53 protein-coding genes, 3 tRNA genes and 1 pseudogene (1 of these 57 cut by a window edge) are annotated in these 57,229 nt (G+C 60.8%); 27 read left to right on the forward strand and 30 right to left on the reverse strand.

Annotation, left to right across the window (positions count from 1 at the left end):
- Positions 1-4,579 precede the first annotated feature (4,579 nt).
- The 8 genes from HAV21_RS17750 to rpmH all read right to left on the reverse strand — a co-directional run bounded on the left by HAV21_RS17750 (position 4,580) and on the right by rpmH (position 10,245).
- Positions 4,580-5,827, reverse strand: a complete 1,248-nt coding sequence (locus HAV21_RS17750) for a ParB/RepB/Spo0J family partition protein (RefSeq protein ID WP_166842618.1) — start codon at positions 5,825-5,827, stop codon at positions 4,580-4,582.
- Between the two features lie 67 nt (positions 5,828-5,894).
- A complete protein-coding gene (locus tag HAV21_RS17755; RefSeq protein ID WP_223941332.1) occupies positions 5,895-6,950 on the reverse strand; it encodes a ParA family protein in 1,056 nt (351 codons plus the stop codon).
- Between the two features lie 88 nt (positions 6,951-7,038).
- Positions 7,039-7,689 carry a 16S rRNA (guanine(527)-N(7))-methyltransferase RsmG gene (gene rsmG / locus HAV21_RS17760; protein WP_166842619.1) on the reverse strand — a complete coding sequence of 217 codons (651 nt, stop codon included), beginning with the start codon at positions 7,687-7,689 and terminating at the stop codon, positions 7,039-7,041.
- A gap of 6 nt (positions 7,690-7,695) precedes the next feature.
- Positions 7,696-8,247 carry a R3H domain-containing nucleic acid-binding protein gene (locus HAV21_RS17765; RefSeq protein ID WP_142937301.1) on the reverse strand — a complete coding sequence of 184 codons (552 nt, stop codon included), beginning with the start codon at positions 8,245-8,247 and terminating at the stop codon, positions 7,696-7,698.
- The gene (gene yidC / locus HAV21_RS17770; protein ID WP_166842620.1) at positions 8,247-9,224 is read right to left on the reverse strand and encodes a membrane protein insertase YidC; all 978 of its coding nucleotides are present in this window, start codon (positions 9,222-9,224) and stop codon (positions 8,247-8,249) included. The genes HAV21_RS17765 and yidC overlap by 1 nt, the downstream gene beginning before the upstream one ends.
- A gap of 16 nt (positions 9,225-9,240) precedes the next feature.
- A complete protein-coding gene (gene yidD / locus HAV21_RS17775) occupies positions 9,241-9,726 on the reverse strand; it encodes a membrane protein insertion efficiency factor YidD (RefSeq protein WP_142937299.1) in 486 nt (161 codons plus the stop codon).
- Complete coding sequence (gene rnpA, locus HAV21_RS17780) at positions 9,656-10,066, reverse strand: ribonuclease P protein component (RefSeq protein ID WP_142937298.1); 411 nt, start codon at positions 10,064-10,066, stop codon at positions 9,656-9,658. The genes yidD and rnpA overlap by 71 nt, the downstream gene beginning before the upstream one ends.
- Positions 10,067-10,107: 41 nt before the next feature.
- The gene (gene rpmH, locus HAV21_RS17785; protein WP_011776797.1) at positions 10,108-10,245 is read right to left on the reverse strand and encodes a 50S ribosomal protein L34; all 138 of its coding nucleotides are present in this window, start codon (positions 10,243-10,245) and stop codon (positions 10,108-10,110) included.
- A 465-nt stretch (positions 10,246-10,710) separates the two neighbouring features.
- Between rpmH and dnaA the strand changes: the two genes are divergently transcribed.
- The 12 genes and pseudogenes from dnaA (at position 10,711) to HAV21_RS17840 (ending at position 23,916) form a co-directional block, all read left to right on the forward strand.
- Positions 10,711-12,129 (forward strand): chromosomal replication initiator protein DnaA, encoded by a 1,419-nt coding sequence (dnaA, locus tag HAV21_RS17790; protein WP_024818846.1) that lies wholly within the window; start codon positions 10,711-10,713, stop codon positions 12,127-12,129.
- Between the two features lie 575 nt (positions 12,130-12,704).
- Positions 12,705-13,829, forward strand: coding sequence for a DNA polymerase III subunit beta (gene dnaN / locus HAV21_RS17795; protein ID WP_011772783.1), 1,125 nt, complete (start codon positions 12,705-12,707; stop codon positions 13,827-13,829).
- 14 nt (positions 13,830-13,843) lie between these two features.
- Positions 13,844-14,755: pseudogene (gnd, locus tag HAV21_RS17800) on the forward strand (phosphogluconate dehydrogenase (NAD(+)-dependent, decarboxylating)); the annotation flags it as partial.
- 23 nt (positions 14,756-14,778) lie between these two features.
- A complete protein-coding gene (gene recF / locus HAV21_RS17805; protein WP_166842622.1) occupies positions 14,779-15,972 on the forward strand; it encodes a DNA replication/repair protein RecF in 1,194 nt (397 codons plus the stop codon).
- A complete protein-coding gene (locus HAV21_RS17810; protein WP_062072222.1) occupies positions 15,959-16,513 on the forward strand; it encodes a DciA family protein in 555 nt (184 codons plus the stop codon). The genes recF and HAV21_RS17810 overlap by 14 nt, the downstream gene beginning before the upstream one ends.
- Positions 16,514-16,850: 337 nt before the next feature.
- The gene (gene gyrB, locus HAV21_RS17815) at positions 16,851-18,929 is read left to right on the forward strand and encodes a DNA topoisomerase (ATP-hydrolyzing) subunit B (protein WP_142937294.1); all 2,079 of its coding nucleotides are present in this window, start codon (positions 16,851-16,853) and stop codon (positions 18,927-18,929) included.
- Positions 18,930-18,992: 63 nt separating this feature from the next.
- On the forward strand, positions 18,993-21,662 hold the full coding sequence (gene gyrA / locus HAV21_RS17820; RefSeq protein WP_142937293.1) for a DNA gyrase subunit A: 2,670 nt from the start codon (positions 18,993-18,995) through the stop codon (positions 21,660-21,662).
- Positions 21,659-22,360 carry a DUF3566 domain-containing protein gene (locus HAV21_RS17825; RefSeq protein WP_142937292.1) on the forward strand — a complete coding sequence of 234 codons (702 nt, stop codon included), beginning with the start codon at positions 21,659-21,661 and terminating at the stop codon, positions 22,358-22,360. Before gyrA ends, HAV21_RS17825 begins: the two co-directional genes overlap by 4 nt.
- Before the next feature lie 113 nt (positions 22,361-22,473).
- Positions 22,474-22,547 (forward strand) — tRNA-Ile (locus HAV21_RS17830).
- Positions 22,548-22,595: 48 nt separating this feature from the next.
- Positions 22,596-22,715 carry a DLW-39 family protein gene (locus HAV21_RS22365; RefSeq protein WP_209320078.1) on the forward strand — a complete coding sequence of 40 codons (120 nt, stop codon included), beginning with the start codon at positions 22,596-22,598 and terminating at the stop codon, positions 22,713-22,715.
- A 70-nt stretch (positions 22,716-22,785) separates the two neighbouring features.
- Positions 22,786-22,861: transfer RNA gene (locus HAV21_RS17835), tRNA-Ala, on the forward strand.
- A gap of 146 nt (positions 22,862-23,007) precedes the next feature.
- Positions 23,008-23,916: a DMT family transporter gene (locus tag HAV21_RS17840; RefSeq protein WP_166842623.1), complete on the forward strand. Its 909-nt coding sequence runs from the start codon at positions 23,008-23,010 to the stop codon at positions 23,914-23,916.
- 18 nt (positions 23,917-23,934) lie between these two features.
- Here the strand turns inward: HAV21_RS17840 and HAV21_RS17845 are convergent, their stop codons facing one another.
- Both HAV21_RS17845 and HAV21_RS17850 read right to left on the reverse strand, forming a co-directional pair.
- Positions 23,935-24,810 carry a glycosyltransferase family 2 protein gene (locus HAV21_RS17845; RefSeq protein ID WP_142937290.1) on the reverse strand — a complete coding sequence of 292 codons (876 nt, stop codon included), beginning with the start codon at positions 24,808-24,810 and terminating at the stop codon, positions 23,935-23,937.
- Between the two features lie 143 nt (positions 24,811-24,953).
- The gene (locus tag HAV21_RS17850; protein ID WP_142937289.1) at positions 24,954-25,889 is read right to left on the reverse strand and encodes a hypothetical protein; all 936 of its coding nucleotides are present in this window, start codon (positions 25,887-25,889) and stop codon (positions 24,954-24,956) included.
- Between the two features lie 154 nt (positions 25,890-26,043).
- Between HAV21_RS17850 and HAV21_RS17855 the strand changes: the two genes are divergently transcribed.
- Both HAV21_RS17855 and HAV21_RS17860 read left to right on the forward strand, forming a co-directional pair.
- Positions 26,044-26,586, forward strand: a complete 543-nt coding sequence (locus HAV21_RS17855) for a peptidylprolyl isomerase (protein WP_011772794.1) — start codon at positions 26,044-26,046, stop codon at positions 26,584-26,586.
- Between the two features lie 21 nt (positions 26,587-26,607).
- Entirely contained in the window at positions 26,608-27,462 is an 855-nt protein-coding gene (locus HAV21_RS17860; protein WP_166842624.1) for a rhomboid family intramembrane serine protease, read from the forward strand.
- Here the strand turns inward: HAV21_RS17860 and HAV21_RS17865 are convergent.
- The 7 genes from HAV21_RS17865 to HAV21_RS17895 form a co-directional block, all read right to left on the reverse strand.
- Positions 27,459-28,085 (reverse strand): GyrI-like domain-containing protein, encoded by a 627-nt coding sequence (locus HAV21_RS17865; protein ID WP_166842625.1) that lies wholly within the window; start codon positions 28,083-28,085, stop codon positions 27,459-27,461. The genes HAV21_RS17860 and HAV21_RS17865 overlap by 4 nt on opposite strands.
- Positions 28,086-28,815: 730 nt before the next feature.
- A complete protein-coding gene (locus HAV21_RS17870) occupies positions 28,816-29,415 on the reverse strand; it encodes a DNA-3-methyladenine glycosylase I (protein ID WP_142937286.1) in 600 nt (199 codons plus the stop codon).
- A 103-nt stretch (positions 29,416-29,518) separates the two neighbouring features.
- Entirely contained in the window at positions 29,519-30,244 is a 726-nt protein-coding gene (locus HAV21_RS17875) for an alpha-ketoglutarate-dependent dioxygenase AlkB (protein ID WP_142937285.1), read from the reverse strand.
- Positions 30,241-30,870 (reverse strand): methylated-DNA--[protein]-cysteine S-methyltransferase, encoded by a 630-nt coding sequence (locus HAV21_RS17880; protein ID WP_142937284.1) that lies wholly within the window; start codon positions 30,868-30,870, stop codon positions 30,241-30,243. Before HAV21_RS17880 ends, HAV21_RS17875 begins: the two co-directional genes overlap by 4 nt.
- Positions 30,870-31,397: an RNA polymerase sigma factor gene (locus tag HAV21_RS17885; protein WP_142937283.1), complete on the reverse strand. Its 528-nt coding sequence runs from the start codon at positions 31,395-31,397 to the stop codon at positions 30,870-30,872. Before HAV21_RS17885 ends, HAV21_RS17880 begins: the two co-directional genes overlap by 1 nt.
- Complete coding sequence (locus HAV21_RS17890; protein ID WP_142937282.1) at positions 31,397-31,906, reverse strand: methylated-DNA--[protein]-cysteine S-methyltransferase; 510 nt, start codon at positions 31,904-31,906, stop codon at positions 31,397-31,399. Before HAV21_RS17890 ends, HAV21_RS17885 begins: the two co-directional genes overlap by 1 nt.
- A 45-nt stretch (positions 31,907-31,951) precedes the next feature.
- Positions 31,952-32,206, reverse strand: a complete 255-nt coding sequence (locus HAV21_RS17895; protein ID WP_142937281.1) for a cell division protein CrgA — start codon at positions 32,204-32,206, stop codon at positions 31,952-31,954.
- A 158-nt stretch (positions 32,207-32,364) separates the two neighbouring features.
- On the opposite strand from HAV21_RS17895, the gene HAV21_RS17900 reads away from it, so the two are divergent.
- The 3 genes from HAV21_RS17900 to HAV21_RS17910 are packed head-to-tail and all read left to right on the forward strand — an operon-like array spanning position 32,365 to position 34,004.
- Entirely contained in the window at positions 32,365-33,192 is an 828-nt protein-coding gene (locus HAV21_RS17900) for a class E sortase (protein WP_166842626.1), read from the forward strand.
- A gap of 3 nt (positions 33,193-33,195) precedes the next feature.
- A complete protein-coding gene (locus tag HAV21_RS17905; RefSeq protein WP_011772805.1) occupies positions 33,196-33,366 on the forward strand; it encodes a hypothetical protein in 171 nt (56 codons plus the stop codon).
- A complete protein-coding gene (locus tag HAV21_RS17910; protein WP_105691191.1) occupies positions 33,363-34,004 on the forward strand; it encodes an aminodeoxychorismate/anthranilate synthase component II in 642 nt (213 codons plus the stop codon). The genes HAV21_RS17905 and HAV21_RS17910 overlap by 4 nt, the downstream gene beginning before the upstream one ends.
- 10 nt (positions 34,005-34,014) lie before the next feature.
- On the opposite strand, the gene pknB is transcribed toward HAV21_RS17910, so the two are convergent.
- From pknB to HAV21_RS17945, 7 genes are read right to left on the reverse strand one after another with little or no spacing between them, the layout of a single operon-like run.
- On the reverse strand, positions 34,015-35,922 hold the full coding sequence (gene pknB, locus HAV21_RS17915; protein WP_142937279.1) for a Stk1 family PASTA domain-containing Ser/Thr kinase: 1,908 nt from the start codon (positions 35,920-35,922) through the stop codon (positions 34,015-34,017).
- A 10-nt stretch (positions 35,923-35,932) separates the two neighbouring features.
- Entirely contained in the window at positions 35,933-37,774 is a 1,842-nt protein-coding gene (locus HAV21_RS17920; protein ID WP_142937278.1) for a protein kinase, read from the reverse strand.
- Positions 37,771-39,228: a penicillin-binding transpeptidase domain-containing protein gene (locus tag HAV21_RS17925; RefSeq protein WP_142937277.1), complete on the reverse strand. Its 1,458-nt coding sequence runs from the start codon at positions 39,226-39,228 to the stop codon at positions 37,771-37,773. The genes HAV21_RS17920 and HAV21_RS17925 overlap by 4 nt, the downstream gene beginning before the upstream one ends.
- A complete protein-coding gene (locus HAV21_RS17930; RefSeq protein WP_142937276.1) occupies positions 39,225-40,652 on the reverse strand; it encodes an FtsW/RodA/SpoVE family cell cycle protein in 1,428 nt (475 codons plus the stop codon). Before HAV21_RS17930 ends, HAV21_RS17925 begins: the two co-directional genes overlap by 4 nt.
- Positions 40,649-42,364, reverse strand: coding sequence for a PP2C family serine/threonine-protein phosphatase (locus HAV21_RS17935; RefSeq protein WP_166842627.1), 1,716 nt, complete (start codon positions 42,362-42,364; stop codon positions 40,649-40,651). Before HAV21_RS17935 ends, HAV21_RS17930 begins: the two co-directional genes overlap by 4 nt.
- A gap of 3 nt (positions 42,365-42,367) precedes the next feature.
- The gene (locus HAV21_RS17940) at positions 42,368-42,847 is read right to left on the reverse strand and encodes an FHA domain-containing protein (RefSeq protein WP_024818875.1); all 480 of its coding nucleotides are present in this window, start codon (positions 42,845-42,847) and stop codon (positions 42,368-42,370) included.
- A gap of 5 nt (positions 42,848-42,852) precedes the next feature.
- Positions 42,853-43,602 carry a DUF3662 and FHA domain-containing protein gene (locus HAV21_RS17945; RefSeq protein WP_142937274.1) on the reverse strand — a complete coding sequence of 250 codons (750 nt, stop codon included), beginning with the start codon at positions 43,600-43,602 and terminating at the stop codon, positions 42,853-42,855.
- A gap of 375 nt (positions 43,603-43,977) precedes the next feature.
- Between HAV21_RS17945 and HAV21_RS17950 the strand changes: the two genes are divergently transcribed.
- A tRNA-Leu gene (locus HAV21_RS17950) sits at positions 43,978-44,060 on the forward strand.
- A gap of 130 nt (positions 44,061-44,190) precedes the next feature.
- Here HAV21_RS17950 and HAV21_RS17955 read toward each other — a convergent pair.
- The gene (locus HAV21_RS17955; RefSeq protein WP_142937273.1) at positions 44,191-44,889 is read right to left on the reverse strand and encodes a FadR/GntR family transcriptional regulator; all 699 of its coding nucleotides are present in this window, start codon (positions 44,887-44,889) and stop codon (positions 44,191-44,193) included.
- A 10-nt stretch (positions 44,890-44,899) separates the two neighbouring features.
- On the reverse strand, positions 44,900-46,027 hold the full coding sequence (locus HAV21_RS17960) for a mandelate racemase/muconate lactonizing enzyme family protein (RefSeq protein WP_166842628.1): 1,128 nt from the start codon (positions 46,025-46,027) through the stop codon (positions 44,900-44,902).
- Positions 46,028-46,192: 165 nt separating this feature from the next.
- On the opposite strand from HAV21_RS17960, the gene HAV21_RS17965 reads away from it, so the two are divergent.
- Positions 46,193-46,801, forward strand: coding sequence for a sigma-70 family RNA polymerase sigma factor (locus HAV21_RS17965; RefSeq protein WP_243753369.1), 609 nt, complete (start codon positions 46,193-46,195; stop codon positions 46,799-46,801).
- Positions 46,798-47,622 (forward strand): hypothetical protein, encoded by an 825-nt coding sequence (locus HAV21_RS17970; protein WP_166842629.1) that lies wholly within the window; start codon positions 46,798-46,800, stop codon positions 47,620-47,622. Before HAV21_RS17965 ends, HAV21_RS17970 begins: the two co-directional genes overlap by 4 nt.
- 24 nt (positions 47,623-47,646) lie before the next feature.
- Here the strand turns inward: HAV21_RS17970 and HAV21_RS17975 are convergent, their stop codons facing one another.
- Entirely contained in the window at positions 47,647-48,354 is a 708-nt protein-coding gene (locus HAV21_RS17975) for a TetR/AcrR family transcriptional regulator C-terminal domain-containing protein (protein WP_166842630.1), read from the reverse strand.
- A gap of 55 nt (positions 48,355-48,409) precedes the next feature.
- Between HAV21_RS17975 and HAV21_RS17980 the strand changes: the two genes are divergently transcribed.
- The 3 genes from HAV21_RS17980 to HAV21_RS17990 all read left to right on the forward strand — a co-directional run bounded on the left by HAV21_RS17980 (position 48,410) and on the right by HAV21_RS17990 (position 52,375).
- Positions 48,410-49,834 carry an NAD(P)/FAD-dependent oxidoreductase gene (locus HAV21_RS17980; protein WP_166842631.1) on the forward strand — a complete coding sequence of 475 codons (1,425 nt, stop codon included), beginning with the start codon at positions 48,410-48,412 and terminating at the stop codon, positions 49,832-49,834.
- 91 nt (positions 49,835-49,925) lie between these two features.
- The gene (locus tag HAV21_RS17985; protein ID WP_166842632.1) at positions 49,926-50,840 is read left to right on the forward strand and encodes a universal stress protein; all 915 of its coding nucleotides are present in this window, start codon (positions 49,926-49,928) and stop codon (positions 50,838-50,840) included.
- A gap of 23 nt (positions 50,841-50,863) precedes the next feature.
- Complete coding sequence (locus HAV21_RS17990; RefSeq protein ID WP_166842633.1) at positions 50,864-52,375, forward strand: APC family permease; 1,512 nt, start codon at positions 50,864-50,866, stop codon at positions 52,373-52,375.
- Here HAV21_RS17990 and HAV21_RS17995 read toward each other — a convergent pair.
- A complete protein-coding gene (locus HAV21_RS17995; RefSeq protein WP_166842634.1) occupies positions 52,347-52,925 on the reverse strand; it encodes a hypothetical protein in 579 nt (192 codons plus the stop codon). The genes HAV21_RS17990 and HAV21_RS17995 overlap by 29 nt on opposite strands.
- 169 nt (positions 52,926-53,094) lie before the next feature.
- On the opposite strand from HAV21_RS17995, the gene HAV21_RS18000 reads away from it, so the two are divergent.
- Positions 53,095-53,478: a VOC family protein gene (locus HAV21_RS18000; protein WP_166842635.1), complete on the forward strand. Its 384-nt coding sequence runs from the start codon at positions 53,095-53,097 to the stop codon at positions 53,476-53,478.
- A gap of 54 nt (positions 53,479-53,532) precedes the next feature.
- On the opposite strand, the gene HAV21_RS18005 is transcribed toward HAV21_RS18000, so the two are convergent.
- Positions 53,533-53,982, reverse strand: coding sequence for a DUF5997 family protein (locus HAV21_RS18005; RefSeq protein WP_142937264.1), 450 nt, complete (start codon positions 53,980-53,982; stop codon positions 53,533-53,535).
- Between the two features lie 33 nt (positions 53,983-54,015).
- Between HAV21_RS18005 and HAV21_RS18010 the strand changes: the two genes are divergently transcribed.
- Positions 54,016-54,741, forward strand: a complete 726-nt coding sequence (locus tag HAV21_RS18010) for a LysR family transcriptional regulator substrate-binding protein (RefSeq protein WP_166842636.1) — start codon at positions 54,016-54,018, stop codon at positions 54,739-54,741.
- 114 nt (positions 54,742-54,855) lie between these two features.
- On the opposite strand, the gene HAV21_RS18015 is transcribed toward HAV21_RS18010, so the two are convergent.
- Positions 54,856-55,554, reverse strand: coding sequence for a GntR family transcriptional regulator (locus HAV21_RS18015; protein ID WP_142937262.1), 699 nt, complete (start codon positions 55,552-55,554; stop codon positions 54,856-54,858).
- A gap of 109 nt (positions 55,555-55,663) precedes the next feature.
- On the opposite strand from HAV21_RS18015, the gene HAV21_RS18020 reads away from it, so the two are divergent.
- Both HAV21_RS18020 and HAV21_RS18025 read left to right on the forward strand, forming a co-directional pair.
- Positions 55,664-56,422, forward strand: a complete 759-nt coding sequence (locus tag HAV21_RS18020; RefSeq protein ID WP_166842637.1) for a 5-oxoprolinase subunit PxpA — start codon at positions 55,664-55,666, stop codon at positions 56,420-56,422.
- A 46-nt stretch (positions 56,423-56,468) separates the two neighbouring features.
- Positions 56,469-57,229 carry the 5' portion of an MFS transporter gene (locus HAV21_RS18025; protein WP_166842638.1) on the forward strand. It continues 589 nt past the right edge of the window, so the window shows 761 of its 1,350 coding nt (coding positions 1-761); the start codon lies at positions 56,469-56,471; the stop codon falls past the right edge of the window.

Raw genomic sequence — 57,229 nt, forward strand, 5'->3', positions numbered from 1 at the left:
GAACGATCCGAGGACAACACCAGCTGCACAGCTTCCTCACGGAAAGCCGCATCATATTTTCTTCTAGGACCAGTCATTCTGAAGTCGATCTCCCATCAACCTGTCTCAGAAAACCATACGGCCGCAGCATATCCCCGGCATATCGTTGCGAGAGACAGGCTTATCACCTACCCAAGGCAGTGAGTACCAGAGGGCCTTACTGACTCTCTGTTGCTAGGGACGCATGGTCCGCACCGCTCCCGTGTCGCGCTTAACGTAGAGACCCCGCCCCAGCCCACCAGCTTTACACCGCCAGAACAACACCAGTTCGCTCCTAACGACTAAAGGAGAGGCAGTACCGTGGGGCGTGATGGGACCGCACGCATTCTTGTTTTGGCAGAAGGCAGCTGTTGCCGCGTCATTCACAGAACCAGCACGAGAACTGCCTTGAATCGGGCAAACCTTCTGGATTCGGTCCTCTTGCCCATCCGAACGGGCGACGAGTGCATGCCTGGAAAGTGCCGATGCGGGACAGTGTTTCACGTGAAACACAGCATGAATCCAACTCCGCACCCCCAAGCTAGCCCCGAAGCTGAACTATCAGAGGAGTTCAGCGATCAGCAGACTTAGACGACCAGTTAGTTGGTGTGACCTTGTCGCCAATCTGGGCATCAACCGACCCACTCCACCCATGGCACCGAATTGCCAGGAGATGAACGCTAAGTTCACAGGATGCAGAGCACACCCTAACCGATATCGCGATGGCGGTGGTATCCACATCTTGATTCAACCCCGCAGGCAATCCGATACCAGCGAAGCACTACGGATCTCTCCATCAGACTTCTATATGCCCTTTCTAACACCGATGTCAGAGTTTCTCCCCAACCCTCCGTCAGGGACCCCGCCCTTCGGCTTCAGCCTCACTCATGCAGAGTCATTCGTTGGCCGACCCGAACGGCTGTCGTTCTTTCTGGTCCGCCGCTACTGCTCCACGGGGAAGGCTGTCTGCAAGCAGAGAGGACGCGGTCAAAGGCAGAGTCCAGTAGCCTTCTTCCAGAATGCACGGCCATCGTAGATGCGATGACAGTGCCCCAAAGCATTCAAGCTTCCAGCCTAGCTACTCGTTTTGGCGAACTCAGAGCATGCCCCCAGCGCCGCCCGTTCGTCGAAAGTGGTCAGCGACGAGTCGAATGTTTCACGTGAAACGAAGCGCCCAAGTAGGTTACTGTTTCACGTGAAACGGGATGGGATGAATCGCAGGGTACGCCGACGTCATACGCGGGATTACTCCTAGACGCGGCTGTGGCGCAGGCCGTCGCTGGCCCCATGGGGCGCGGCTGTAACGCTTGGCCGAAGCACGATGCCTTGCTGGCCGGCATGCGTCCCACGCGCCGGCAGGTGCCCAAGGGGGTCTCCAGGCTATGTATCAGCTGCGGAGTGGCATCGATGAGTCCTGGACTCTGCAGGGCACGACGCTCCGATCACGTAGTGCAATGCCACCCCTACGCCAACATCATGAGCCCAAGATTCCATCGATACATCGGATGTATTTCACTATGCATTCGGAGGCTGGAGTATAGGACTAGACGAACGCATGGACCTGGGCGACTCTGCGTTCGACTCCTCATATCCAGCCGCAATTCAAGCGAGGACCAGAATTCTCAGAGGGGCAGGTGGACGGGCCTCGGTACAGCACGCGTAGCGTCACGGATACCCGCCAGCCAGCATGAACTCGCATCATGTAGTGCTCGTCAGCAGCAGCATCCCACCTCATCTTTGAGCAACTTATACACAGCGTTATCCACAGGCTTATCCACCGCGCATGACACACCCCACATTCGCCTCCCCTCGGAGCATGTTCACCTCGAAAGTGCGGCATGGTGCCGTCCCCCGTGGGGTGAATGCATTGCGCCCGGAAGCGCTGCGGGTAGGCCGCATTCGGGCCTGCAAATGCAATAGAAAGAGGGCTATTCCGGCAATATTGCGATCGAAAACACCATGGCCAATTCGGTTGCCAGTTGTTGGTCCTCAGTGTCGACCGTGACTCGATGATTCACATGAAGGCCTTGTTCGTCGTGAGGGATGGGCCCGACGAGAATGCGCATCCTTCCACATAGTTATCCCCATAGTTATCCACAACGATATCCACCGTCGGCAGAGGGTCTGCGAGGCCTCCAAGACCACCCTGCCGAGCCGCTCGCGAAGTGTTTCACGTGAAACACTGTTGACGTGCCCGCGCCAGCAGTCTCGATGGCGACGCTATGCCATGCCGGTTCTGTCAAAGCACGGGAATGACCACCGCCTCATCACCTCCATCACCTCCATAGGCAGTCGACGGCGTGACGCCACGTCACGTGAATCCACTGGGCAACGTCGGACCTATTGTGGGAACAATCACTACGTTGCCTTGTGCTCGCTCAAGCATTTGACCGAGGCCTGGCAGGCTCTCAGCACGCTACGTCCCCCCAAGTCGTCAGCCGTGACACTGGTGTGGCCCAGATATAGTCAACTGAGAGCTCTAAGAAAGACTCGGTATGCTTCTTGTAGTCACCCGACCATGATCTAGGGCCGTCGTCCACGTTGCCCTGAGGAGATCGACGGATACCTCGACGGCCCTCCAGACCGACATACCCGCATGGGCGCATGGGGGCATGGCCGCATGGCCGCATGGCCCATGTGTAGCCCATCGCACATCGCTTCTCATAGCTATGCCAACCCACGCCTCGAAGTATGGGCTTGAACGCCCACATAAGCCCAGGCCCGGGGGAGCATTCCGTCCACCACGCTTCGTACGCCGGCGCTTGCGTTTCTACCAGGCATAGGGCAGTTTGACAATGTGGCGCACCTGGCATCACGGCATCCGAGAGAAGCCATACTGATCCAACAGGCACCAGGGGAACCGGCTCTCCGTCACTGTGAAGTCGGAGGCTGCTTGGTCGAAGCCCACAATCGTATCCATCGCGGTTGCCGGGAGAGTGGGAGGGCCGGCGAGGTATCTTTTGCCGCTCTTTCTCCACGAACGGGCCCCCTACGCGTCATACCTTTGGTTCCTAGCCAGTCATAGGCACAGTAGTTGGCCGCAACACGAGACGGAGTCCATGGCAGCCTCCTCCGGTAAGGCCTCCTTACACGAATGAATGTCCACATCACGAGCTTGGACCCTCTCACTGGGGGTGTCAGAACCTCCGCGCCCGCGTTTGGTCACCACGCTCCTCAACGCTTGACTGCTACCGATCCACTAAAGTTTAGGTAAAACCAGATGAGCCCAGATTGTTTCACGTGGAACGGTGTGCTGATCTGCACCGGACGGGCTTCGGTTTGACTCGGAACGTTGGCGCCTGCGGGGATTCAGCGATCTTTGGCATCCGCCGGATCAACGAAGGCGTACTACGAGCTCTCAGAGTCGGATGTCCTCAGCGTTCAGCTCCAGTAGGGTCGCATCTCTGGGTCATGCGTCGACGCCCCGTTTCACGTGAAACATCCCCCTGTAACTTCCCTCCGAGATGTAAACGCCCACTGCCTGACCACCCGGGGCGGAGGGGGCCAAATCGGAGCCCGGACCGCCGCTTACACCTACTCCTGGGAGTACCGGAAGACTAAGACAGGCACGCCATTGATGGACTCGTTATCAGCGCTGGTACCCAGAACGCCACCACAAGTGCAGAGCCGATCGTTCTCGGCACTAGACCCGGCGAAGTATCCCAGTCTCCTCCTGTGTTGGTACTGGAGCAACACAGAGAGAGACCGGCCCTCCGAGGGATAGTCACTTCTTCCCAAACCTAGATTCGATTCCCTGAAACCCAATGAGGTCCGGAGAGCCATTCGAAGAATGCTCACTGATTTCGTCGAATTGAACCACCTCTCCGTAGGAACCGTTGCGATGTTTCACGTGAAACAGGGTAAGAGAGGGCTGACTGGCGGCCTCGCTCGCGTCCATCTGTGCCTTAGAACCTGCACCACACCCGAACTGTACCCAAAGCCCATCTAAACCCGACAGGAAGCGACCATTTTGGCCTCGGCCATCCATCAATCCTTCGTACCAATGAAGGCAATTAGCGAACCGCGGGGCACTGTTCCGTAGATGACATGGCCGACCAGGACCGAACTCCTGTAGGTTCGGTGCCATGCCGGACAACCGACAGACCCCTAATAGCTCGTTCAGTACACAGGCCCACCTCAACGCGTATACAGCCTATACGGGTGCTAACCCGACTTGTGGCACTCAGTGTCCGCTTGGGGCACCTTGGGGCCTTCTGACATCCACTGGGCGCTAGTGCTGGTCCAGGAGAATGCGTGCAGCCAAATGACTCCCGCCTGCCTGCCTCGTTCCCCCGGGACCCCATGCACCAGATTGAACTATTCTCGAAATGCGCCATACACCAACCACATTTCGCACAGAATGCCTACGCTGGCGGCAATCCGTCCGCGTAGGCGTATTTACCAGCGGTCCTTATCCAAAGGGGACACATAGTTTCACGTGAAACACTCAATCCAAAAGTCGGGCGGAAAGTACCCGAGCAGAGCAATTATCGAAGTTGCACACTTAACAAAAATGGGGCCCACACCGTAGGTGAGCCCCATTCAGTTGAACTGCTAAGAATTAGTCGTCGGCTCCCGGCCCCAGAACGTCCATAATCCGGTTAAGATCTTCCACGCTGGCGAACTCAATACTGACGCGGCCTTTTCGCGCACCCAAAGTGATCTTCACGTTAGTATCCAAACGGTCTGACAGTGACGATGCCAGGTAGTCCAGACGCTCGTGCCGGGCATTAGGCTTGGGGATGCTGCTCTTGGCCGGCGCGGTGGGATCCTGGTAGAGAGCAACCGACTCTTCGGTAGCGCGGACGGACATGCCCTCGGCCACGATCTTCTGTGCCATTCTTTCCATGGCTGCAGCATCAGGGAGCGATAGCAAAGCGCGTGCATGCCCAGCAGACAGCACGCCGGCAGCCACGCGGCGCTGAACCAACGGCGGGAGCTTGAGCAGACGGAGTGTGTTGGACACCTGTGGACGGGAACGGCCAATTCGGTCGGCCAACTGCTCGTGCGTGGTACCGAAGTCCTCCAGAAGTTGCTGGTAAGCCGCAGCCTCTTCGAGGGGGTTCAGCTGGCTACGGTGGAGGTTCTCAAGGAGAGCATCGCGAAGGAGGTCATCATCCGTGGTGTCACGGACAATTGCAGGGATCGTGTCGAGTCCTGCAGCCTGGACGGCACGCCACCGACGCTCACCCATGACCAGCTCATACGGTTCTCCACCCTTTTCGGTTGAAGTACGTACAACAATTGGCTGGAGGACGCCGATTTCACGCACGGAGTGCACGAGCTCGGCCATGTCATCTTCATCGAAGACTGAACGAGGCTGTTTGCGGTTCGGATGAATGTCGCCCACGGGGATCTCGGCAAATCGAGCCCCGGGAACTTCCACCAATTCTACCTGGGGAGCTGACTGTGCCGGGGGCGTGGTAGGTGCGGCTGACGCCGTCGAGCCTTCTGAGTCGGCGGCCGTCTTACTGGCAGCTGACCGTGAACCGGAAGCTTTGCCGGCAGTTTTGGAAGGTGAAGTAGTTTTGGCGCGGGAAGACTTTGTCGCCGCGGCTTTGGTGCGTGATGCTGCAGCTGCGCCCTCATCCGCTGCGGATGCGGCCGACGTCTTCTCAGCAGCCGGCTTGGAATCAACAGCACTCGAATCCTCGAGTAAGGTCTCTACGGTGGTCTCCGCAGTCTTTCTCGCCTCCGGGAAGAACAGATCCACCGGACGGGAGGGTGCGGCACCATTTCCCTGGGCCGAGGCCGAGCTAGGAATGAGAGCCCCAAGACCCCTGCCGAGGCCCCTTCGCTTTTCGCTCATTGATTCATCCCTCCGATGGAATAGCTGAGCACGGAACGGCCCAAGCTGTTGCAGTGTTTCAAGAATTCTAGCGTTCGGCTATTTCGGCTGCGGCTTCCATGTAGGAAAGCGCGCCGCTCGAAGAAGGATCGTACGTCATGACGGTCTGCTGGTAGCTGGGAGCCTCAGAGATACGTACCGACCTCGGAACGACAGCACCCAGGACTTGGTCCGGGAAGTGCTGGCGAACCTCGGAGGCTACCTGCGCAGCCAGGTTGGTGCGACCGTCGTACATGGTCAAGAGGATAGTAGAAACCACCAGGTCAGCATTAAGGTGCTTCTGAATCATCTCAATATTCTTGAGGAGCTGGCTCAGGCCTTCGAGTGCGTAGTACTCGCATTGAATGGGAATAAGGACTTCACTGGCGGCGCAGAATGCGTTGACCGTCAACAGCCCAAGGCTGGGCGGGCAGTCAATGAAGATGTAGTCCAGGCGACCTTCGCCGTCGTTCTCCCGCTCCTTGGCGTAGACGTCAATGGCGCGCCGGAGCCTCTGTTCACGGGCAACAAGCGAAACCAGCTCAATCTCAGCTCCAGCCAAGTGAATAGTTGCGGGTGCGCAGATGAGGTTTGGAATGTCAGGGCATGGGGCCACAACATCCCTGAGTGGAAGATCATTTATCAGAACATCGTAAATACTGTCCACGTCAGCGTGGTGTTCGATGCCCAAAGCAGTAGATGCGTTGCCTTGGGGATCGATGTCGATTACCAACACGTTGAGGCCGGCAGATGCCAATGCGGCGGCAATGTTCACCGTAGTGGTGGTCTTGCCGACGCCGCCCTTTTGGTTGGAGACCGTGAAGATTCGGGTCCTACTCGGCTTGGGCAGCTCCCTGCCGATCAGCCGTTCGCGCCTACGGGTCTCGTTAGCCAGCTGACGTGCGATGGGGCTGGAATCATCGATGGAATCCATGACGTTACGCACTCCATCTGAGACCGTTTCACGTGAAACGGCAGCATTATCAACCGAATCTGTACGCACAATCGCAGACTGAAGAGATGCGGAGGGTGTAGCCATGGCCCGCGCGGACCCCAGAGACATAAACGGGGGGATTCGCTGCGTGGAGGTTTCACTACTGCCCACTGGTCACACTCTCACTCTCATTCGGCGCTTTGCTGCCGTTCTCTAGCCTAACCGCTCAGCCGCCGACACGCGGGAAACCGGGCGGGACCTACGCCGTCTTTCCGGGCTTGTTGACGATGATCCTCACCACGGTGGTGGGTTCCTCCAAAAGCTCCTGTCCGCAAACCACAACTGACGTGTCCACGCCACCGAGTTTGCGGATAACTTTCCTGGCCTTCTCGATCTCTTCACCGGCACTGCGTCCCTTGATGGCAACAACTTCGCCGTGGCCATTCAGAAGGGGGATAGTGAGACCGGCCAAGTTGGAAAGCGCAGAAACGGCCCGGGCGGTCACAACATCCGCGTCCACCATTCCAACTGCCAGCTCAGCCCGCGTCCTCATGATGGTGACGTTGTTCAAGCCGAGGTCATCCACCACTTCCTGGAGCCAAATGACACGCCGTTCCAGCGGTTCGATCAATGTCAGTTCAAGGTCCGGGCGGGCAATGGCAAGGCAAAGGCCTGGGAGGCCTGCACCGGATCCGACGTCGGCAACGTGGCTGTCCATGGCGATGGCGGACTCAATAACTGCACAGTTCAGGACATGGCGGCTCCACAGACGTGGAATCTCGCGCGGCCCTATGAGCCCACGCTCCGTACCCGATGTAGCCAAGTGTTCCACGTAACGCTTGGCAAGATCCAAGCGCTCCCCAAAAATCTTCTCTGCCGCTTCCAGTTCAGCTGCGGTGATTTCAACCATGAGCTGCTAGTCGGCCGAAACGACGATGTGGCGGCCAGCGCCTTCGCCTTCGGACTCGGAGACGTATCCGAGGTCAGCAACGACGTCGTGGACGATCTTGCGCTCGTAAGCACTCATCGGCTCCAGGGCCACAGTTCCGCCATCAGCCTTGACCTTGGCCACGGCATCCTCGGCAATCTTCTGGAGCACGCCAGCGCGTTCCTTACGGTAGCCGTTGATATCCAGGACGAGGCGGGAACGGCTCTCCGTAGCAGACAGAACCGAAAGGCGGGCCAGTTCCTGCAATGCTTCCAGGACTTCTCCGTCGCGTCCTACGAGGCTGTCCAAGGCAGCAGACTCTTCATCAGCACCGATGGAGATGTATGTGCGCCCGTTGCGGACCTCGATGTCGATGTCGCCGTCGATGTCGGCGATATCCAAGAGTTCCTCAAGGTAATCGGCGGCAATGTCGCCTTCCTCTTCCAAGCGGCTGGCCGTCTTGGACTGGGTCTCTTCCGTGGAGACTTCCTGCTCCTCAGTCACAGGGACAATAACTTCTTCAGTGCTCTCGGCAGACATTACTTCTTCTTCCTGTTCTTACGTTGTGGCTGGACGCGCTGAGCCCTGACTTCGGCGGCTGCCGCAGCAGCAGCTTCGGCTTCTGCGGCGGCGTCCGCGGTCTTCTTGCCACCCAGCAGGGGCGGGAGGCCCTTGGCGGCACGGCGCTCCTCCAGTGCCTTAGCGGCGGGGGAACCCGGGGTGGGCATACGGCGGATGACGAAGAACTGCTGGCCCATGGTCCACAAGTTGGTGGTGGTCCAGTAGATAAGGACACCGATGGGGAAGTTGATGCCACCGATACCGAACACGAGCGGCAGGATGTAAAGCATCATTTTCTGCTGGCGCATGAACGGGCTGGCCATGGCCTCTTCGGACATGTTCTTGGCCATGATCTGCTTCTGCGTGATGAACTGCGAGGCCGTCATGGCAACGATCATCACGATGGAGAGAATCCAGACTGCAACCTCGTTGCCACCGGCACCACCGTGAAGCAGGGAAGCAGACAGCGGGGCACCGAAGATGCTGGATTCGTCGAACTGGACAACCTGGTCGGCGCTCATTGCCCCGATGCCCTTGCCGCTGTTGCGGGCCGCGGTGATACCGGACAGCACCTGGAACAGCGCGAAGAAGAACGGCATCTGGATCAGCATCGGCAAACATGCCGAGAACGGGTTGGTCCCGTGCTTCTTGTAGAGAGCCATCTGCTCCTGCGCCATGGCCTGGCGGGAGAGCTGATCGGTCTTGCCCTTGTATTTGGTCTGAAGTTTCTTCAGGTCAGGCTGGAGCAGCTGCATACCGCGCTGGGCTTTGATCTGCTTGACGAAGACAGGAATCAGGGCGGCACGGATCACCAACACGAGGCCGATGATGGACAGAGTCCACGTCCAGCCGTTCGCGGCGGGCAGGCCAATGAAGCTCAGTCCCTCGTGGAAGCCAACCATGATGATTGACACCAGCCACTTGAACGGAAACATGATTGTTTCAAAGAAGTCCATACGATATCCCTATTCGTTAGGCCGCAGAGCGGCCTTCTTCATCAGCCTGAACAGCCAGGAACTGGTCCGGATTGTTCAGTACAACAATTGTGGGCGTCCGGCCTTCAGGCCAATGACGGTGGCCGGCGGGGACGTGGTCCACTCCACCGGCATTCCAAGGATGACATTTGGCGAGCCTTTTGGCTGCGAGCCAGCTGCCCTTCACGGCGCCATGCACCGTTACTGCTTCCAGTGCATATGCGGAGCAGGAGGGAAAGAAACGGCAAACCTGGCCGTACAGGGGCGAGATGACCTTGCGGTACGTCTTCAGTAAAAGAATGAGGATGTTGCGGGGCAGCTCCCAGAGGAACATACCTACCGCCGCCGGAAGGCTCCGATGCGGAACCTTGCCGGAGGGGTCGTTTGAGGAAGGAACGACGGCGGTGCTTATGTCATGCACGCGGTGTCCCTTCCGTAGTGGTGCCGTTGTGTTCAGTCGAAGCGTTGCGTGGACCTGAGCCACTCAATCGCTTCGTCGTCACTGCCAGTGCGGCGTTGTAGTCCGAGAGCAGCTGCTCCCAGCTGGCTGTTGCAGCTGCGGGCAGCGCCCGGACTACTACCGCCAGACCCGTTCCATGCGTGTGCAAGGACAGGGCGCCTGCTTCTCTCAGTCTCCTCTTAACGAGGTTCCTGGTCACGGCGTTCCCGACGGCTTTGGAGACAATGAAGCCGATTCGACTCGGCTCCCCGGCCCCTATAGAGGCCGTATATAACACTAAGTTCCGGCGTCCATTGCGGACGCCGGAACGTACAGTTGTTGAAAAGTCGGTAGACGTCCGCAGACGGTTAGGGGTGGCTAGCACCGTCGAACCCGCAAAAAGACCCTGACCGACAAGTCAGTTATTTACGCCGACAGTTCGACGCGGCCCTTGCCGCGACGGGCAGCCAGGATGGCGCGGCCGGCACGGGTGCGCATACGAAGGCGGAAGCCGTGCTTCTTGGCCCGACGGCGGTTATTCGGCTGAAAAGTCCGCTTGCTCACGTTAGTTACTCCAGTGGATCAAAGGTGCGCCCACCCGATCAAAAAAGGGGAAGAACTGGCCGACGCTAAGTTTTGTATGTGCCTGCCGCCGTTGCCTTCCGCACGGTGAACGTACGGAGTTACAACTGATCTCAAAAGCGGACACAAAGGACTTCACAACGTTAGGGCAAAAAGGCACCCACAGTCAAACCGGGAGCCTTCTGCGGGGCTATCCACAGCTGTGCCCAACCGTGGTTCCCAGCCTGTGGATGAAGTGGCTCACAGGCCGCTTTCCGGAACAACAACGGTGTAATTATCCACAGGCAACTTCCCAGCTATCTTCTAGCGATTTCATCCCCTAGAGTGGCTCAGTAGCCCAATGTCCACCCGCTGTGTATAACTCTGTGGATTATCGCCCAGAACAGCGCCGCCGGAGAGACTTCGGCTGCCAGCAACGCCGGCAAGCAAGTATTTAGGAACTGATTGATGACAGTAGACGAAGCCAACCACGCCAACACTGTCGGAAGTTCCTGGCGCAGGGTACTGAGCCTTATGGAACAGGACGACCGGGTCTCACCCCGTCAGCGCGGTTTCGTCATCCTCGCCCAAGCCCAGGGCCTCATCGGTTCAACCTTGCTGGTGGCCGTTCCCAACGAGCTCACCCGCGAAGTCCTCCAGACGCAGGTCAAGGACGCCCTGGACGATGCCCTCCGCAACGTCTTCTCCGACGACATTCGCTGCGCAATCGACGTGGACACCGATCTGGTGCCCGTCCACGCGGAGCCGGAACCCGTCGTCGAGCTTTCTGCTGTTTCTGACTTCGCCGAACCGAAGCCGCAACCCACACCCCCGAGTACCTCACATGAGTTCGGGCGCCTGAACCCGAAGTACATCTTCGATACCTTCGTGATCGGTTCCTCGAACCGCTTTGCGCACGCTGCCGCCGTGGCTGTGGCGGAAGCGCCCGCGAAGGCCTACAACCCGTTGTTCATCTATGGCGATTCGGGTTTGGGTAAGACCCACCTGCTCCACGCGATCGGACACTACGCCCGCAGGCTCTACAGCGGCATTCGGGTCCGCTACGTGAACTCCGAAGAATTCACCAACGACTTCATCAACTCCATCCGCGATGACGAAGGCACCAGCTTCAAGACCACGTACCGCAACGTGGATGTGCTCCTGATCGATGACATCCAGTTCCTGGCGGGCAAGGACCGGACCCAGGAAGAGTTCTTCCACACGTTCAACGCCCTGCACAACGCCAACAAGCAGGTTGTCATCACCTCGGATCAGCCTCCCAAGATGCTGGCAGGCTTCGAGGACCGCATGACGTCGCGCTTCGAATGGGGCCTGTTGACGGATATCCAGCCGCCGGAACTTGAGACCCGGATTGCGATCCTTCGCAAGAAAGGCCTCAGCGAAGGCCTCTCTGCACCGGATGATGCTCTGGAGTACATCGCGTCGAAGATTTCCAGCAACATCCGCGAACTTGAGGGCGCACTGATCCGTGTGACGGCATTCGCGAGCCTCAACCGCCAACCGGTGGACGTGGCCTTGGCGGAAATGGTTCTGAAAGACCTGATCACCGACGACGGCGCCCAGGAAATCACGGCGAAGCAGATCCTGGACCAGACGGCCGACTACTTCAAGCTCAGCATGGAAGAGCTCTGCAGCAAGTCCCGTACACGCACCTTGGTGACAGCTCGACAGATCGCCATGTACTTGTGCCGCGAGCTGACGGACATGTCCCTGCCGAAGATCGGCCAGGAACTCGGAGGCCGTGATCACACCACTGTCATCCACGCGGACCGCAAGATTCGTGAGCTGATGGCGGAGCGCCGTGTGATTTACAACCAGGTCACTGAGCTCACCAACCGGATCAAACAACAGCAGCGCGACTCCTGAAATCCACATCGCACCCGCCACTACATACCTTATTAACAGGTGCATGTGGATAAGCCTGTGGATACTTAAGGGGACAAGCTCGGTTAATGGGCTTAAAACCCTTAAGCCACCTGTGGATCGTTAAAAACGGGCCTGGGAGTTGTCCCCATCCACACCCTGTTTAAAACCCAGTTAACACACAATCCGTGAACAGGGCTTAACCGCGGAACTGCGGGGCGAGATCGAGTTATCCACAGTTTCCACAGCAGTTATTAACACTACGAATCCCAAAAAATTGAAATCCCTCAAATAACAATCTCGTTCCGGCGCCCATCCCCTTCTGCAGATCACGGGCAACCAGACCGGCCAAGGCCGGCCCGTGGCTATCCACATACGAGGGGGCTGGCCTGACGGGGATGGGTTAATCGCGGATCTTCCGGCTAAGCTGTCAGCAGCGCTCCCATCCTTGGGTCTGTTTGTAGTTCGCTCAGCGCGGACCATGCAGGTTCCGGTGCCGGACCGCGATGATTTAGCGGCTTCCAAGCAGGAATCCGCAGCTACTACATGGCAGCAGCAATGAAAGGCGGCACCCTTCCGTGAAGTTCAGAGTCGACCGCGACGTCCTGGCAGAAGCCGTTACGTGGACCGCGCGGTCGTTGTCTCCGCGGCCGCCCGTCCCCGTGCTCTCCGGTCTCCTCCTCAAAGCCGAGGCAGGTACCGTCAGTCTCTCCAGCTTTGACTACGAGACCTCAGCGCGTTTGGAAATCCCGGCAGATATCGCTGTGGAAGGCACTATCCTGGTCTCCGGACGCCTGTTGGCAGACATTTGCCGCAGCTTGCCCTCGGCCCCTGTCGAAGTGGAGACCGACGGCAGCAAGGTCACCCTCACGTGCCGTCGAAGCAGCTTCCACCTAGCCACCATGCCCGAGTCCGAGTACCCGGCACTTCCGGCGCTTCCGGCAATCAGCGGAACCTTGCCGGGCGACGCTTTCGCCCAGGCCGTGTCCCAGGTGATCATCGCAGCGAGCAAGGATGACACCTTGCCGATCCTTACCGGCGTCCGCATGGAAATCGAGGATGACCTCATCACACTCCTTGCCACGGACCGCTACCGCCTCGCCATGCGCGAGGTCCCCTGGAAACCGGTCACTCCGGGCATTTCCACCAGCGCACTGGTCAAGTCCAAGACACTGAACGAGGTAGCAAAGACTCTCGGCGGCAGCGGCGACATCAACCTCGCACTTGCTGACGACGACAGCCGGCTCATTGGCTTCGAAAGCGGCGGACGAACCACCACATCACTCTTGGTGGATGGCGACTACCCCAAGATCCGTTCGCTCTTCCCGGACTCCACTCCGATCCACGCAACAGTCCAGACTCAGGAACTCGTCGAGGCCGTCCGCCGTGTTTCGCTCGTGGCCGAGCGAAACACCCCGGTCCGCCTTGCCTTCACCCAGGGCCTGCTGAATCTCGACGCCGGCACAGGCGAGGATGCGCAGGCTTCCGAGGAGCTGGAAGCCCAGCTTTCCGGTGAGGACATCACCGTTGCCTTCAACCCGCATTACCTCGTTGAGGGCTTGAGCGTAATCGAAACCAAGTACGTTCGTTTCTCCTTCACCACTGCTCCCAAGCCGGCCATGATCACGGCCCAGGCTGAAGCGGACGGCGAAGACCAGGACGATTACCGCTACCTCGTGATGCCGGTCCGCCTCCCCAACTAGCTGGAACGTAGCAGCCACCTTCGCAGAAAAGAGTTCACACCGTGCACATCGGATTGATCGGCCTCGGCAAAATGGGTTTCAACATGCGGGAACGCATGCGGAACGGTGGCATTGAGGTCACCGGTTTTGACCGCAATCCCGAGGTCACGGATGTCGCGTCGGTGGATGAACTCATCGCTGCACTGCCCACTCCGAGGTTGGTCTGGGTGATGGTTCCCTCCGGTGCCATCACTGATGCGGTGGTAACAGAGCTTGGCGAGAAGCTCAGCCCGGGTGACATGGTGATCGATGGCGGCAACTCGCGTTTCACGGAAGACCAAAAGCACGCTGCTGCACTGGCCGAGAAGAGCATCCGCTTCGCGGACTGTGGTGTGTCCGGCGGTGTCTGGGGCCTACAAAACGGTTACGGCCTGATGGCAGGCGGTGCCGACGAAGACATCGAACTCGCCATGCCCGTTTTCGACGCTCTCCGCCCCGAGGGTGAACGGGCCGACAGTTTCGTCCACGTGGGCGGAGTTGGTGCTGGCCACTACGCCAAAATGGTTCACAACGGCATCGAGTACGGCCTCATGCAGGCATATGCCGAGGGCTACGAATTGCTGGCGGCAAAAGACATCGTGAAGGACCTTCCGGGGACTTTCCGTGCATGGCAAAAGGGCACGGTTGTCCGTTCCTGGCTCTTGGACCTCATGGTCAAAGCGCTGGACGAAGATCCAGGGCTGGCATCGATTGATGACTACGTTGAGGACTCCGGCGAAGGACGTTGGACCGTGGAAGAGGCAATCGCCAATGCAGTGCCCGCGCCTGCGATCACGGCTGCCCTCTTTGCCCGCTTTGCCTCCCGCGAAGACAATTCCCCGGCCATGAAAATGGTGTCCGCCCTGCGCCACCAGTTCGGCGGACACGCCACCCGTCCGGCCAACTAGGCCGCAGGACTCCTGCAGACGGCGTGTACCTCGAACATCTTTCGCTGACGGATTTCCGAAGCTATGCACAGGTCGACCTGAAGCTCGGCCCTGGTGTTACTGTCTTGGTGGGTTCCAACGGAATCGGCAAGACCAACCTCATGGAAGCAATCGGATACCTGGCCACGCTGAGCTCCCACCGGGTCAGCACGGACGCTCCGCTGCTTCGATTCGGTACGGAGCGCGCTTTGATCCGGGCCAGGCTGGTCCGTGGAGAACAGTCAACGGTCATAGAGCTCGAGATCAATTCCGGCCGGGCAAACCGGGGACGCATCAACCGCAGCAACCCGGTCCGGGCCAGGGACATACTGGGAATTTGCCAAACGGTGTTGTTCGCACCCGAGGATTTGGCGCTGGTCAAGGGCGATCCTTCGAACCGCCGACGCTTCCTGGACGAATTGCTGGTGAGCCTCGTTCCGCGGCATGCTGCCACCCGCAGCGACTACGACCGCGTTCTGAAGCAACGCAACGCATTGCTCAAATCCGCCCGGGCAGGTAAGTTCACCGCCGGACATGAGGCAACCCTGGATGTCTGGGACCAGCACATGGCACGCGCCGGCGCGGAATTGCTTCATGCCCGCCTCGAGCTTGTGGAGCGGTTGCGTCCTCACCTGAACAGCGCTTATGCACAGCTCACTGACGGTTCCAAGGACGCCGGCGCTGTCTACCGCTCAACCATCCAGGGCGTACTTGACGACGACGGCGGTCCAGCCGACCACGGAACGGAACCTTCGCCGTCGGTGGACGACCTCCGGCTGCTGTCCGTTGACGAGCTCACGGAGCGCTATGTCCAGGCCTTCGCGGCATCGAGGAAAAAGGAGCTCGAACGGGGCATCTCCTTGGTAGGGCCGCACCGGGATGAACTGGAACTTGTTCTGGGGCAGGCACCCGCGAAGGGTTATGCGTCCCATGGTGAAACGTGGTCCATGTGCCTCTCGCTGCGGTTGGCTTCCTACTATGTGATGTTGGACGATGCTCGGACCGGGGGCACCGCTCCGATCCTCATCCTGGATGATGTTTTCGCTGAACTGGACGTCCAGCGCCGGCGTAAACTGGCTGCAATAGTCGCCGGCGCCGAGCAAGTGCTGGTGACCGCCGCCGTCGATGCCGATATCCCCGAGGAACTGGCCGGACGGCGCGTAACCGTTGTTCCGGGAGGCATCGATGGCGAAGGATAGCCGCGAGGGACTTCAACCTGGCCGTGAACCGGATGAGATTGATGCTGCACAGGCGGCGCTGAACCGTATGCGCGAGGCTGCGGCTGCCCGCGGAGAAGTGCGGCAGCGCGCGCCGAGGCCCGGGTCAGCTCCCAAACGTAAGGGGCTCCGGGATACCAGGGGTTTTGCCCAATTCCACGGCAGCGGCCGTGATCCCTTGGGTTTGGGAAAAGTGGTGGGACGCTTGGTGGCCGAACGTGGTTGGACATCGCCCGTGGCCGTTGGTTCCGTCATGGCGGAGTGGGAGACGCTAGTGGGACCGGATATCTCCGCCCACTGCACGCCGGAGAGCTTTACTGACACCACACTCCATGTTCGTTGCGATTCCACCGCGTGGGCGACGCAGCTGCGGTTGCTGAGCACCAGCCTTCTGGAGATGTTCCGCAACGAACTGGGCGAAGGGGTTGTGACCAGCATCCAGGTGTTGGGACCTTCGGCTCCAAGTTGGCGAAAAGGCGGACGCAGCGTTAACGGTCGAGGCCCGCGGGACACGTACGGCTAAACGGCGTGCAGGGCGTTTCAACGCCCCCGAGTCGTATAGGCCCCCGTCGGGACCACCGCAGGGCCATTGAAGATAGGGCCAGTGGTCTCCCATGGCCATATTCAGCTGTCGGCTGCCCCCGTATTTGCAAGGATTTGCGCCTTTCCACGATAGAATTGGCGTAGATCACTGAGCGCCGGTGAAACGTCGTCGGGTCCTGAATCCACTCCTGTGGCATCGGGGACCCCCGTCGTCGGACTAGACGGCGCAATCAGTCACGTGCCCGTTGGCGGCCGCGGTTAGCCGTGGGCAACTCCGGGAACGGCCGACATCGAGTACAGAGGAGTCGAAAGCGCCTGTGGCTAACGACAATGCAGAGACCTTGGCAGTAGAGCCCGAAGAGGAGACTGTTCCCAAGCCTGACACGCCCGTGGAGGAGCGCAGGGAGTACGGTGCCAGCGACATCACCGTGCTGGAGGGCCTCGAAGCCGTGCGTAAACGCCCCGGCATGTACATCGGCTCAACCGGTCCCCGCGGCCTGCACCACTTGGTTTATGAGGTGGTGGACAACTCTGTTGATGAGGCGTTGGCTGGTTACTGCAGCCACATTGAAGTCACGCTCCGCGCTGACGGTGGAGTGCGCGTGGTGGACGATGGCCGCGGTATTCCCGTGGATATCCACCCGACAGAGGGCAAGCCGACTGTTGAAGTAGTCATGACCATCCTGCACGCCGGCGGTAAGTTCGGCGGCGGCGGCTACGCAGTGTCCGGTGGCCTTCACGGTGTTGGTATCTCCGTAGTCAACGCCCTGTCGCGCCGGGTTGATACGGAAGTCCGCCGCCAGGGTCACGTTTGGCGCATGACCTTCGCCGACGGCGGCAAGCCTCAGGGCGAACTCGTCAAGGGCGAGGCTACCGATGTCACGGGGACGTCCCAGACGTTCTACCCGGACGGCACCATCTTCGAATCCACCGAGTTCGATTTCGAGACACTGCGTGCACGCTTCCAGCAAATGGCCTTCTTGAACAAGGGCCTGCGCATCACGCTGACGGATGAGCGTCCGGTTAACCGCGGCGGCGACGATGATCTCGATCTGGATGCCGTGGCAACCGAAGGCGAGGTAGCCGCCGAGCACCGCACCGTTGTGTACCAGTACCCGGACGGTCTGCTGGACTACGTCAAGCACCTGAACTCGAACAAGAAGGTGGAGATTGTCCACGAGGACGTCATCGCTTTCGAAACTGAAGACACCGAGCGGCACATCGCCGTCGAGGTCGCCATGCAGTGGACCACCGCTTACTCGGAAAGCGTCCACACGTATGCAAACACCATCAACACTCACGAGGGCGGAACGCACGAAGAAGGCTTCCGTGCCGCGATGACCTCGCTCATCAACCGCTATGCGCGCGAGAAGAGCATCATCAAGGAGAAGGAAGACAACCTTACCGGTGATGACATCCGTGAAGGTCTGACCGCCGTCATTTCGGTGAAGCTTTCCGAACCGCAGTTCGAAGGCCAGACGAAGACCAAACTGGGCAACTCCGAGGTTAAGGGCTTCGTCCAGCGTGTTGTCACGGATCAGTTGGGTGACTGGCTGGAACGTAACCCCGGCCCGGCCCGCGACGTGATCCGCAAAGCCATTTCGGCTGCCCAAGCACGTATGGCCGCTCGTAAAGCCCGCGACAATGCCCGGCGGAAGAGCCCGCTGGAGTCGTTTGGCATGCCCGGTAAGTTGTCCGACTGCTCGTCCAAGGATCCTTCGCGCTGCGAGGTCTACCTCGTGGAGGGTGACTCCGCCGGCGGCTCGGCCAAACGTGGCCGCAACCCGGAGACCCAGGCCATCCTTCCACTGCGTGGCAAGATCCTGAACGTGGAGCGCGCTCGTTTGGACAAGGCTTTGGGTAATGCCGAAGTCCAGTCAATGATCACCGCCTTCGGCACTGGCATCGGCGAGGACTTCGACATCAGCAAGCTTCGCTATCACAAGATCGTTCTGATGGCCGACGCTGATGTCGATGGCCAGCACATCACCACCTTGTTGATGACACTGTTGTTCCGTTACATGCGTCCGCTCATCGAGAACGGCTACGTGTACTTGGCCCAACCGCCGCTGTACAGGATCAAGTGGTCAAACGCCGCCCACGACTACGTGTACAGCGACCGCGAACGCGACGAAACCATCCGTAAGGGTGCGTCCATGAACAAGCGCCTGCCCAAGGACAACGGCATCCAGCGCTACAAGGGCCTGGGCGAGATGGACTACACCGAGTTGTGGGACACCACCATGGACCCGGATCGTCGCACCCTGTTGCAGGTCACCATGGATGACGCCCTGGCCGCAGATCAGACCTTCTCCGTCCTGATGGGCGAGGACGTCGAATCGCGTCGTAACTTCATTCAGCAGAACGCCAAGGACGTCAGGTTCCTCGATATCTAGGGGCCCACAGGGGCAACTGAATATTCCAGAACTGACATATACCTGAAACGGAAACCTTAGATTATGAGTGACGAAACTCCCGAAGTCCCGGAATCGAACGACGTCGAGGATGTTGTTCTCGAGGGTGATGTGCTGACTGACCGCGTGGAGCAGGTTGACCTGCAGACCGAGATGCAGCGGTCCTACTTGGACTACGCCATGGCCGTCATCGTCGGCCGTGCCCTCCCGGACGTCCGCGACGGCCTCAAGCCGGTCCACCGCCGTGTTCTGTACGCAATGTTCGACGGCGGGTACCGCCCTGACCGCTCCTTCAACAAGTGCGCACGCGTTGTTGGCGACGTCATGGGTACCTACCACCCGCACGGCGACATGGCGATCTACGACGCCTTGGTCCGCCTGATCCAGGACTGGACCATGCGTTACCCGCTGGCGCTGGGCCAGGGTAACTTCGGTTCGCCCGGTAACGACGGCGCTGCTGCACCGCGTTACACCGAAACCAAGATGGCTCAGCTGGCCATGGAAATGGTCCGCGACATCGACGAGGAAACCGTCGACTTCCAGGACAACTACGACGGCAAGAACCAGGAACCCACTATCCTGCCGGCGCGTTTCCCCAACCTGCTGGTCAACGGCTCCTCGGGTATCGCCGTCGGTATGGCCACCAACATTCCACCGCACAACCTGCGCGAAGTTGCCGACGGTGTGCAGTGGGCGCTTGAGAACCCGACGGCCACGCGGGAAGAACTTCTCGAGGCTCTGCTGCTGCGAATCAAGGGACCTGACTTCCCCACGGGCGCTACCATCCTCGGCCACAAGGGCATCGAAGACGCCTACCGCACCGGCCGTGGCTCCATCACCATGCGCGCAGTGGTCAATGTTGAGGAACTCCAGGGCCGTACCTGCCTGGTGGTGACCGAGCTGCCCTACCAGGCCAACCCGGACAACCTGGCCATCAAGATTGCCGAGCTGGTCAAGGACGGCAAGATTTCGGGTATCGCGGACCTCCGCGATGAAACCTCCGGCCGTACCGGTCAGCGCCTGGTGATCGTGCTCAAGCGCGATGCCGTTGCCAAGGTGGTCTTGAACAACCTGTACAAGCACACGCAGCTGCAGGACAACTTCTCGGCGAACATGCTGGCAATTGTCGACGGCGTTCCGCGCACCTTGAGCCTGGATGCTTTTATCCGGCACTGGGTGGCTCACCAGATGGACGTCATTGCACGCAGGACCCGGTACCGCCTGCGCAAGGCCGAGGAAGAAGCGCACATTCTGCGTGCACTCCTCAAGGCTTTGGACATGCTGGACGAGGTTATTGCCCTTATTCGCGCCTCCAACACCACCGAAGCTGCCCGCGAAGGGCTCATGGAGTTGCTGGAGATCGACGAACTCCAGGCCCGCGCCATTTTGGACATGCAGCTGCGCCGTTTGGCTGCCTTGGAACGCCAGAAGATCCAGGACCGCCACGCGGAACTCGAAGCGATGATCCTGGAGTACAACTCGATCCTGGCTTCGGAAGAGCGCCAGCGTCAGATCATCAGCGAAGAACTCGCCGAGATCGTTGCCAAGCATGGAGACGATCGCCGGACGCATATCCTGATGGGCTTCGATGGCGATATGTCCATGGAAGACCTGATCCCTGAAGAGGAAATGGTTGTCACCATCACTCGCGGCGGATACGTCAAGCGCACTCGTAGTGATAACTACCGTTCGCAGCAGCGCGGCGGCAAGGGCATCAAGGGTGCACAGTTGCGCGGCGACGACGTGGTGGAGCACTTCTTTGTGACCACCACCCACCACTGGTTGCTGTTCTTCACCAACCTTGGACGCGTGTACCGGGCAAAGGCTTACGAATTGGCTGAAGCCGGACGCGACGCCAAGGGCCAGCACGTAGCCAACCTGCTTGCTTTCCAGCCGGATGAGCACATTGCCCAGGTCCTTGACCTGCGGGACTACCAGCAGGCCCCTTACCTGGTGCTTGCCACCAAGAATGGTTTGGTCAAGAAGACCCGGTTGGAGGATTACGACACCAACCGCACAGCCGGTGTCATTGCCATTAACCTGCGCGACGAGGACGAACTGGTATCCGCCCAGTTGGTCAGTGAAACCGATGACCTGCTCCTGGTGTCCCGCAAGGGCCAGTCCATCCGCTTTACGGCCACCGATGATGCTCTGCGTCCCATGGGTCGTGCCACCTCCGGTGTGACGGGTATGAAGTTCCGTGAAGACGACGAACTCCTGGCCGCAGACGTGGTCCAGGATGGTTCGTTCGTGTTCATCGTCACCGAGGGCGGATACGCCAAGCGGACTGCCGTTGATGAGTACCGACTCCAAGGCCGTGGTGGCCTGGGCATCAAGGTAGCCAAACTTGCCGAAGACCGTGGTGACCTTGTTGGCGCCTTGATCGTGCAGGAAGAGGACGAGGTTCTGGTGGTCATGGAGGGTGGCAAAGTGGTCCGCTCGGCAGTGACCGGCGTCCCCGCCAAGGGCCGCGACACCATGGGCGTCATCTTTGCGAAGCCGGATAAGAATGACCGCATCATCGAGGTTGCGCGCAACAGCGAACGCGGCTTGGAAAGCGAAGAGTCCGAGGACGGACTCGACGATGACGTAACGTTGGCTGCAAACGACGGCGCCTCTGAGGCGACCGTGACGGCCGATACGGAAAACGACGCAGACCCGGAAATCGAAACGGGCGCGGAGCTGAACGAAGACAACACCGGAGGTAACGAGTGAGTAATTCCGACTCATATCCCAAGCCGAGCACAGGTGTCCCCGGCGGACTCCGGCAGCCCTCAGGCAACACGCAGTCGGGAACGCCTGCACGTCCCCAGCAGCGCCCTGGAACCGGGTCCGCGGGATCCGGTGCCGGAGCCCGGCCCGCGAGCGGAGCTAATTCCGCTCCGCGTCCTTCCGGCGCTCCCGGACAACGCCCGGCACAGGCCGGTCAGCGTCCCGCTGGCGCCCCCGGACAGCGGCCTGCACAGCCCGGCCAGCGCCCGGCCGGCACCCCTGCCCAGCGTCCCTCGCAGGGTGGGCCCGGCTTGGTGAAGCCGGCTCCCAAGGCCAAGGTTCGCCGCGCGCGGCTCCTTGTCAGCAAGGTTGATCCGTGGTCGGTCCTAAAGATGGCATTCCTGTTGTCTGTTGCTTTGGGCATCGTCACCGTGGTTGCAGCAATCGTCTTGTGGACTGTGTTGGATCTCACGGGCATCTTTGACCAGGTGGACAGCCTCCTTGGCACCCTGGCAGGCTCCGAGGGCAGCGGGTTCGAACTCAAGAAGATTGCCTCACTCGGCCAAGTGGCATCTTTTGCCACCATCATTGCTGTAGTGAACGTGGTTCTGTTGACTGCGCTGTCCATGCTTTCGGCCGTGCTGTATAACATTTCCGCAACGTTGGTTGGTGGCGTCGGCGTCACCCTGACTGACGACTAGCAAAAACTCCCGGAAATCAGCCGAAATAGGCGGAATTACACCGGGGAAATGCCTCGATTTGAGATCGGGCCGGGATGTGCTGTACAGTCATATCTCGGCCCGATGAGGCATCGGGGCGTATAGCTCAGGCGGTTAGAGCGCTTCGCTGATAACGAAGAGGTCCCAGGTTCAAGTCCTGGTACGCCCACGGAACCACAAAGAGGTTCAGGTAAAACTGAACCGGAATGAGGTGCTTGTGAAGAAGTTGCTGGTAGTTGTAGCAGCTGCTGTCGCAGGCGTCCTGGTCTATAAAAAGGCTCAGGAATCCGAAGCCCGGAAGGATGTCTGGAGCAAGTCAACCGATACGGTGGACTAGCCGAAGAGCCCGGTGCGGATTGGTAAATTCCAGTCCTGACATGGGGTATGATTGACGGGTTGCTTCTTATGGGGGCATGGCGCAATTGGTAGCGCACCTGCTTTGCAAGCAGGGGGTTCGGGGTTCGAGTCCCCGTGCCTCCACCATAAGGAAAGTCCCGGTCAGAAATGACCGGGACTTTTGCATTTAAGCCCTTCCTCCCAAGTCGTCGGGATTCTATGTATTCGAAATTTGCGGCGGGCTAAAGCTGCGTGGGAGGAAGGGCCACCTTCAATCACACTAGGGTGGATCCGTGACCCTTCTCATTGCTGCGCTCGGCGTCCTGGGTGTTGCCTCCTCCGGCCCGCTCATTGCCGGCACGCTTGGTGCCACTTCGGTGACCGCACTGGCCATCGCATTCTGGCGTAACGCAATAGGTGCCGTGGTGATGGCGGGCCCCGTCATCATTCGGGAACCGAAAGCGTTCGGGAGGATCACGCGGCGTGAGTTTGGTTGGTCTGCCGTGGCTGCCGTGGCGCTGGCCTTCCATTTCGCTTGTTTCATCACGGCACTGCAGCTGACATCGGTGGCTGCGGCTACTGCCCTGGTATGCCTGCAATCGGGGTGGATCGCCGTGTTCCAGGTGTTCCGGGGCACCCGGCACCGTTGGCCGGTCCTGGCGGGGCTGGGCATTGCTTTTGGCGGCGTGGTGGCGATTACTGGATTCGATATGGGCTCGTCCCCGGAAGCGCTCCTCGGTGACCTCCTGGCACTTGCGGGCGGCGCCCTGGCCGGCCTGTACACGTTGGCCGGTGGCAAGGCGAGGCAGTCCATGGGGACTGGAACGTACACCACACTTTGCTACGGCATGTGTGCGGCGATTGTGGCCATACTGGCTTTGTTCACTGCCCAGCCACTCTCAGGGTTCGACGCCGGCGGTTGGCTTGGCATTATCGCCATCACCGTGTGTGCGCAGCTGGTGGGGCACACGGCCTTTAACCATCTACTGGCTACGATGAGCCCGCTACTGGTGTCCATGATCATCCTGCTGGAGATTCCAGGTGCTGCCCTTTTGGCGGCCATCTTCCTGAATGAAACGTTGCCTGCCGGTACTTATGCGGGGTTGGCGCTGATCCTTGTAGGGCTGGCCGTGGTTGTAGCCGGTCAGCGGCGTGGCAGGCCGGAAGCAGACCGACGCGAAGCCGAACTGGGCGCCGACTAAGGTGCCGCCGTCGGGCGTTTAGACTCCGCCGCGGCGGGTGCCTTGCCCCGAGTTGGCCGTGTGGATGGCACGCAGCAGCTTCGCCGGAAAGTACACCGAGAAGAACACCACCATAGGTGCCTTCAAAGCCATCTTCTTGACGTTGTGAGCCTTGTAGGTCCGATCGAAGCGCTGGACGTAGTAGCGGTAGTCCCTGGGCGAGTCCTCAAGTCGGCGGGCAGACATCCCGGACACCATTTGGGGTAGGTACTGCACTTTGAGGTCGTGCTCGAATAGGTGAAGCGAAAGATCAATGTCCTCGTGCATCTCATCGTTGGGGTCCAAACACGCTTCATCACGGATGGTTTCCCATGCCGAGCGTCGAAGGGCCATGTTTGATCCGAAGAGGAAATGGTACTGGTGCTTGGCCAGTCGGAGCATGAGCTGGCGCATCTTGTCATCCGCTTTGAGCCCGAACCGGCGCATTGGCATGTCGTAGTAGACCACTGGACCTGTGGCAGCGGCTACCGAAGGATCCGTGAAGGCCTTTTGGACCTGTTCCACCCAGTCCGGTTCAAGGACTGAGTCAGCGTCGATGCGGCCGACGACGTCCCCTGAGGCGTTGTTCAGCCCGTGGTTACGGGTGGGGATGAGACCTTGCGCGGCCTCCTGCCGCATGAGCAGGATGGGGCTTTCAGGGTATTCCTGTTGCATCTGGCGCACTATTCTGGCCGTGCGGTCTGTGGACAGGTTATCCACCACAATGATCTCTTGCGCGGGAACCGACTGGTAGATGGCCGCGATGAGGCACTGGCGAATGACGCTTTCCTCGTTATACGCCGGGATAACGATGGATACGCCGGGAGGTTCCGGAGCATCCTTAAGGGAACCCGCTAGGGGTCTATCGGCTGACATCACCATAAATCTAACACCCGTGCCCGGGCAGGTGATGGAGGCATTGATGACAAGGCGGCAAACACTGAAGGGATCCCGGCAATCGCCGGGATCCCTTCAGTGTTTGACGTTCTCTGCCCCACTTCGAGGCGGTGAGTCAGTGTTTAGTTCTGTGCACCCTTGGCATCTGACTCCTTGCCATCGGTGTCCTTGTGCAGGCTGGCCGCGATGTTCTTGACGGCGGTCTTTGCGTCCGTCGCCACTTTCTCCGTGGAGTCCTCGACGTTCTTGAAGGCATCCTTGGTTGCCTGCTCTGCCTCAGCTGCGGCTTCCTCCGGTGTGATGTCCGCAGCCTTGGGCTCAGCAACTGCCGGAGCCGCTGCAGGAACAGGAGCAGGCGTCGGTGTGACCGGAGCAGGCGTCTTCCAAGGATCTTCAACCGGCTTGGAAGCCTTCCAGGCAGCAACACCGGCAGCAGCGGCGGCGGCAATGACCGTGACGATCAGCCATCCGCGCTTCTTGGGCTTGGGCTGTTCCTTCACCAATGCAGAGGAGACCGCCTTGCTGGCTTGGTCCGTCACAGCCTTGATCTGCTTGCCGGTGGCCTGGGCTTGCTCCTGAACGCTGTGGACAACGCCGGAATCAACCAGCTTCTGTGCCACAGCATCAACCTGCGCGGGGGCATTCTCTAGGACGTGGTGGACCGCTACCGAAGCCTGTCCCAACTGCTCGGACAGCTTGGGGAGGTATTCGTCCACCACCTTGTCCCGTGCATGGCCGAGCGCCGGGGTAGCCCTGTTGAGCGTCTCCTGGATCCTGGGTGTGGCGTCTTCCACCACGTCATGGATCTTCGGCGCGAGGTGCGCCAGCCCATCCTGAATCCGCGGTGTGACAACTGCAACGCCGTCAGCGAGGTTGTGCGCAGCGGACTTCAGACCCTCTTGAATCTTGGGCGAAGCGCTATCAATGCCGTGCTGGATACGCGGAACAGCCCAATTCACGGCTGCTTCCACACGCGGTGCAGCCCAGTCGCGGGCGTTATCCACACCGGCCGTGACTGATTGTTCGAGTTCGCGGGCAATACGGTCTGATTTCTTCACAACTACCTCCCGATACACATGCTCGTTTGTTGCTAGCCTACGTCGCTTGTGGAACACCGGCTATTCATCTGTCCGAGAACGTCCAGGATTTCACCCAGCGCGGAACCGGCTTTACGGCCGGACGGGCGTTGACCCTGCATGGAAGAATGGGGCCATGACCATCGCAACCGCAAAAGCAACGATCCACACGAGCCTCGGCGACATCAAGGTTGACCTCTTCGGCAACCACGCCCCCAAGACGGTCGCCAACTTTGTTGGCCTGGCCACGGGCGAAAAGTCCTGGAACCACCCGGAAACCGGCGAAGACAAGACCGGTACCCCCCTTTACAACGGCACTATTTTCCACCGGATCATCAAAGACTTCATGATCCAGGCCGGCGATCCCCTGGGTCGCGGCGTGGGTGGCCCCGGCTACCAGTTTGACGACGAAATCCACCCGGAACTGACCTTCAACGCTCCGTACAAGCTGGCTATGGCCAACGCCGGCATCCAGATGGGCAAGGGCACCAACGGGTCACAGTTCTTCATCACCACCGTGAACACCGACTGGCTGTTCGGCAAGCACAGCATCTTCGGCGAGGTCACGGATGAGGAATCCCGCAAGGTTGTGGATGCGATAGAGTCCGTCCGCACCGGCATGGGCGACCGCCCGGTTGAGGATGTTGTCATCAACAGCATCGACATCGAACAGCTCTAGTCACACACTGAACCAGAGCCCATGAGTTACGGAATTCCGTCGGCCGAGCCGTCCGCTGATATTCCGGTGTGCCCCAGGCACCCGGACAGGCCCTCCTATGTGCGGTGCCAGCGCTGCGGGCGCCCTGCATGCCCCGAGTGCCAGCGGGCGGCCGCCGTCGGGTTCCAATGCGTTGACTGCGTCAACGAACAAAAACGTACGACGCCGACATACCGCTCCCCGTATGGCGGAGCCTTGGCTGTAGGCCGGCCTTTGGTGACGTACGTGATCATCGGCTTGTGCGCACTGGTTTATGTCCTTCAGTGGATTGTGCCCGGTGACGCGGTCTTCGAGAATTTTGCGTTCGCCAACATTTTTGCTGTCAGTGAGCCATGGCGCATGGTCACGGCAGCGTTTTTGCACTCGCAGGGTTTCCTGCTCCATATCGTCCTGAACATGTATACGCTGTGGATCTTCGGACAGGCCCTTGAGCCTTTGCTCGGGCGGATCCGATTCCTGGCTGTGTATCTTATTTCCGCAATTGGCGGTTCCGTGGGCTTCCTTGCCCTGACTCCCACATTCCCGCCGGTGGGAGTAGTGGGTGCTTCCGGTGCCATTTTCGGCCTCTTCGGCGCCATGCTTGTTGTGCAGCGCCATAGGGGTGGAGAAACCAAGCAGCTGTGGATTTTGATCGCCATCAATGGCGCCATTGGCTTCTTCGTGCCCAGCATTGCGTGGCAGGCCCACCTGGGTGGGTTGATCACCGGTGGCCTTGCTGCTGCAGCGATCGCCTATGCTCCCAAGGGCAAAAACCAAGCACTTCTCCAGGCTGGAGGACTCGTTTTGGTAGCGGGCCTGCTGGCCGTGGTCACCTGGTTCCGCGTCACTGCAGGTTAGCTGGCCTCTCCGGCCTTCATGACGGGCTGGCGCAGGATGGTCTTGAGCCTCTCCGGTGCGGTGCGCCGAGGATCGCTGAGATAAATTTCGTGGTGCTTGCCGGTCATCACCAACTGCTGTTCCGGAATGAATTTGTTGTGCATCTCCTCCAGCACTGGTCCTTCATCGTCATACGGACCTACGTGTAGTGTCTGCACGCTCAAACCCTCGTTGAACGGTTCCAGACGGAGAGCCTCCACAACGGGTCCTTCCCCCTTCTTGGCGACCGTCTCCCGCGCCATGTTCAGGTGTTCCCTGGTTATCCAGTCGGGGACCATATTCATCAGCGACCAGTCCCAGCGTGACTTGTCCTTGGTGATGGTGAATGAATCCATGTCATCGGACCACCAGAGCCCCTCCAGCGGCATCACTGTGTAATCCTGGCCAAGCTCGCGCTTGCTGAGGAACTTCAAAGCGTAGGTGACTGGATACAGCGTTGTCAGCGCATCCTTATAGGACTGGGCTGTGTTGGGGTCCCCATGACCGTCGATCATCAGGTACTGCATAACGGGCACCGTGATGACCGAGAAGTGCCCGTGGCTGGCCCTGTAACTGGGTATCAGCTTCTTATGATCGCTCTTCATGCCACCACCGTACTCCGAGACCTTATCCACAGGTGTTATCCACAGTGTGTGTAACTTACACGCATGTAGTTATCCGCTTTGGCCGTCCGAGGACTCGTCAAAAGGCAAGATATCCCCCGAAAGGCATGGGTTTCTCCACACCTGTGGATAACTTTGTCCCCCGCGGCAACGGAAATGTGGACAAAAGGGCGACTTCACCAGCATCTGTGGACAAGCCTGTTAATGACGCCGTGGAGAGCCGAGTATCAACAGGCTTATCAACAATGTTAATAACTTACATAGCTGTAGTTCAGAGGGAACAAGGGTCTCCTGTTCGCCTGCAAACCAGGGATCCAGGAGTCGAAACCCACAACTTTTTCCCCAGCTGTGGATATCTTGTGGGCAGGGGGCTGTTGTTAAGTGGGTAACTTTCCCGCCGCTCATCATGACGGAGGCATAGCGCGCAGGTGGTGGATGTCAGTCAAGAAGCACTCCAAAGAGCGCATTTGGCGAAGCCGACAATCCTAAAGTGCTGAATTCCTAGTGAAGCTTGGTGGACTATCCACAGCGCAATACACAGTGGGCATAAGTGGAGTTGGATGCCCTGTGCCCTCGGATCGCCGGACTGGCACCAATAATGGACCCTGGTACGTGGATGTCCACAGAAGTTATCCACGCCTGTGGATAAAGTTACACACTTCTGTGGACAGCTCTGTGGACTATTGGGGCCGCAGGCCCGCCGGGGTTCGGGTTAGACCCATACCCCGGAGGTCCCCCGCCGATGACTGTCCATCAAGTGGGTGTCAATGATTCCCACGGCTTCCATGAGGGCATGCATCGTGGTGGGTCCCACAAAAGCGAAACCCTTCTTCCTCAATGCCTTTGACAAGGCGATCGACTCCGGCGAGGTGGTAGGGATGTCCGCCATTGTGGTGGGTTTGGGAGTGGTGTGCGGCTGGAACGACCAGACGAAGTCCACAAGACCGCCCTCTTCGCGCAACGCGATGGTGGCCTTGGCGTTGGTGATGGCCGCTTTGATTTTCAATCGGTTGCGCACAATTCCGGCGTCGAGCATGAGCCGTTCCTCATCGGCCTCGGTGAAGGCCGCGACACTCTCCGGATGGAAGTCCAGGAACGCTGCCCTGAAGGCATCCCGTTTCCGAAGAATGGTTGCCCAGGATAAACCCGCTTGGAACGCTTCGAGGCTGATGCGCTCGTACATGCCCTGCTCATCGCGGACGGGCATTCCCCACTCGTGATCGTAGTAGGCCTGCATGAGGGGATCCGAGGACGCCCACAGCGGACGCGCCAAACCATCCTCACCCACGACTATGCCACTATCCGCGGTCATGCACGCTCCTTCGATGCCGGCCACTCGAGGGCCAAGGCGGTAATTCAGCTTTCGGGAATATTCTCCCCGGAGCCTCGGACATTTTTGAGGTGGGACCCCGGCATCATGACAAGCCCGTGACTCGCATAGTGATATTGATCCGTCCCTGCGAGAGGCCGCAGCCATCCGGCGCCGTTTTCGGGAAAACCTTGGGGATCCCGTGATAAGCAAACCTGGACGGTCCTCCAAAGACGAAGAGGTCTCCCGACCGAAGCTCAACGTCTGTGTATGGCTTGGTCCGGGTCTGGGTATTGCCAAACCTAAACAGGCACGTATCACCAATGCTCAGGGAGACCACAGGGGCGTTGGAACGCTCGTCCTTGTCCTGATGCATTCCCATGGCGGCACCGTCGTCGTAAAAGTTCACCAGCGCGGCGTCGGGCGTGTACTTGTTCGCCAATGCGCTCAGCGCTTCGTCACTTTCAACGCCCTCATAGCCTGAGGAGTAGGCCGCTTGCACTGCTTTCCGCCCCAGGCGCACCATCCAGTCCGGGAAATCGAGCACGGGACGGCCATTGACGTCAGTGGCTTCCCGTGTGTAACGGTAAGGCTGCCAATGCCAACCCAAGCACACAGTTCTCACCGACATTTGATGTCCGCCCGGAAGAGTAGCGGCACGGAGGGGAACCGGCCCTTGGGTCCATTCGCCAAAGCGGGCTACTATCCATCGTTGCTGCTCAAGGGTAAGCCAAGCAGGAACATGGACGGCCCCGGGCGCAATCAGGCGGGGACCGGCGTCGTGCCTTTCCGGCTGAACGAGCTCCCGCGGAAACAAAGCGTCGTCGCTCATGCCGCCGCCTCAAGGCGGAGCAGTGCGCGTTTGGCCTCGCTTCCACCAAGGTAGCCACCGAAATTGCCGTCAGACTTTACTACCCGGTGGCAGGGCACAATGAGGGGCAAGGGGTTGGTAGCACAAGCGGTTCCGACAGCCCGGACAGCATTGGGACTGCCGGCTGCCTGGGCCACTTGGGCATAGCTGGCTGTGCTGCCATAAGGGATCCGAGGCAGGTGACGCAGGACATTGAGACGGAAACCGCGGGATAGCCGGAAATCCAGCGTGAGATCGAACTCCGTCCTGGTGCCCTTGAAGTACTCGTCGAGTTCACGGGCGGCGTCATCCAAACGTGCCGGAGCCTGAAGAATGCGCGGACTGACAGTGCTTGCCAGAAACTGAAGGACGGAGTCGTGGTCTTCCAGCTCGAAAGCGACACGGACAATTCCCCGGTCCGTAGCAGCCAAAAGGAGCTTACCCAGCGGGGAGTCCACAATCCTGTAAGCAACGTCCAAAGTGTGGGTGAGCTGAGCGTCGCGCGCCAAGCGGGCATGAAGGCTGGCAATGGCCGGTTCGAGCCCGATGTCCAAGGGATGGAGGAGCGAAAGAACCTCGGCGTGATCGGGACTGAGTTCAAGGGTCATCAGATGTCACCTTTCGAGGATGTGCGGGCCAGCGACTGGTGGGAGGCGAGGGCAGAGCGGAGAGACTTCACGCCGTCAGCTCCGGCGCGACGGGCAGCCTCGGCGGTGCCGCCCCACAAAGCAGCAACATCCTTATAGGGAAGGCCCCCTAAATAGTGGTAGGCCACCGCCTGGCGCTGCTTCGTGGGAAGACCCGCAAGGGCCTCAAGCAGTTCATCGTGGCCGTCACCAGGAATCCCGAGACTGGACGCTTGCTCAGGTGGAAGGTCAACCGGCAGGGCACGGCGGGTACCGGCCCGTACATGGTCGATGCACTTCCGGTGGGCGATGGTGACCAGCCAGGCTTCAACATTCGCTTCGGGAGGCAGTGCCGGGTATGCCTGAAGGGCAGCCAGGAACGTATCTGACCATGCATCATCGGCGTCGTGCACGCCAAGAATGGCACGGCACACCCGAAGCACTGTGGTGCCATGTTCATGGACCACGGATTCGAACGGCTTCTTGTCGACCATCTGCCTGGGCTTCATCAGAACAGCTTGCCCTCCCGCACCTCTACCGGCTCTTCCAATTCCAGGAGGAACCGTTTATTCCGAAGCCCACCTGCGTACCCGGTGAGTTGACCATGACGCCCCACCACGCGGTGGCAAGGAATGACGATGCTGATGGGATTGCGTCCCACAGCAGAGCCCACCGCCTGAGCCAGATGGGGATCCCCCAGTTCTGCGGCCAGCTGCCCGTAGCTGACGGTTTCACCGAACGGAATATGTTGCAGTCGTTCCCAGACCTTCTCTTGAAACGGGTTTCCGACTGCCTCGAAAGGAACATCGAACATAGTCCGATGACCATTCAGGTACTCGGTGAGCTCGGTCCGAGTCCGTGCGAACACCGGATCGTCCATCCCGGTCTGATCCCCAAAGTAGTCCTCCGAAGGCATATGCCAGTGACCCTCATAGAAGATCCCCGTCAAAAATTCCCCGCGGGCAGTCAAAGTCAACTGTCCCAGCGGGGAATCCAAGGTTGCGTGCCGGCTTCTCATATCTTGTAGACGTTCACGGGCACGGAAATGTGAGGTGCGGAATTCCTAGGAGCGCCAGCGTGTGGTCATCAGGAATCCGACGATCGCTATGCCGAAGCCGGCCACGATATTCCACGAGGCCCACTCGCGGACGGGGAACTGGCCCTCGGTAATGTAGAAAGTAATGATCCAGACCAAGCCGAGGATCATCAGGCCGAACATGACAGCCTTGTACCAAACCGGGTTGGGCTTGTACTGCTGTGCTGCGGAAGTCTGCTGGGCCTGACGGGCAGGCCGCTTGCGGGGCTTGGACTCGGGCACGGATCCTCCTGGCTGTTCGGTTTAATACCCGTTTCCGCCAGCCTTGATATCCTGCAGGAAGGAAAATTCCAGCGGTTAACGGCCACACGGCGTTCCGGGTTGGTTCTAGCTGTCAAGTCTAGCCGCAACCGGGGGTCCGCCTGTGCCGCCCGCGCCCTATGCAAGGAGACCTTGTGGCGCATCAGCAGCAGACGGCGGCCTCCGCCATGCCGTCCGCCAGCCAAGGGCACGAACTGCGCCCACGCAAGCGACTCCGGGCCTCTGACGTTGTCCGCAAGATCAGTCAGATTCTGGGTGAACTGCTGATTACGGCAGGCATAGTGCTGCTCCTTTTTGTGGGCTGGGAACTATGGTGGACCAACGTGGAAGCTGACGCCAAGCAGACAGAAGCGGTCAAGAGCTTTGCTCAGGAATTCTCCGGCCCCATAACCCCTGCGGCGCCTGCCGCCCCCGTGGATTATGGACCTCCGGTGGTTACACCGGCGCCCGCCTACGCGGGAATGATCGGAATCATGTACATCCCCCGTTTCGGCCCGGATTACACACGCCCCATCATCGAAGGCACCGGCTCGGACGTTCTGGACACCTTGGGATTGGGCCACTACGGAAGCACCAGCATGCCTGGCGCGCCGGGCAACTTTGCGGTAGCTGGCCACCGTCAAACCCACGGTGCAGTCCTGGACAACATCCACACATTGGTTCCCGGAGACAAGATCTACATCCAGACGGCAGACGGCTACTACACCTACGTTTTCCGCAACAACCAGATCGTCCTCCCGGACCGTACGGACGTCCTGATGCCCGTTCCCACCGAAGCGGGAGTCCAGCCCACGGAAAGTATCCTGACCATGACCAGTTGCAACCCGAGGTTTGGTGCACAGGAACGCATCATCGCTTACTCGATGCTGGATAGTTGGCAACCTGCCTCAGCCGGTCCGCCGTCGGAAATCGCCGCCCAAGTAGCCCGGGCACACGGAAAGGGGTAACCAATGTACGCGTGGATCTTCCGCAATCTGCCGGGACCCTTGTGGGTGCGGATCCTGACATCCTTGGTACTGGTGGGCGTAGCCCTGGTACTGATGGTGGAGTTCCTCTTCCCGTGGTTCTCCCAATTCACCACTTTGACCGACTCAACGATTGGTTCAGTGCAGCAGCCATGAGCACAACAAAAATCCTTGTAGTGGATAACTACGACAGCTTCGTTTACACCTTGGTGGGGTACCTCCAGGAACTCGGTGCCGAAACAACGGTGGTCCGCAACGACGACGTGACGCTGGCAGAGGCCATAGAGCTGGCAGCAAGCCGCGACGGCGTCCTGGTCTCCCCCGGCCCGGGTACGCCAGCCGAAGCAGGAGTCTGCATAGAGCTCATCAAGTGGTGTGGCGAGGCCGCCAAGCCCATGTTCGGTGTCTGCCTGGGACATCAAGCCCTGGCCGAGGCCTACGGCGGAGTGGTGACACACGCACCGGAACTCATGCACGGCAAGACCTCACCCGTCCAGCACGAAGGCAAGAGTGTCTTTGCTGGTCTCCCGTCGCCCGTGACGGCAACCCGCTACCACTCCCTGGCGGCGGTTCGGGACTCCATCCCGGACGTTTTGGAAATCACCGCCGAGACAACCAACGGAGTGGTGATGGGTCTGCAGCACAAGACCGCTCCCCTCTGCGGCGTCCAGTTCCACCCGGAATCGGTGCTCACCGAAGGCGGATATCAGATGCTGGGCAACTGGTTGGAGTCCCTGGGCATGACCGGTGCGGCCGAACGAGCCTCGAAACTGAGTCCACTCATCAAGCAGTAGGTGAGGTTCCTTACTTTTTGGTGGGCTTAGGCGTCGGGGTCGGCTTCTCAGTCTCCGTGGGAGTCGGCGTGGGAGTAGGTGTGGGTGGTGGAGCCGGGGCCTTCGCCACCGTGACAGTGACAACCTTGCCCTGAGGCACCTCGGTGTTGAAGGCATCGCTTTGAGCCGTGACTGTCCCAGCTGCAACCTGCGAGTTTTCCTGTTCCACAACTGCGATGTTGAGCCCGTTGGCCTTCAGCGCGGCTTCCGCTTCGGCCAACGGCAAGGCGATCAGCTGCGGCATGAGGACCTTGCCGGTGGATACCTGCAGCTCCACTTTGCTTTCCACGGCGATCGCGCCGCCCGGTGCGGGAGCCGTGCCGAGCACTACGCCCGCGGGGACAGTTGGGCTGTGGGTCAAGGCGGTCACTACTTCGCCTGTGATGCCGAGCCGCCGCAAAGCTTCGCGTGCGTCCGGTTCAGTGCGCCCCACGATGTCCGCCGGGATGATCACTGAGCTGGGGCCATTGGATATCTTCAGGATGACTTCAGCATCCTGTTCCAACAAGGCACCGGCTATCGGTGATGTCCCAATGGTCATGTCCTTGGCCACGGTGTCGCTTGGCTCGCGAACTGATTTGGGCTTCAGTTTGGCTGAGTACAGTTCCTGGATGGCCTGTGATTCAGACATGTTTGTTACCACCGGCACGGCTATTTTCGCGGGGGGCGGCGGCTGCATGTTCATGAGGCTGTAGAGCCAGAAACCGCCGCCAGCCAGTACCAGGATTGTGAAGATCACCAACGTGGCAACCCAGGCACGACGCCGGGACTTCTGGGCCGCCGGCAGCTCACGTTCCGGAGGGAGGCCCAAGGGAAGTGGTTCTTCCTGGGGCGGATCAAGAGGCTCATCTTTGAACTGGTTGGCATCGAGGAAGCCCACGGCCGTGGCACTCAAAAGCTCTGTTGCCGGGTCTTCAGGATCAACGAGGTCGTTGGGGTCCGTGGGAGCCTCGCTGGCTGCCACAGCGGGCACGGGGATGCCATTGCTTGCCGCACGCAGGGCGCGGCGGAAGGCTGCCGCGTCCTGGAACCGATCCGTGCGGCTCTTCTGCAGCGCCTTTACCAGGACGGAATCCAGTGCCTCGGAAACTTCGGGATTATGGGCGCTGGGCAGGTCCGGGATTTCACGGACGTGCTGGTAGGCCACCGATACTGGGCTATCGCCGATGAACGGAGGCCTGCTGGTCAGCAGTTCGAAGAGCAGGCAACCGGCAGAGTAGAGGTCACTGCGTGCATCCACCGTTTCACCACGGGCCTGCTCCGGCGAAAGGTACTGTGCGGTGCCCACCACGGCTTGCGTTTGGGTCATTGTGGCGGCAGAATCGGCCATGGCGCGCGCGATGCCAAAGTCCATGACTTTTACATCGCCGGTGTCGGCACAGACCATCACATTGGCAGGCTTGATGTCGCGATGGACGATGCCTGCGCGGTGGCTGTATTCGAGAGCGCCGAGGACACCCAGGGTAAAACCGACGGAATCCTCAACGCCAAGCTCGTTGGCCTTGATCATGTCGCGCAGCGTGCGTCCGGCCACGTACTCCATGACAATGTACGGGACACGCACGTCTTCCCCCGGGCCTCCGGGAACCGAGTATTCCCCGGTATCGAAGATGGCCACAATGGACGGGTGGTTCAACGCGGCGACAGCCTGGGCCTCGCGTTTGAAACGGGCCTGGAACTGGGGGTCCCGGGCAAGGTCGGCGCGTAGCACCTTGACGGCGATGGTGCGCCCCAACAGTGTGTCTGTTCCCCGGTAAACGTCGGCCATGCCGCCACGACCGATCAACTCGCCAAGTTCATAGCGGGAATTGAGGATGCGCTGGGAAGACACGGGCGTGTTCTCCTCTCGGTGCGCAGGACCTGGACGTGGCGTTGACATGGCGGCTTACTTAGTTCCTGGGGCTGGCGGAGCCGCTGGGCGTGGAAGTGGGAGTTTCAGGCTCGGTGGGCACCAGAGCCTTGGACAGGTAGTAAGTGACCGTTGAGCCCGCTGCCACCTGGGTGCCGGCCGCAGGTGAGGAACGCACGAACGTTCCCGGCTGCTGGCCGATGGCACCGTTGACGGGTTCTCCTGCCACCCACTGCAATCCGGCTCCTTCAATGGCTTGCCGGACCCGGGCTTCGTCAACTCCCGGCGCGATGGCAGGTACGGCCACCAATTCCGGGCCCTTGGAGTAGGTCACGGTGATGGTTTGTCCCGGGTCAACAGGACCGGTGGGGTTGAGGCTAATAACGATTCCAACGGGAGCGGTGTCGTCGAAGACTTCCTGACCGTTCACTCCAAGACCCAAGGCGCGAAGCTGACCGCTCACCGTCTCGAAAGGTTGGCCCTGGTACTGCTCAGGAATGACGTTGATCTTCTGGGGAACCGACTGCGTGGGCTGGGGTGCCTCAGTGGTCTCCGAGGGCCTCGGCGTCGGGGTGGCCGACGTAGAGGTAGGGCTGGCGCTCCGGCTGGTGCTGGTGGTGGTGGACTCGCTGGGCGCGGGGCTCGGCGAGAAGAATCCCGACTGGGAGATCAGGAAACCAACCAAAGCAAACAGGACCAGAAGGATCAGGGCTACCAGCGGCCACGTCCACGGGCTGCGCTTCTTGCGCTCCGGCTCAGCGTCATCGAAGTTCTCGTCGTCGGTGTAGACCACTTCTTCGTCATCGGTGAGCTGACGCTCTGCCTCCAAGGCATTCGCCCGCGTCAGGGGGTTGTCAGATGCGGCTGCGGCTCCCAGAGCAGCTCCTGCAGCGCCGGCTCCAAGCACCGGAAGTGCGGAGGTCGCCGTCGTCGACTGCTCCTTGCCGTAAGGCGAGGTGACGACGCCGGTGGGTGCCGTTGCGGTGTCCACCGGTGCCGTGATGGGCCCGGTAGTGGATTCGAACAACAGCATGCCGGGTACGGCGGCGTGCGCCGTGGCGATGTCACCGTTGCGGATGGCTTCAGCGGCTTCGGCCAGCTTGATGGCGTTGGCCGGGCGGTTCTTGGGATCCTTGGCCAGCATGGACATCAGGAGGGCGCGCACGGGCGTGGGCAGCGTCTCCGGAAGGGGCGGCGGTGCGTCGTTTACCTGGGCGAGGGCAATGGCAATCTGCGATTCACCGGAGAACGGTCGGTGGCCTGTAAGGCACTCATAGCCGATGACACCGAGCGAATAGATGTCCGAGGATCCCGTTGCCGTCTGTCCGGTTGCCTGTTCCGGAGCCAGATACTGGGCGGTGCCCATGACCTGGCCGGTCTGCGTGAGCGGCACCTGATCTGCCAATCGGGCAATGCCGAAGTCGGTGACCTTGACCCGGTTGTCCGGCGTGATGAGCAGGTTGCCCGGCTTGATGTCACGGTGGACCAGACCCTGCGCGTGCGCAACTGCCAGGGCGCGTGCTGTCTGGGAAATGATGGAGAGCGTCATGTCCGGAGACAGGACCTGTTCGCGCTCAAGGATGCCACTCAGCGGGTGTCCGGGCACAAGCTCCATGACCAGGTAGGCCGAACCGGCTTCCTCGCCGTAGTCAAAGACATTGGCGATGCCCACGTGGTTGAGGAGTGCTGTGTGTCGTGCCTCGGCACGGAAGCGCTGGAGGAAGCCGGGGTCACCCGTGTATTCCTCCTTAAGCACCTTGATGGCAACGATCCGGCCCAGGATCTGGTCCTTGGCCTTCCAGACCTCGCCCATGCCGCCAATCGCAATACGACTGGTCAGCTGGAACCTGCCGCCGAGTGTGATTCCTGAAGTAGGCCTCACTTATTCAACACCGCCTCAAAAATCTTCTTTGCGTTCGGACTGGTTAGCTGGGCCCCGGTTAGCACGTCCACACTCTCCATGACAATGGTGACGGCTACTTGCGGGTCGTTTGCCGGGGCGAACCCGGTAAACCATGAGTTATTCAAACCTGAATCGCCGAGCTCGGCGGTACCTGTCTTGCCGGCCACCTTGACGCCCGGAACGGCTGCACCCTTGGCAATGCCATTGTCTACGGCACTGGTCATCCACTCAGTGATCTGGCTGGCGATTGGCTGCGTGGTGCTGGTCCGCAGTTTTTCAGGTTTGGGTTCGTTGATGACCCGAAGATCAGGCGCACGGATGGCCTCAACCAGGTTGGGCTTCATCTGCACCCCACCGTTGGCAATGGCCGCCGTCATCATGTTGATCTGCAACGGCGTGGCCTTCACATCGCGCTGACCCACAGACGACTGTGCCAACTGGGCCTGGTCCAAGTCCTCCGGGAAGACGCTGATGGCCTGCTGCAGCTTGAGCTGGTCACCGAAATCCTGGCCGAAGCCGAACTTCTGCGCCTGTTCCCTGATGGCGTCCTGGCCAAGGTCAAGTGCAATGCTCGCAAACGGAGTGTTGCACGACTGCTCCAGGGCAAAGGCGAAGGATGCTGTCTCGCGGACGTTGCAGTTGCCGCCGGCATAGTTGGGCAGGCTGGCACTGCTGCCGGGCAAGGGAAGGCTGCTGGGATTCGGGAGTTCGCTGTCCTTGTTGTACTTACCGGAATTCAGTGCCGCAGCAGTATCAATGAGCTTGAAGACCGAGCCGGGCGAAAGCAGGTTACCTGTAGGACCGCTGACGTTCTGGTTCAGGTTGATACCCGGAATCTGGTTCAGCTGTGCATAATTTGCTTCCGCTGTGGTCCGGTCATGGGTGGCAATCAGGTTGGGATCATAGGTCGGCTTGGAAGCCATGGCCAAAATGGCGCCGGTCTTGGGGTTGGTGACCACAATGGAGCCCCGCTGGCCTTCAGGAATCAGATCCATGGCCAACTGCTGCAGGGCAGGATCCAAGGTCAACTCCACAGATGCTCCCTTGGGCTCTTTACCGAGGAACATCTGGCTCATGCGATCCAGGAACAGCTGATCAGAGTTGCCCGCCAAGGTTTCCCCCATGGACTGTTCCAAGCCGGTGGAACCAAAGAATTTGGAGAAGTATCCGGTGATGCCGGCATACAGCTGTGGCTGGTTGTACTGGCGCTGGAAGGCGCAGGACTCCGTTCCGGGAACCGACTCAACCACCGGTTTTCCACCCACAATGATGGAGCCGCGCTCGTTGCAGAAGGATGCCAAAACAGCGCGCTGGTTCCAGGGGTTGGCGTTGAGGTCGTCAGCACCAATCACCTGAACGTAGCTAATGGCGCCGAAGATCAACGCGAACATGGCGACGGCAGCCATCCAGCTGCTGCGAATAGCCTGGTTCATTGTTGCTTCACCGCCTCTGTTGGTGCGCTGGGTGTCTGTCCTGTAGCCGGCTTGCGGCTGTCCGGCGTGCTGCTTGCGGGCGGTTTGTTAACCATGGGGGTGGTGTCCACCGGGCCGCGGGCCGTGTTGGAGATCATGAGCAGCAGGCCAACGATGATCCAGTTGGCCAGAAGCGAAGAGCCGCCGGCTGCGAGGAACGGAGTGGTGAGGCCGGTCAAGGGGATGAGCCGGGTGACGCCGCCAATCACTACGAAGCATTGCAGGGCAATGGCAAAGGACAAGCCGCAGGCGAGGAGCTTTCCAAAAGCGTCCCGGGTGCCCAAAGCTGCGCGGAAACCGCGGGTGAAGAGCAACATGTACAGCATCACCACGGCGAAGAGGCCTATCAAGCCGAGCTCTTCACCAATGAGGGCCACAATCATGTCGCTGTTGGCGAACGGGACCAGATCCGGCCGGCCCTGGCCAAGACCAGTGCCCACCAGGCCGCCGTCGGCCATGCCGAACAAGCCCTCCACGATCTGGCCGCTACCGCCGGGTGACCTGCCGAAGACCTCCGGTGTGAAGGCATTGATCCAGCTATCGATGCGGAAAGCGACGTGGGAGAAGATCTGGGAAGCAATGAAGCCTCCGCCCAGAATCAGCAGCAGGCCGATGACCACCCAGGAGATACGGCTGGTGGCCACGTAAATCATCACAATGAACAGGCCGAAGAAGAGGATGGAAGATCCGAGGTCGCGCTGGAAGACGAGGACGCCGATGCTCACCAGCCAGGCGGTGATCATGGGGCCAAGGTCCTTGAACCGGGGGAACTGCATGGGGCCGATCTTCCGGCCCGCCAGCAGAATGAGGTCCCGGTTGGAGGACAGATATCCTGCGAAGAATATGGCCAGGGTGATCTTGGCGATTTCACCGGGCTGGAACGTCATGGGCCCAACGCGGATCCAGACCCGAGCACCAAGGATTTCACCCGCGGAGATGCCGGGGATCAAAGGAAGGACCAGGAGGAATGCACTGACCGCCAGGGAGATGTACGTGAAGCGGCGCAGGATCCGGTGGTCTTTGAGGAACCAGATCACGGCTATGGAGACCGCCATGGCAATGAGGGTCCACCGGAGCTGGTTGTTGCCCGTATCGTCCCCGGGACCGTCCATCCGGTGGATCAACGCCAGGCCGAGCCCATTGAGCGCAACCACGATGGGAAGTATTACCGGGTCTGCATACTTCGCGCGGAGCCTGAGGACGACGTGGAATGCGAAAGCAGCCACGGCCAAAAGGCTGGACTGGAACCAGAAGTCGCTATCGAGTCCGACTTCCGAGTTGATACTCACCAAGGCACTGGCGCCGATGCCCACGGCAAGGGCCAGGACGATGAGCACCAGCTCAACGTTCCGGCGGGGTTTGGGGGCTATCTCAGTCTGCATCATTTGGCCGCCTCACAGGGAGTCGGGACGGGCGAAGGAGTGGGGCTGGCGACGGCGGCCGTGCTGGGAATGGGCACAGTGGCCGTAGGTGCTGGCGTAGGGGTTGCCGATCCCGACGCGGTGCCCGTGGCCGTGGGCGCGGGGCTGGGGCAGTTCGCAGAGGCGCTGCCGGTGTTCCGCAGGTTCTCCACGATGTCCTGCGCACCGTCGAGGTCGCCCGCCGGTACTGTCTGGCGTACGCTCTGTTGGCCGTATTCCGGCAATGAATCCACCCTGATATCGGTTACGGCTTCAAGCCGGGAAAGTTGAATGGGGCCGAGCCGCTGAGAGATTCCGTTGAAGATGGCGACCCGCTGATCGTATTCGCCCACGTAGTAGCGCGTTTGGGTCCAGGCATAGCCAAGCCAGAGGCCCACCACCACACCCAGGACAACCACCGCTGCAACCGCAGGCATCAACCAGCGCACGCGGCGTCGCGGCGGCTCTTCCACCTCAACGCGGTCCTGTTCAGCCTTGTGTGTCAGGACAGTAGCTGCCCTCCGTGCCACAGTGCGGCCGGCCACCGTGGGAATGGAGCCCGTTTCGGCAGCGGTTGCAGCTGCACCAACAAGCTCATGAGGCCGGCTTGCCAGTTCCTCGCGCAGCACTTCCGCCGACAAATGCTCGCCGAGGTGCGGGTCGGTGGTGGCAGGAGGTTCAGTGGACTCGCCGGTTGAAGCGTCGTCAGCCGCGTCTTGTTTGTTGTCAGGATTGCCCGCACTGAACGACGATCCAGCGCCTGCCTGCTGCTCGGTTTTGGGCTTCGACTCGGTTTTGCTGTCTTCTACAGCTTTGTCCGCAGCCACATCATCGGCGGACTTGGTGGCCGTGACCGCGTCAGGCTCGTCAACCGCGGCAAGCGCCGCTGCCGGAACGACGTCGACGGCGGCCGTGTTGACGTCGTCGTCGGTCTCCTCCGCAATCTCCAACATCACCACGGTGACGTTGTCCGGGGCGCCGGCTTCAAGGGTCAGGTCAACAAGGATCTCAGCACATTCGCGTAGGTCCTTGGTCTCACGGACCATGCGCTCCACCACGTGGCCGGCAACGTAATTGAGTCCGTCGGAGCAGAGCAGCCAGCGTTCGCCAGGTTCCACATCCAGGACATCCAGGTCCAGCTCGGGGCTGGCATCGACGTCGCCGAGGACTCGCATCAAGACGTTCTTGTGCGGATGCGTTTCGGCTTCCTCCGGGCGCAGCCGGCCTTCGTCAATGAGCCGCTGCACGAACGTGTGGTCAATGCTGACCTGTTCAAACTTCTTGTTGCGCAGCCTGTAGGCGCGGGAATCGCCAATGTGGGCGAAGTGGAGCTTGCGGCCCTCCAAAAGCAGGGCTGTCACGGTGGTGCCCATCCCCGAAAGCTTGGGATTTTGGTGCACGAGCTCGGAAAGAAGGGAATTGGCGGTCTGGATCTCGTCGGCCAGGACGGTGTCCGCACCCTCCGGATAGTCGTCATGATCAAGGTGGATCATGTCCAGAACCGTTGAAGCGGAAGCGACATCGCCGCCGGCGTGACCGCCCATGCCGTCGGCCACCACGGCAAGATGGCGACCCACATATGCGGAGTCGTCATTCTTGGAGCGGATCCGTCCGACGTCGGAACGAGCGGCGTAGCGCATGATGAGCGGGCGCTCCGCAGGCTTTTCCTGGCCTTTGGGGGACTCGGGGGAGGCCATGGACTACGGCCTCAATTCAATGACCGTCTTGCCGATTCTCACGGGGACGCCAAGCTCAACAGGCAATGCGCGGGTGAGCTGCTGATCGGCCAGGTAGGTGCCGTTGGTGGAGCCCAGGTCCTCGATGAACCAGCGGCTACCCTGCGGGAACAGGCGTGCATGCCGGCCGGAAGCGTAGTCGTCCTCCAGGACAAGCGTGGCTTCCTGCGCGCGGCCCAGCAGAATGGGGCTGGCCGCCAGGGGGACCGTGGTGCCTTTGAGGGGACCCTCAGTAACTACAAGTGTTCGCGCATGCTGGATTGCCGGCGGCGGCGAAGCCGCTAGTTCAGGATGCTTGCGGACTTCCCGTGCCGTGGGAACGCCGGTGACAGCCTTGCGGCCTATCTGGAAGTCGCGGCGCATGGTGGTGACGATGCTGAAAATCAGGACCCAGAGTAGGAGGAGGAATCCGAAGCGAAGCGCTGTGATGGTCAGTTCGCTGATGTCGTTCACGCGTGACCACCCGGGGTTTGGGGGAGGAGGCGGAAAATGATCTTGGTACGTCCCATCGTGATGGTTGAGCCGTCTGTAAGCTCCACGCTGCCGTTCACTTTATGTCCATTAACGTAGCTGCCGTTGGTGGAGCCGAGATCAACGGCCCACGTGGTGCCATTTTCCGTGCGGACCTCAAGGTGCTTCCGTGAAACACCTGTGTCATCCACCAGAATGTCGGCTTCGGAGGAGCGGCCAAGCACCACGGACAGGGCGTTGAGCGAATACCGCTGACCGCCGATGTCCAGTACAGGCTGCATGCGCGTGGGCTGCCGCACCGGAGCGGCGGGGACGTTGGCCCTGGGGGACGGCGCCGGTGCTGATCCGTCGTTTGACTGCTTCTCTGTTCGCGAAGCGATCTCGAAGTGACCGGCACGTTCCTCGTCGTTGCGTCGGAACGAAATGCGCACGGCGCCTTGGAGCGTGTAGCCCTGGCTACGGACGTGCTGGATGACGACGTCGCACAATTCCTCGGCCAATGGTGTTCCCCATTCCTGGGCCCGGGCAAAGTCCTCGTCACTCAACAGGACATCAAAGACATTTGGAGCCAGCGTCCGCCCGGCAGCGATGGTGATGGACTTATTGTCCAACTCGCGCCTCAGCTTGCTTGCAATCTCCACTGGCTCAACACGTGCCCGCGACCCCGTGGAGAAGACGTTGCGGACAGCCTTTTCAATGCCGCGCTCGACTTTATCCAGCAAACCCATGGTCCTTCTCCTTTCCTTGCCGCGGCACCCGTTGTGCCTGGTCCGATAGTCCGTCCATTGATCCGTCCGCACACACAGCGAAGTACGCGCCTGACGGCCCTTCCACTTCCCGATACTACTGGGACTGACTGGGAATGGCCTTAATCCACAACGCCTTGCGACCCGGAAAAGTTCGTTTCCGGCCCATGGTAGCGCGGGAGGGGAGGGCTGAAATTCTCACCTGGTTAAGCCATTGTTGGGGGACTCCTGGCCTCTTCGGGGACGCCTCCTACCTTTCGATTGGTGTTTTGCGGCGACTGTCCGTTATGCTTGATCTCGCTGCTTTTGAAGGAAACGAAGCTGGGAGACCAGCGGAAGTCCGGAAAAAGAAGTTGCGCGCGAGTGGCGGAACGGCAGACGCGCTGGCTTCAGGTGCCAGTATCCGAAAGGGTGTGGGGGTTCAAATCCCCCCTCGCGCACGCAATTGAAAGAGCCCCGGTCTTAGGACCGGGGCTCTTTTGTTTCCCCCGCACCCAACTGAGTCGCAGCAGAGCGCGTTTTGAGCCCGCTAAACGCGCTTAAGTGCTACTTAGTTGGGTGTGCGGGAGGTTAGGCGCGCGCGGAAGCCGCGAACCGGCGTCGTGAGTTGCTCAGGTGCAAGCGCATGGCGGCTGCGGCAGCCACTTGGTCGCCCTCCGCGATGGCCGCATATATAGAGGAGTGCTCGTGGACGACCTGGGCGAAACGCTCGGGTGAGTCCTGGTGGTCGCTGGCGACGAGGCGCGGGCGTGGCATGGTGATCATGGTTTGGCCCAGGGCGGAGATGCAGTCCGTATAAAAGGGGTTGCCCGTGGCGGCGGCAATGGCCCGGTGGAACTCGAAATCGGCTTTCATGGAGTGTGCCGGGTGGCCGGAGCTGGCGATGAACTGTTCCAAAGCTCCGTGCATCGCCTTGAGCTGGCGCTCCGTGTGGTTCCGCGCGGCCAAAGCGGCAGCTTCTGTTTCCACGCCAACGCGGAAATCCAGCATCTGCAGCCGATCTTCCATGCTGGAAACAGCCCGTGATCCGGGCGCCGGAGACGGGCCGTCCGCCGGCGGGGTCAGCGCAAAGCTGCCCCGCCCGCGTTCGGTTTCCACCAGCCCCTCGGCCTGAAGCCGGGTCAGGGCCGAGCGGACCACTGTCCGGCTTACCCCGAACTCACTAATGAGCGTGTTTTCGCTGGGGAGCTTCTCACCTGGCTGGATGACGCCGTCCACAATGCGGTTGCGAAGATCGGCGGCGAGATCCGCGGTCAGGTTTCGGCTCATGGGTTCAAGATTACGCGCCGAACTCTACTGATTCGGTGGTCCAGGCGCGGGCCTGCTCACTGAGGGTGACACCAAGCCCCGGCCGGTCCGGAACCATCATGCGGCCGTTCTTGGTTTCGAGGCGCTCCTCGAACAGCGGGTCCAACCAGTCGAAGTGCTCCACCCACGGCTCGCGGGGGTACGCGGCGGCCAGGTGAAGGTGGATTTCCATGGCGAAGTGGGGTGCCAGGCCCAGCCCGCGTTCATCCGCCAACGCTGCGAGCCTCAGGAATTGGGTGATGCCGCCGACGCGTGGTGCGTCGGGTTGAATGATGTCGCAGCTGTTCGCGTTAATAAGGCCCTTGTGTTCGGCTACGGAGGCGAGCATCTCACCGGTGGCGATGGGTGTGTCCAGGACCTGGGCAAGATGCGCGTGGCCCTCGAAGTCGTAGGCATCCAGTGGCTCTTCGATCCAGATGAGGTTGAATTCCTCCAGCTGCCGGCCCATGCGCAGGGCGGTGGCCCGGTCCCATTGCTGGTTGGCATCCACCATGAGCGGCACGTCCCAGCCGATGTGCTCGCGGACTCCGGCAACTCGGCGCAGGTCCTCCTTGGAGTCGGGCAGGCCAACCTTGATCTTGATGCCGCCGATGCCATCGTTGATGGATTGCGTGGCGCGTTCCTTGACCTCGTCCAGCGTGGCGTTGAGGAACCCGCCGGAGGTGTTGTAGGTCTGCACGGAGTCGCGGTAGGAGCCTAGGAGCTTGGCGAGGGGGAGTCCGGCGCGCTTGGCTTTGAGGTCGTAGAGCGCGATGTCGATGGCCGCCAGGGCCTGCGTAGCCACACCCGAACGGCCCACGGAGGCGCCGGCCCAGAGGAGCTTGGTGTAGATCTTGCCGATGTCGTTAGGGTCCTCGCCGATGATCCCTTCTGCCACTTCCTTGGCGTGCGCATACTGCGCAGGGCCGCCGGCGCGTTTGGAGTAGCTGAATCCCAGGCCGCGGTGGCCTTGTTCCGTGGTGATCTCGGCAAACAGGAAGACCACTTCGGTCATGGGCTTTTGCCTGCCGGTGAAGACCTTGGCATCGCTGATGGGTACGGTGAGGGGTAAACGTGCCGTGGACAGCTTGATGTGGCGAATCAGATCTACGGTGCTCATGGTTCTCCTAGTAAATGCGGCGTCCTTGCCTGTCACTTAGGATACAAGTTTTATACTTGTACTACAAGGGTTGGGTTGCCCGAGCGACGTCACCCGGGAGCGCACGACGGCGGCACCCGGCTTGGGGGGACACCCTCCCCTGAGTTCCAAGAATTTTTTGGGCGAATGCAACACACTGAGGTACGTGGCGGACAGGTACTGGGTATGAGCTACCTCTCGAGAGCCCCCGACCAGGAAGAAGCGTTCCGGGCGCTGTATCAATCTGCCTATGCTGACCTGCTCAAGTTCGTTCAGCGCCGCACCGACGCGGCACATGCCGAGGACGTAGTGGCTGAGGCATTTCTCATCGTCTGGCGGCGCTTTTCCGAAACGCCCAGGCACCAGGACGATGCGCGGGCATGGATCTTTGGCATCACTCGAAACCTCATGCTCAACGCCCGCCGTGGAGAGCAGCGACGACACGCGCTGGGGGTCCGCCTCGCTGAGGCGACCTCTGTATCCAACGCCGATTCCCACGCTGATCTGGTCAGCAGCCGCGTTGATCTCGGCAGAGCCTGGGAGCTGCTCTCCGAGATCCATCAAGAGGCCCTCGGGCTGGCGATCTTCGAGAACCTGGCCGCACCCCAGGCAGCGCGGGTATTGGGCATTTCTCCCGTTGCGTTCCGGCTCCGCCTCACCCGCGCAAGGCGAGCCCTGCGGCTACTCCTTGATCACATCCCGCGCCAAGAGTCGCCGGCGCAAGCCACATCTTCCGAAAAGGCCACCACACCATGAAAAACAGCCGGAACATCGATACTCTTCTGCGGTCCATGGACGCCGCCGAGCAGAACAAACCTACTGACCCGCGACGTTCGCAGAAAGATCTGGAACTGATTCTTCGGTCCCACCCAACTCCAGCCGCCAGGGGCGCCGAACCTGCAGAACACCAAACGTCGACGTCGATTCCAAGCCGTCGTCGTCGTCGCGCCCTTGCCTTGGGTGCAGTTGCTTTCGCAACCACAGTTGGATTCCTGATGGGGCCGGCTCTCTCGGGAGGCGACCCGGCCTTTGCAACGTGGACCGCCGCGCCGGGTGCGCTGATAGGTGCCGAGCGCGATAGCGCGGTTTCCGACTGCGCCCGGTCCAGCAAAAGGATTGGTGATGGCATGTACGTCAATGACGTGGCAGTAGCTGACGTGGCAATTGCAGAAAAGCGGGGAGCCTGGACCACGGTTGTCCTCAGCAGCACTGACGGCTTCGAAGCCACCTGCACCACCGATTCCTCGGCCCCATGGTTCAGAAGGGGTTCCTTTGGCTCAGTAGGAAAGCCGGGAGATGGCAAGAAGCCCACCGGCAGGGATATCAGAACCAGCCAACTCGGTACCGGCGTCATCGGTGACAATCCGCTCTCGATGGCTTCAGGGCAAGTTGGCCCGGACGTGGCCGCCATGACCTACGTCAGCACGGCAGGCGAGAAGATTACGGCCACAGTATCGAAGGGCCATTTCGCCTTCTGGCTTCCGGGAGGGGAGCTGACAAACTCGTCAGAGGAAAAAGTACCTGTCGAGGTGACTTACAGCGACAACACCAGGGAAATCCGCTACCTCAGCCTCTGAAGCGCACCTTAGGAACGAGGGAACTTAAGCCCGGAGCGCCCCGAAACCCGCAATCAGGGTTTCAAGTCCCAGGACGAAAGCTGCGTCGGTTGGCCGCTCCTGGCCTGCCAGGGACAACCTGTCCACAGCGGCCGTGAAGTTGGGGACCTGCTGGGCGAGGCTGCCGGCGTCGAAGATGTCATCCGGGGCCGTGACGTCGTAAGCGGCGCCAAACACGAAGGCTTCCAGGGCCACGATTGCGGAAATAATGCGGTCCTCCGGGAACCCGGCATCGCGGAAACCGGCGGTCACTGACTCGTACATGGCGAGCGTTTTGGGGGCATTGGCCACGGGCAGTACGGCAATGATCGGAATCAGGGGGGTGTGCGCGGAGAAAACGTCCCTATAGGACCAGGCCCAGCGGCGTACGGCTTCATCCCACGGTTCGGTGCCGAATGCGGAAACGTCCACCATTGCGGCCAAATGGTCCATGAGCAGAATGAGCACGTCATCTTTGGAGGCCACATGGTTGTAAAGGGCGGAAGGCGCGACGCCCAGGGAGCGTGCCAGGGCGGCCATGGTGAGTCCGTCGTAACCCTTGCTGCTGATTAACACCAGTGCCGCCGTCGTGATCCCGTCCTGGTCCAAGACAGCCGCGGTCGGCCTGCCGGCGCGCCGGCGAGCAGGTCGGGCGGAAGAAGCGGGGGTGGGTTCGGGCATCGGGAGCCTTTCTGCTGCCTGTGTCCCCAGCATTATTCCACTGGGTCTTCACAGGGGCGGACTCCAGCGCTACTATGGTTGTAAATGAATGCCATTCATTTATTGGTCAGCCACCACGGACGGCCACGGAGAGGACATCATGCAGAATCTTGAACGCGACGTTGTGATCGTCGGCGCCGGACCGTCAGGGTTGACGGCAGCACGCGAATTGAAGAAGGCCGGACTCAGCGTTGCGGTGCTCGAAGCACGCGACCGCGTGGGTGGCCGCACTTGGACGGATACCATCGACGGCGCCATGCTGGAGATCGGCGGCCAGTGGGTTTCCCCGGACCAGACAGCCCTCATGGAGCTGCTGGACGAGCTCGGACTCAAAATGTACTCGCGCTACCGCGAGGGCGAATCCGTCTACATCGGTGCCGACGGACAGCGCACCCAGTACACCGGCGACACGTTCCCGGTAAACGAAACCACCAAGGCCGAGATGGACAAGCTGGTAGCCATCCTGGATGAGCTCGCTGCGGAGATCGGCCCCACCGAACCCTGGGCCCACCCCAAGGCACGCGAGCTGGACACCATCTCCTTCCACCACTGGCTCCGCCAGAACTCCAGCGACGAGGAAGCCTGCAACAACATTGGCCTCTTCATCGCCGGTGGCATGCTCACCAAGCCCGCCCACGCCTTCTCCGCACTCCAGGCAGTCCTGATGGCGGCCTCGGCCGGTTCCTTTAGCCACCTGACCGACGAAGACTTCATTCTGGACAAGCGCGTCATCGGCGGTATGCAGCAGGTTTCGCTGCTGCAGGCAGCAGAACTGGGTGACGACGTCGTACTCAACAGCCCGGTCCGCACCATCAACTGGTCAGAGAACGCCGTGACCGTTGTTTCGGATGAGGCAACCGTCAACGCCCGTTACGTGATCATGGCGGTGCCGCCCAACCTGTACTCCCGCGTTTCCTTCGAGCCGCCGCTGCCGCGTCGCCAGCACCAGATGCACCAGCACCAGTCGCTGGGCCTGGTGATTAAGGTCCACGCTGTTTACGAGACCCCGTTCTGGCGCGAAGAAGGACTTTCCGGCACGGGCTTCAGCGCAGGCGCACTGGTCCAGGAGGTTTACGACAACACCAACCACGGCGATTCCCGCGGCACTTTGGTGGGCTTCGTGTCCGACGAAAAGGCCGACGCCGTTTTCGAACTCAGCGCCGAGGACCGCAAGAAGGCCATCCTGGAATCGATCGCCGGCTTCCTGGGCGATAAGGCCCTCACGCCCGAGGTCTACTACGAATCCGACTGGGGCTCCGAAGAGTGGACCCGCGGTGCCTACGCGTCCAGCTACGACCTCGGCGGCCTGCACCGCTACGGCAAGGACCAGCACGCGAACGTCGGGCCGATCTACTGGTCCTCGTCCGACCTCGCAGCCGAGGGCTACCAGCACGTGGATGGTGCGGTCCGCATGGGCCAAGCAACTGCCGCACGCATTGTTGAAGCCAACAAGCTGGCAACGGTAGCCGTCTAGCGGCAGAAAAGAACTAACCGGCAGGCCGGGGGAGCGTCATTCCCGGCCTGCCGGCACCACTGTTTAAACAAGACCACCGGAAGGGACCACCATGCGCTACGTAGTGGGTTACACCGCCAATGCGAGGGGGCACGACGCCGTCCACATCGCCGTCGCGCTGGCCAGAAACCACGATGTGAGCCTGGATCTGGTCCTGGTGATCCCCGAGGATTCCCCTTTCAATGCCGTCTATCCGCCCGAGGCCGGCTACAACGACATCCTCACCGACCAAGCGCAGCGCTGGCTGGACGAGGGCCTGGCGTTGATCCCGGCGGATGTCACCGCACGCGCGCACATCCGCCGCGGCGATTCCGAGGCCCGCACGCTGATCGAGGCCGCAGTGGAATTCGACGCCGCGGCCTTGGTCATAGGCGCCAGCAACGGCGGGCTGCTCAAGCGGTTCACGATCGGTTCCGTGGCGAGTTCACTGCTCCACTCATCGCCGGTTCCGGTGGCTTTGGCGCCGCAAGGGTATCAGCGTACGGATCCGATAACGCGCTTGAGCTGCGGTTTCGGGACGCGCCCGGGCGCTGATGAACTTCTCGACGTCGCCGTTGAATCTGCGCGCGATCGCGGCCTTCCGCTGCGGCTCGTCTCCTTGTTGGCGCTCGACGGCGGTAACTCGCCTGGGTTGGCCGACGCCGCCTGGGTGCATGCCGCCGACCGGCTTGCCGCCGTCGGGGGTTCTGCGGACACGGGCGGTTCTGCGGACGCCGCCGGTTCTTCAGACGTGACGGCCGCCGGTTCCCTTCAAGGTGAGCCGGAGATCGTGGTGGCGCAGGGCCGCACCATCGAAGAAGCCGTTGACCGACTCGACTGGGAAGACGGCGAAATCCTGCTGATCGGTTCCAGTCGCCTGGCCCAGCATCGGGCCACTTTCCTGGGCAGCACCGCAAACCGGATCCTGCGTGCCCTCCCCGTTCCCATGATTGTGGTCCCCCGCGACTACACGCGCCACAGCGCCTAGCAATCGCCTGAGAGGCAGAACCCATGTCAACTGCACCAAAGACGGTCCAGTCGAAGGAATCATCCCTGAGTGAAAAGGGACTGAAGGCCGGATCGGTGGGCTTGATCGGCGCCGTCGTGATCGGTGTTTCCTGCATCGCGCCCGCCTACACGCTCACCGCGGCCCTGGGCCCCACAGTGTCCGAGGTTGGCGTGCACCTGCCCGCCATCTTCCTGGTGGGCTTCATCCCCATGCTGCTGGTGGCGCTCGGCTACCGCGAACTGAACAACGCAATGCCCGACGCCGGCACCTCCTTCACGTGGGCGACGCGCGCCTTTGGTCCGTGGATCGGTTGGATGGGTGGCTGGGGGCTGATCGCGGCCACGATCATCGTGTTGTCCAACCTGGCTGCGGTGGCGGTGGACTTCTTCTACCTCATGCTCGGGCAGATCTTCAGTAATCCGGCATTGGGTGAGCTGAGCAAGATCCTGCCGCTGAACATCGCCACCACGCTGGTGTTCATCGCGTTGGCGTGCTGGATTTCCTACCGCGGCATGGAGACCACCAAGGGCGTGCAGTACGTGCTGGTGGCCTTCCAATTGCTGGTCCTGGGCTGGTTTGCGGTCTCGGCGTTCGCCCATGTGGCCAACGGCACGGCCTTTGACGCCACCGCCATTTCGCCCGACTGGTTCAACCCGTTCGCTGTGGATTCCTTCTCCTCGTTTGCTGCGGGCGTTTCGCTCTCGATCTTCATTTACTGGGGCTGGGACGTCACCCTCACCATGAACGAGGAAACCAAGAACCCTGAGAAAACACCCGGCCGCGCAGCCACCATCACCGTGCTGGTGATCGTGGTCATCTACATGACCGTTGCACTGGCTACCCTGTCCTTTGCAGGTGTTGGCGAGACCGGTTTGGGGGCCGGTAACCCGGAGAACCAGTCCAGTATCTTCGCCGTCCTTGCCGGCCCGGTGATGGGTCCGTTCGCGATCCTCATGTCTTTGGCGATCCTGAGCAGCTCCGCCGCGTCCTTGCAGTCGACGTTCGTGTCGCCCGCACGGACCATGCTGGCCATGGGCCACTACCGTGCCATCTCGCCTCGCTTTGGCAGCATTAGTCCCACTTTCAAGTCGCCCAGCTTCGCCACCATTGCAGCTGCCATCGCTGCCGCAGGCTTCTACGTGATCACACGCACGGTGTCCGAGAACGCGCTGTGGGACACCATCACTGCACTGGGCATGATGATCTGCTTCTACTACGGCATTACCGCGCTGGCCTGTGTCTGGTTCTTCCGGGCATCGGCGTTCAGCAGTGTCCGGGCGTTCTTCTTCAAGTTCCTGGCACCCTTGCTGGGCGGCGTGATCCTGCTGGTCATGTTCGTCAAAACAGCCATGGATTCCATGGATCCGGAGTACGGCTCGGGCTCCTCGGTGGGCGGTGTCGGACTGGTGTTCGTCCTGGGAATGGGCGTCATCCTGCTCGGCGTGGTGATCATGCTGGTGATGTACAAGGTGCGGCCTGAGTTCTTCAAGGGCAAGGTGTTGACCCGGGCGTAGCCAGTGATGAGGCTGGCACGCCCGCAGCTCGCTCGGCTGCTTCAAGGGCCCTCGCGAGGCGCTCGACGGCGGCCCGGTAATCCGTCCCAGCCGTCACCTTGCAGAACTCGGCCTCCCGCATGGCCCGCGTCAGCGCCGCCGTCTCCGCTGACCGCACATCGGTCATGGCGGGGAAATCGATGGTCCTGGCGGGATCAAGCTCGTAGCGGCTCCACTGTTCAAGGAGGTTCTCGTGGCGGGCGGCGTCATCGGCAAAACCGGTACGACGCCGGGGCTCGGCTGCGTGGAGGCGTTCGACTTTGCGGATGCTCGCCAGGGTGGCTGCCGCGGTGGCGATGCCGACGAACATCATGATCAGCCCGGCCGGTGGCCAATGCACAGCCGGGACAAGGATGGCGGGCGTAACGACCACGAGGCCGCCGAACACGTCCCAAAAGACGCCGTCCGGTTCCTGCCCACGCCCATAGGTGAGTTTCCTGTGCAGGACGTACGTGGTTGCTGCGGTTGCGAGAACCAGAGCTACACCCCACAGGAGCATCATGGCGGGCATCGGACCACCTCCAGGCGAATTCGCTGCTTTGCATTCAGTATGCGCCAGAGGCTGGATCCGCGCGACACCCTCCATCGGACAATTCACCACCGCAAACGCAGGTGAATTGTCCGGATCAGGGTGATTCCTGCCCGGGACTGTGTCGCACCCGGGGCGTAGCCTAGGCAGCATGAGATTGAAAATGTGCAGCATCCACGTCAAGGACCCCGCAGCAGCTCACGCTTTCTACACGGAGACACTGGGCTTCGAGACCCTGATGGCGATGCCTGAATACAACTTGTTCATCATCAAGGATCCGGGAGCGGACAACAGCACTTCGCCGGGGCTGCTTCTGGAGCCGAGCGATAACCCCATCGCCGCGAACTACATGAACGCACTCCATGAGTCCGGCCTGGCTGCTATCACCTTTGGTGTGCCCAACGTCCAGGCCGAGTATGAGCGTTTGCTTGCCGCCGGCGTGAAGTTTCAAGGTGAACCGTCTGAGGATCCCTCCGGCGTCAGCGCAGTCTTCGATGACGGGTGCGGCAACTTCATTCAGCTCCACCAGGACTAGTGCCTTAAATAACTGTGGCCGGGACCCGCTGGTCCCGGCCACAGTCAGTGAAAGCTACGCGTGATCGCGCTTGGAGGTCTTCGGAGCATCACGCTTTGCAGCGGCGTTGTCCCTGGCTTCCTTGGTGGCGGCCTTCTTGGCGGCTTCGTCCTTCACGCGCTGCGCCTCGGAGCGAACAGCTGCGTGTGTGGCGCGTTCGGTGACCAGCCACTGCGGGGGAGACTGCAGCAGCTCGGCGATTTCCGCCGTCGTGAGTGCTTCTTCTACTCCGCCGCGGGCCAGGCCGCTGATGGAGATGTTGAGCTTGTGCGCGACTACCGGGCGCGGGTGCGGGCCGTTGCGGCGCAGCTCGGCGAGCCACTCCGGCGGGTTGGCCTGGAGCTCGGCGAATTCGTCGCGTGTGATGGACGAATCCTGGAACTCCTGGGGTGTTGCGGGCAGGTAGATACCGAGTTTCTTGGCAACTGTTGCCGGCTTCATGGACTGGGAGTTCGAGGACGTCATGCTTCAAGGGTATCTGGCCGGTACTGTGAGTGTGTGCCAGACGCTGAAGAATCCGCCGAAACAACCGAACCCCTAGCCGGTCTCCGCTTCGCCTATGTTGCGGGTGTGACTCCTGGGAAATGGATCCGGCGGTGGGAAGAACGGATGCCCAACTTCCCGTTGCATTCGTTCATGTCCGACGACGCCGCTCAAGTTTCGGTGTTGCGTGACGGTTTGGCTGACCTCAGCTTTGTTCGGTTGCCCGTGGACCGCGAAGGTTTGAACGTCATCCCCCTGTATGAGGAGCAGCCCGTGGTGGTCGCTCCCAAGGGGCACGAGATCTCAGTGTTTGAGGAAGTCGCGCTGGAAGACCTCGTCGAGGAGAACTTCCTGGATGTTGACGAGATGGGCGGGCCGGACATGGCCCTCCAAGTGGTGGCATCCGGTGCTGGACTGGCGATCCTGCCTATGTCCGTGGCGAGGCATCTCAACGTTAAGGACACGGTGATGCGCCGCCTGACCGGGGCTCCCACCACGCAGATTGGCTTGGCCTGGCTGGTTGGAACGGACAGTCCCGTGATCGAGGAGTTCATAGGGATCGTGCGCGGCCGGACGGCGCAGAGCTCACGCCAGCCCTCGGCGCAGCAGGAGAAGCCCAAGAAGGTGCCTAAGCCGGATCGACGCGGCGGTGGCCCCAAAAAGCCCGCAGTCGCACAGCGCTATGCGCCGAACCCGGATAAGGGCCGTGGCAAGGGGTCCCGCAAGAAGGGCAAGCGGTAAGCGGTGACGCTCCTGCCCAGTTAGTGGGTAGATTTGCCGGACTTTGCGGCCAGATCGCTGGTATCTTGCTCTTTCGAGTGAGGTAACCGGGGAGGAACGCGGCCTAGTCCGGGCTTACCCGCCGTGGATAGCGCTTTGCTGCTGCTCTGATCGGTTGAGGTAGGCAAGGAGAAGATCCCCGGCCTCTTCCAGATCCCCGGACTCCAACGCTGAACAGATCTGCTCATTCTCCTTCAGCCAGTCGCTGTAGAAGTGGGCGTTCATGGTGGCTTTGTGGAAGTAGAGCCGCATCTCGGCAAGGATCTGCGCCATGATCGTGTTCAGCCGGTTGCTCTCGGCCAGGGCCACGATTGCACCGTGGAAGTGCTGGTTTGCGCTGCCCAGGCCTTCGTTGTCGTTGGCAGCTGCCGCCCGTTTCCCTTCCTCGACGGCGGCCCTGACGGCGGCGATCCGCTCCGGCGAACCACCCGCGCGGATTGAGCTGACCTCTATGGCGCGGCGGACCGTGTAGACGTCGTGGATGTCGCCTGCTTCAAGGGTGGCCACAAACACGCCCTTATTGGGCTGGCGGAGGAGCAGCCGCTCACCGGCCAGCTCGGCGAACGCTTCGCGGACGGTGTTCCGGGATACTCCCAGGTCCTCGGCAATAGTGGCTTCGGTGAGTTTGGCGCCCGGCACCAGGAATCCCTCGGCGAGCTGATACCGGAGTTCTTCGGCGACTCTCTCGGCAACAGACGGAACTCTCATCCGGACGCGTGCCCGCGCACTATCAAGGCCAACGTGTTCGTTTTTTTCCTGATCTACACCGGCCATGACACCAAAATTACACGATTGCCGGAAACTGGGATCGCTGGATTGTTGAACAATCCAGCAGATTGGTGCATCCTAGATGTAACGCACATCACGAGGCAGGGATCACATCATGGCAATCATCGATCTGAACAGCGACGTCGGAGAGTCTTTCGGGCGCTGGACACTCGGTGATGATGCGGCCATGTTCGAGTCGGTCTCCAGCGCCAACGTTGCCTGCGGATTCCATGCTGGCGACCCCAGCGTCATCCGCAGCACCTGCGAGAAGGCGGCCAAGGCCGGCGTCGTTATTGGCGCCCATGTAGGCTACCGCGACCTCGCGGGATTCGGCCGCCGCTTCATGGATATCGATCCCATGGAACTGGCCGATGACGTGCTTTATCAGATTGGTGCGCTGCAAGCGTTGGCTGCCACCACCGGGGCCAGTGTCCAGTACGTGAAGCCCCACGGTGGTCTCTACAACGCAATCGTGAAGCACACCGCCCAGGCACGGGCCGTCGTCCAGGCTGTGAGATCGGTTGACCCCAACCTTCCGATCCTTGGCCTTCCTGGTTCCGAGGTCCTGCGCCTCGCAGAGGAAGCCGGCCTCCGGGCTGTTTCCGAAGCGTTCGCGGATCGCGCCTACAACCCGGACGGAACATTGGTTTCGCGATCCCAGCCGGGCGCGGTTCTGCATGATCCCGCCGAAGTGGCCGAACACGTCCTTCGGATGGCTACTGAACAATCCGTCAGGACCGTTGACGGCTCCATCCTGAAAATCCGCGCAGAAAGCATCTGTGTGCATGGTGACTCACCGGGAGCCGTTGCAATGGCTACCGCTGTGAAGTCCGCTCTGGCCGACGCCGGCGTCACGGTCGGCTCGTTCCTCTAGCCCGCCCCGGGCTCCCGCACCATCCCTCATCCCCCCGGAGGACATCATGACCAGCACCAACAACGCAGCCAAGGCAGTGACAAGGAAGCCACCGCCTGGCGCTATCAAGGCATACGTCGCCAGTCTTACCGGAACGTCGCTTGAGTACTATGACTTCGCTATCTACTCGGTGGCCTCGGCCCTCGTATTCCCCAAGATCTTCTTCCCCGGCAACGACGAATTCGTGGCGTTGCTCCTTTCCTTCTCAGCCTTTGCAGTTGGCTACCTGGCCCGGCCGATTGGTGGCGTGATCTTCGGACGCCTGGGAGACAAGATTGGCCGTAAGTACGTTCTGGTCTTCACGCTTGTCCTGATCGGCGTGGCCACGGTCCTCATCGGTGCCCTGCCGGACTATTCGGTGATCGGTGTCGCGGCCCCCACCATTCTTGTGTTGCTGCGTTTGGCGCAGGGCATTGGCGTTGGCGGCGAGTGGGGCGGTGCAGTGCTGCTGTCCAGCGAATTCGGCGACCCCAACAAGCGCGGCTTCTGGTCTTCCGCGGCCCAGATCGGCCCGCCCGCCGGCAACCTCATGGCCAACGGTGTTCTGGCCATTCTCGCCGCTTCCCTTAGCGAAGAAGCATTCCTCTCCTGGGGCTGGCGCGTAGCCTTCCTGGCTTCCGCACTCTTGGTGGTCTTCGGCCTGATCATCCGGCTCAAGCTTGAAGAAACCCCCGTCTTCAAGGCTATCCAGGCCCACGGGGATCGCCCCAAGGCTCCCATCAAGGAAGTCTTCACCACACAACCCAAGGCTTTGGTGGCAGCAGCGCT

The organism is Paenarthrobacter sp. MSM-2-10-13, from assembly GCF_011605365.1.
Lineage (GTDB): Bacteria > Actinomycetota > Actinomycetes > Actinomycetales > Micrococcaceae > Arthrobacter.

Bases quoted from the DNA above. Each gene is read 5' to 3' on its own strand.
- pknB (WP_142937279.1), bottom strand. From the start codon at position 35,922: ATGTCAACGCCACGTCCAGGTCCTGCGCACCGAGAGGAGAACACGCCC.
- HAV21_RS17810 (WP_062072222.1), top strand. From the start codon at position 15,959: ATGGCGAAGGATAGCCGCGAGGGACTTCAACCTGGCCGTGAACCGGAT.
- HAV21_RS17935 (WP_166842627.1), bottom strand. From the start codon at position 42,364: ATGGCCTCCCCCGAGTCCCCCAAAGGCCAGGAAAAGCCTGCGGAGCGC.
- HAV21_RS17985 (WP_166842632.1), top strand. From the start codon at position 49,926: ATGCGCTACGTAGTGGGTTACACCGCCAATGCGAGGGGGCACGACGCC.
- HAV21_RS17970 (WP_166842629.1), top strand. From the start codon at position 46,798: ATGAAAAACAGCCGGAACATCGATACTCTTCTGCGGTCCATGGACGCC.
- HAV21_RS17765 (WP_142937301.1), bottom strand. From the start codon at position 8,247: ATGTCTGCCGAGAGCACTGAAGAAGTTATTGTCCCTGTGACTGAGGAG.
- HAV21_RS17750 (WP_166842618.1), bottom strand. From the start codon at position 5,827: ATGAGCGAAAAGCGAAGGGGCCTCGGCAGGGGTCTTGGGGCTCTCATT.
- HAV21_RS17945 (WP_142937274.1), bottom strand. From the start codon at position 43,602: ATGGGTTTGCTGGATAAAGTCGAGCGCGGCATTGAAAAGGCTGTCCGC.
- HAV21_RS17880 (WP_142937284.1), bottom strand. From the start codon at position 30,870: ATGACCCTTGAACTCAGTCCCGATCACGCCGAGGTTCTTTCGCTCCTC.
- HAV21_RS17910 (WP_105691191.1), top strand. From the start codon at position 33,363: ATGAGCACAACAAAAATCCTTGTAGTGGATAACTACGACAGCTTCGTT.
- HAV21_RS17845 (WP_142937290.1), bottom strand. From the start codon at position 24,810: ATGTCAGCCGATAGACCCCTAGCGGGTTCCCTTAAGGATGCTCCGGAA.
- HAV21_RS17885 (WP_142937283.1), bottom strand. From the start codon at position 31,397: ATGAAGCCCAGGCAGATGGTCGACAAGAAGCCGTTCGAATCCGTGGTC.
- gyrA (WP_142937293.1), top strand. From the start codon at position 18,993: ATGAGTGACGAAACTCCCGAAGTCCCGGAATCGAACGACGTCGAGGAT.
- HAV21_RS17900 (WP_166842626.1), top strand. From the start codon at position 32,365: ATGCAAGGAGACCTTGTGGCGCATCAGCAGCAGACGGCGGCCTCCGCC.
- HAV21_RS17870 (WP_142937286.1), bottom strand. From the start codon at position 29,415: ATGACCGCGGATAGTGGCATAGTCGTGGGTGAGGATGGTTTGGCGCGT.
- HAV21_RS17980 (WP_166842631.1), top strand. From the start codon at position 48,410: ATGCCATTCATTTATTGGTCAGCCACCACGGACGGCCACGGAGAGGAC.
- HAV21_RS17855 (WP_011772794.1), top strand. From the start codon at position 26,044: ATGACCATCGCAACCGCAAAAGCAACGATCCACACGAGCCTCGGCGAC.
- HAV21_RS17865 (WP_166842625.1), bottom strand. From the start codon at position 28,085: ATGAAGAGCGATCATAAGAAGCTGATACCCAGTTACAGGGCCAGCCAC.
- HAV21_RS17875 (WP_142937285.1), bottom strand. From the start codon at position 30,244: ATGAGCGACGACGCTTTGTTTCCGCGGGAGCTCGTTCAGCCGGAAAGG.
- HAV21_RS17905 (WP_011772805.1), top strand. From the start codon at position 33,196: ATGTACGCGTGGATCTTCCGCAATCTGCCGGGACCCTTGTGGGTGCGG.
- HAV21_RS17990 (WP_166842633.1), top strand. From the start codon at position 50,864: ATGTCAACTGCACCAAAGACGGTCCAGTCGAAGGAATCATCCCTGAGT.
- HAV21_RS18000 (WP_166842635.1), top strand. From the start codon at position 53,095: ATGAGATTGAAAATGTGCAGCATCCACGTCAAGGACCCCGCAGCAGCT.
- yidC (WP_166842620.1), bottom strand. From the start codon at position 9,224: ATGGACTTCTTTGAAACAATCATGTTTCCGTTCAAGTGGCTGGTGTCA.
- HAV21_RS17960 (WP_166842628.1), bottom strand. From the start codon at position 46,027: ATGAGCACCGTAGATCTGATTCGCCACATCAAGCTGTCCACGGCACGT.
- rsmG (WP_166842619.1), bottom strand. From the start codon at position 7,689: ATGGTTGAAATCACCGCAGCTGAACTGGAAGCGGCAGAGAAGATTTTT.
- HAV21_RS17890 (WP_142937282.1), bottom strand. From the start codon at position 31,906: ATGAGAAGCCGGCACGCAACCTTGGATTCCCCGCTGGGACAGTTGACT.
- HAV21_RS18020 (WP_166842637.1), top strand. From the start codon at position 55,664: ATGGCAATCATCGATCTGAACAGCGACGTCGGAGAGTCTTTCGGGCGC.
- dnaA (WP_024818846.1), top strand. From the start codon at position 10,711: ATGACAGTAGACGAAGCCAACCACGCCAACACTGTCGGAAGTTCCTGG.
- HAV21_RS17860 (WP_166842624.1), top strand. From the start codon at position 26,608: ATGAGTTACGGAATTCCGTCGGCCGAGCCGTCCGCTGATATTCCGGTG.
- HAV21_RS18015 (WP_142937262.1), bottom strand. From the start codon at position 55,554: ATGGCCGGTGTAGATCAGGAAAAAAACGAACACGTTGGCCTTGATAGT.
- HAV21_RS17975 (WP_166842630.1), bottom strand. From the start codon at position 48,354: ATGCTGGGGACACAGGCAGCAGAAAGGCTCCCGATGCCCGAACCCACC.
- HAV21_RS17930 (WP_142937276.1), bottom strand. From the start codon at position 40,652: ATGATGCAGACTGAGATAGCCCCCAAACCCCGCCGGAACGTTGAGCTG.
- HAV21_RS17955 (WP_142937273.1), bottom strand. From the start codon at position 44,889: ATGAGCCGAAACCTGACCGCGGATCTCGCCGCCGATCTTCGCAACCGC.
- HAV21_RS18005 (WP_142937264.1), bottom strand. From the start codon at position 53,982: ATGACGTCCTCGAACTCCCAGTCCATGAAGCCGGCAACAGTTGCCAAG.
- HAV21_RS17965 (WP_243753369.1), top strand. From the start codon at position 46,193: ATGCAACACACTGAGGTACGTGGCGGACAGGTACTGGGTATGAGCTAC.
- HAV21_RS17925 (WP_142937277.1), bottom strand. From the start codon at position 39,228: ATGAACCAGGCTATTCGCAGCAGCTGGATGGCTGCCGTCGCCATGTTC.
- HAV21_RS17995 (WP_166842634.1), bottom strand. From the start codon at position 52,925: ATGCCCGCCATGATGCTCCTGTGGGGTGTAGCTCTGGTTCTCGCAACC.